Raw genomic sequence first — 57,671 nt, 5'->3', positions numbered from 1 at the left:
ACTAAGCCCAAAACTCACGACATTCTGCCCGACTTGCTTTTCACAAAAAGGCTCTATCATCGCTTGTGTAAGGCTCATTTCTTTGATCCAAATATCTGATTTTAATCCCATCGATGCCGTTCCTATCCTCTTTTGAATTAAACTTATGCTATTATAGCAAAGACAAAAGCTAATCTCATTTTAGTTGAGAATTTTAAAATCTTTTCGTATAAAGGACAACGCCATTATGAACCTTGCAGAAATAAAAAAACTCATCGAAATCTTCAATCACTCAGAAATAACACGCCTGAGTCTCAAACAAAACGATTTTGAACTCAAGCTTGACAAACAAACTGCTTGTAACCCAATGCCTCTAGCCCAGCCAATAACCCCTATCGCACAACCAACTATCCAAAATGCGCCTCAAAGCACATCGCACACACCAGCTCCCACCCAGACGCATTCTGAAAGCGGGGATTTTATCACATCGCCGATGGTAGGGACTTTTTATCGATGCCCATCCCCAGATGCTGCTCCCTATGTAAATGTCGGGGATACAATCAAAAAAGGGCAGACGATAGGGATTATCGAAGCGATGAAGATTATGAATGAAATCGAAGCAGAATATGATTGCAAGATCCTTGCCCTAGAGGTCAATGACGCCCAGCCCGTCGAATACGGCACAAAACTCATCAAAGTAGAGAAAATATAACACTATGAAACAAGTAGAAAAAAAAACGCTTCGTAGAATCCTCATTGCCAATCGAGGCGAAATCGCCCAAAGAGCCATCCGAACCATTCAAGAAATGGGCAAAGAAACCATTGCCATCTACTCAACTGCTGATAAAGATGTGCATTATCTCGATATTTCTGATGCAAAAGTCTGTATCGGAGGACCCAAATCATCAGAAAGCTACCTCAATGTCCCTGCGATTATGAGCGCTGCTGAGCTCTTTGATGCTGATGCGATATTTCCGGGTTATGGTTTTTTGAGCGAAAATCAAAACTTTGTTGAAATATGTTCGCACCACGGGATAGAATTTATCGGTCCAAGTGCCGATGTGATGGTGATGATGAGTGATAAATCCAAAGCAAAAGATGTGATGAAAGAAGCGGGTGTTCCTGTCATTCTCGGAAGCGATGGGGCGCTCAAAAGCTATCAGGAAGCCCAAGAAGTAGCAGAAAAAATCGGCTACCCTGTTATCATCAAAGCAGCCGCTGGTGGGGGCGGTAGAGGTATGCGTGTGGTCGAAGATCCCAAGCTTTTGAAAAATCTCTATTTGGCGGCTGAAAGCGAGGCATTGAGTGCATTTGGAGATGGGACAATCTATATGGAAAAATTCATCCGCAACCCCAAACATATCGAAGTCCAGATCCTAGCTGACAAATATGGCAATGTGATCCATATCGGGGAGCGGGATTGCTCTGCTCAACGCAGGCAACAAAAGCTTATTGAAGAAACCCCTGCAATAGTCCTCACCCCTGAAGTGAGAAAATCCCTCCTAGACACCGCCGTCAAAGCGGCTAAGCATATCGGTTATGTGGGTGCAGGAACGTTTGAATTTCTTTTGGATGCTAACAATAAAGATTTTTATTTTATGGAGATGAATACGAGGCTACAAGTCGAACACACCATCAGCGAAATGGTAAGCGGGCTGGATTTGGTGGAGTGGATGATAAAGATTGCAGAAGGCGAGGAACTCCCCAAGCAAGAAACCATCGCATTTAAGGGGCATTCTATAGAGTGCCGTATCACTGCTGAAGACCCTGAAAAATTCTATCCCTGCCCGGGTAAAATCACCAAATGGATTGCCCCGGGTGGTGCGAATGTGAGGCTAGATACCCACGCTTATGCAGGCTATAGCGTGCCGATGTTTTATGACTCGATGATTGGCAAGCTCATCGTTTGGGGCGAAGACAGAAATAAAGCCATCGCCAAGATGAAACGATCGCTTAGGGAGTTTTGTATTGAAGGCATCAAAACAACCATCCCATTTCATCTCAAAATGATGGATAATGCTGATTTCAAACTTTCTAAAATCCATACAAAATATCTCGAACAAAATATGGAATAACAAATGCTTATCTTCATTAAAATAAGCCAAAGGAATGGATTATGAAGATCACACCTCGCAACGCTTCTGTCGTGAGCGACACGCTCGCTTCAAAAAAACCTCTCCACATTGTGCCTGAAAAAAAATCCGATACAATCAAACATTCTGAAGACGCCGTCAAAATCACCCAAAACGAACTATCGCAATCTACCAAAGAAACCAACAATGCCATCGGGGCATTGCAGACAGCTATGAAAGGCATTGATACAATGACTAAAGAGGGCAAAGCCCTTGTTGGCATTTTGAAAAATCAAGAAAATGCCCCTGAAGCTCATAATTTAAAACAACAACTTATAAAGACCTTTGATAGCACCACATTCAATGGCGAAAATGTTTTTGCCAAAAACTATACCCGCCTTGACCCCCATATCAAATTTGATGCCAATGCCATCAAACCCTCTAATATCAACACCGAGAATCCACAAGCTCCTGAGGATTTTCTCAAAAATCTCGGTATCCAAAAAAAATACGCCAAAGAAGCGATCCATATCCTCAATCAAAACCTCCAAAACAATCTTGAAAATCTCAAAAAAACCGATGCTACCTACGACGCCCTTGATAAAACAGCCCTCAATGAAAAACAATTCAAAGAAGCCCACAAAACTGAGGGGCTAACCCTAGAGCGCTTAGCAAAACTCTTAGGCTGATGAATCCCTATAGCACCCAATTCATCGAGGAAGATGACCGCAACGCCGTTATAAAAGCCTTGCAAAGTCCAAACCTCACGCAAGGCAAACTCACACAAGATTTTGAAGAGCGTCTCTGTGAGATCATCGGTGTCAAGCACGCTCTTGTCTTCAACGCCGCAACATCTGCCCTTTATGCCGCTTATCAGGCTATTGGCTTGGGAGAAAAGGACCGCGCCATCACTTCGCCCATCACGTTTGTAGCTACAACAAATATGATGCTTGAATGCAACGCATTGCCGATATTTTGCGATGTCAAAAGAGATGGCAACATCAATGAAAAGCTCATCACCCCCCTTATCACACCCCAAACCAAAGCGATCGTGAGTGTTGATTATGCAGGAAACAGCGTGGAAGCCAAAAGTATCCGTGAAATTTGCGATAAAAATCGCCTCGCTTTTATCTCTGATAGCTCCCATTCCATCGGGGCAAAATACTACGACAAAAATATCGGCACACTCGCTGATATCACGATTTTTAGCTTCCACGCCATCAAGCCCATCACGACTGCTGAAGGCGGGGCGCTCCTCACTAACAACACCGATTTTTATGAACAAGCCAAGCTTATCCGCTCACACGGCGTGATAAAAAAAGAGCTTTGGAATACCGATGTCGTGCGGGGTGGGTTTAATTTCAGGATGACAGAGATTCAAGCAGCACTAGGGATCTCCCAGCTCAAAAAACTCCAAAGATTTCTCCATATTCGCGAAGAAATCGCCCAATTTTATGACAAAATCTTTGCAGGAAATCCCTATTTTTTCACCCTGCACCAAGATATGCGCCATACCACGACCAACCATCTATACCCTATCATTCTCGCTCCAGAATTTTGGTGTGCCAAAGAAGAGATCTTCAAAGCCCTGCTTGCAAGCTCTCTGGGCGTGCAGGTTCATTACAAACCCATTTATGAATTTAGCCTGTATAAAAATCTTTTGGGCGACCTAGAACTCCCTAATGCGAGGGATTTTTACCGCGCTGAAATCTCAATCCCTTGCCATCAAAAAATGGATCTAACCACAGCCAAAGAAACGGCGGAAAAAATCTTAAAGGTTTTTGAAAACTTCAAAACCTGTTTGCGTTGATTTTGGACCATTTTTTGCTAGAGATTCCAAAAAACTTTGGAGACTCTCGTGGAAATCAACTCGCAATTACCCAAAACCTCTCTTTACAACCTCCTAGGTAGCCAACAAGGAAAAAATGAAAATACCCCCATCCAAACCCAGCCCGCTCAAAAACCACAAAAATTGGCTGAAATACCCAAAAATAAGGAGACTCAAGCCGACACTCAAGGTATTTCTGAAAAACGAGAAACCTATGGTCTTTTGGTTTTGGAACTGATGAATGATAATGAATATGAAGCGTTTCAAAGAGCCACAGCGGGGATGAACGAGGGTGAAAAAATGCTCGCAGCCCAGTCGCTTTATAGCCTCACAAGCTTCTATAATGGCAAACGCTCCCCTGAAATGCAAGATGAACCCGATTTTTACACAAAAAATGCACAAAAAGCTTTTGGTATCCAGCCACAAAATCTCAATAATTTTTTAGAACGATACAAAAATGCTTACAGCACGCTCCAAAACGTTGATATTGTCCTGTAATTATTGACTTTTTATGCGTTTTCGCTTATAATGACGGGCTTTTGCGTCAAGGTAGCTCAGCTGGTTTAGAGCGCTGGTCTCATAAGCCGGAGGTCGGGAGTTCAAGTCTCCCTCTTGACACCACTATTTTTCACCACTTTCCTTAAAAATCATTCTAACCAATCCCCACCAGTCCAAATTAATCAAACACCAAAACCAAACAAAATGCAAAACCCAATCAATACTAATATGCTTTTAAAGGATAACTAAGCTTTATTTTATATAATGATAATAGTTACCGAAAAAGTTATTCGCACAAAAACACGGCGAAAAATATAGTGGAACGGAACTCGCTAAAACCAATCTCACACAAGCCCCCACTTGGGTGTGAAATGGGGATTTACTCCCTGCGTAGCGGTCTTCAGATTCAGTTTTAAACTGAATTGAGTAAAAAAATAATAAACGGGTCTTTAGGTTCGCTTGTGAATCGCTTAGATAGCAATGTTTTTCCATAGCTGTATCGCTAGTGATTGTTTCTTATGCTAGCTAGAAAGGGGTCAGGCTGACCCACCCACCCATAAAAGCTTAGAATTGCGAAGACCGGTCTTAATGGGTGGGTGGGCGAAAACCCCCGTCACGCCCCCAATGCAATGCAGGATTAAAAAGCGTAGCTGGCTTGGGTTTGCTAACGGATAGGATTAAAAACCTTAGAAAATGGGTTGATGACGAAGTGAAACGCTCCCATAACTCGGGTGGGCGGGTCAAAATACTTTAGGAACAGGAGAGGCGTAAAAGTAAAGCCAACTGCTTGGCTTTACTAGCCTCGCACGGCGATTGCGATGTGCGACTATAAGGAGCACAGCAATATGCCCAAACCTTAATTCACTGCCCGAAGTGGTCTTCAGGTTTGAGTGAAGCTCAAACCAACACCTTTAAAACCTATCTCAAATACACAAAGCAACGCTTTGGGTATGAGAGGAGAAGTGTAAAAAAAGATAACTGCTTATCTTTTTTAGCTTCGCACGGCGATGCGTTTATGCTCCGATAGAAGCATAGCAGACGCCCATACTTTAGGAACGCAGGGCAGTTAAACTGCCCGAAGTGGTCTTCAGGTTTGTTTTAATTTTGTAAAACAAACCGAGTAAAACATAATAAAAGGCATATTGATGATTCTAAGACTTTATTTATGTATTGGTTTGGCATATCTCTTGAGTATCCCGCTCGCACTTAGCGTTGGTAGCGTGGGGCTTGATTGGGGCAATCTTGATGACATCTCAAAAACCATTCTTTTAGACATCCGCGCCCCACGAATCGTGATGGCGATTTTGATCGGGGCGTTGCTATCGAGTTCAGGGCTTGTTGTCCAGAGCGTTTTTGTCAATCCTATCGCCGATCCTTATATCATCGGTATCGCTTCAAGTGCGACTTTTGGGGCGGTGCTGGCGTATTTGCTCAAAATGCCTGATATCTATTATGGCGTTTTTGGTTTTGTTTGTTGCGTGGGTTTTTCTTTGCTTATCTTTTCTATATCAAAAAAACAGAGTATCACGACACTACTCATCATCGGAATCGCTGCTTCATCTTTTTTGGGAGCTTTCACGACCTTTGGTATCTACCTCATCGGTGAAGATTCTTTCAAGATTGTCGCTTGGCTGATGGGATATTTGGGCGGGGCTTCTTGGCAACAAGTCTTGATTCTGCTTGTCCCCTTGATAATCTCTCTTTTGTATTTTTATCGCAAGCGATTTGAGCTAAACATCCTATTGAGCGGGGATGATGAAGCCAAAAGTCTGGGCGTAAATGTCGCTAAATGCAAAAAAAATCTCTTGATAATGACCTCATTTGCAGTGGCTTTTTGCGTGGCATTTAGCGGTCTGATCGGATTTGTAGGCTTGATTATCCCCCATACGTTGCGTATCCTTTTAAAAACAAGCAATCACGCTGTTTTGCTCCCGCTTTCTTGTCTGATGGGTGGGGCATTTTTGCTGGTATGTGATACCTTTGGCAGGACAATCCTCGCCCCCATAGAAATCCCTATCGGCGTCATCACGGCGTTTTTTGGAGCACCATTTTTCTTGTATTTGGCTTTTTATGCGAGGACGAAACAATGGTAGATGCCATCTGTATAGAAAATCTATCTTTTAGCTACGGCAAATCAAATGTATTAAAAAATATCAATTTATGTGTAAAAAAAGGGGAATTTATCGGCATACTTGGACCTAATGGCTGTGGCAAAAGCACACTTATCAAACAAATATTAGGCATTCTCTCACCCTCGTTTGGGAGCGTGAAAATCTTTGAAAAAAATGTATCCGATTATAGCGATAAAGAACTCGCAGGCATTCTTGGTTTTTTGCCACAAAAATCAGCACTGAGTATGCCTCTATCCGTCGAAGATGTGCTGTATATGGGGAGATATTCCTATCTTCAAAATGCCATCAGAGGCTATGATGATACCGATAAGGGTGCGATCGAAGAAATAGCCACAATGCTTGGTATCAGCCATCTCAAACATCGAATCGCGCTCACACTAAGTGGGGGCGAGTTTCAGAGGGTTCTTTTGGGCAGGGCGCTGGTCTCAAACCCCAAAATCCTCTTGCTAGATGAGCCGACGAGTGCGCTTGATCTCAATTATGCTATTGAGATGATGAAGATTTGCGAGGAGCTTTGCCTTAGCAAGGGCATTACCATCATATCTGTCCTGCACGACCTCCATCTTGCAGGGTTATTTTGCACCAAGCTGCATTTACTCAAAAATGGCGAAATCCTTTATGATGGGATGCCAAAAGATTTATTTAAACCTGAAATCCTCAAAGAAGTTTATGGATTTTCCTGTGATGTCATCACGCATCTGGGGCGTCCATTTGTCATACCAAAAAAGGAGAAAAAATGAAAAAAATACTACTTACATTGTGCCTTGTGCTAAGTTTTGGCATTGCCAAAGAAAGCCTCGTGGTCTTAGACCCTGCAAGCATTGAAATCATCTATATGCTCGGCGGGGAAAAACAAATCCTCGCCATTGCAAAAATGCAAAATTCTACGATTTATCCCGAAGAAAAAACATCGCAATTAAAAAGCGTAGGGACATTTTCCAACCCATCATTAGAGCAAATCATCGCACTCAAACCCACCGCGGTGATTTTGAGCTCTTATAGTTTAGGACTCAAAGAGAACTTGGAACGATTTGGTATCAAAACCCTTTACCTCAAAGCAGATAGTCTCGACCAAATCGCCCAAAACATCAAAACACTAGGTGAGATCGTAGGCAAAGAAGCCAATGCTAAAACCCTCATCGCCGACTATGAAGCAAGAATCAAGCATTTACAAGAGCACCCTTTGGATAAACGAGGTGTTTTTATCTATTCGGCTGCACCCTTGATGGTATTCCCCCCAGACACGCTACCCGGAGATGTTTTCAAAACCATTGGTATCGAAAATATCGCCAAAGACACAGCGGGAAAAAGACCGATTTTATCTCAAGAATATATCTTGCAATCTAATCCCGAAGTGATTTTATATGGCTTGAGAATCCACGATGAAAGCGAACTCCTCAAAGCCAATCCATTGCTAAGCAAAACAAAAGCTGCAAAAGAAAAGAAAATGTATTATCTTGATATCCATTCGTTATTGCGAGGCACGCCTAGGATTATCGAGCAGATCGAAGCAATCTATAAGCAAATATCGGATTGAATGGGCGAATGGTCTTTTAGACTAGCACGGCTAATCAAGCAAAATACCCCCGAAACTGGGTTGATGACCCTGCATTAGCTAGTCATCACTCGGGCGGGCAGGCAAGAATGCTTTAGGAACGAAAACGGGCTTTGCCCGTTGGAGTGGTCTTCAGATTTGTTTTTAAACAAACCGAGTAAAAAGAATATTTTTAGGTTTTTTTATTATGCAGGGGGCGGGTTCTACTTAGCAAGCTGCCCGCCCCCTTGCAACCCCCACCCCACGCCCCCTTAGTGGGTAAGATGACAGAGCGTAGCGGGCTGGGTTTGTAGGTGGATAAGATTTCCAAACCTTAGAAATTTTACCCACCCGCCCCAAGTTGATATTCCTGCGTTAGCAGGATATAACCCTGTCCTTTAGGAGCGAAACTGACCCGCCCACCCATAGGCTTAGCTCCCGTGAGTGGTCTTCAGGCTTGAGTGAAGCCCAAACCAACACCTTTAAAACCTATCTTGAACGCACAAGCTCCGCTTGGCTGACGAGATGGTTACTTTAGGAGCGAAGCAAGATTTTATATCTTGCGAAGTGGTCTTCAGGTTTGTTTTTAAACAAACCGAGTGGAAAATAAAAAATTATCCAATAATTTTTTTCGCCATTGCGATTTTATTACCATTCATAAAATGGATTTTAGGGTGGAGGTTTTTGAGGTTTTCAAACAAGGTTTTGCTAAGCTCAAAGCCTACTTTTTCTTCCTCTATTTCGCTGATTTTATGCGCATTTTCGAGTTTTTCAAGCCAGATTTCAGGGACAAATACACCCGGGAGCTTGGCATACAAAAATTGTGCGGTTTTGTATCGGACAATCGGAAAATACCCAAAAACTACTTGAGCTTTTTTGCCTAATTCTGCATTGATTTCCTCACACCATTCCAAAAGGAGCTTGGCGATTTCTATATCATAGACGGGTTGGGTAAAAAGTGCGAGGACGCCTGATTTTATTTTGCGCCTCATTTTGTTTTTGAGGCTCAAAAGATTGTTCGCATAGGCATTCAACACCCCAAAGGGGTAGATGGTCTTGAGCGTCCCTTTGATGGGATTTCCTGCAAGGTCTTTTTGTTGGTTGAAATTCTCTATCAACTCCACCAAAAGACTGCTATTGCCCTCAAAAACGCCCTTAGCATTGGGCTGATCGCCAAGCTTGATCGGATCGCCTGTGAGCGTCAAAAACATCCGAATATCTAACGCATTTGCCCCAAGAATATCCCCTTGCAAAGCGATGGTATTCCTATCACGCATATTGAGCGTGCAAATCACAGGCTTTTTGAGGGCGTTTTGGAGCTTGAGGCTTGCGAGAATGGGGGATTGCCTGCATTTTGCCAATGGAGAATCCGTGCAAACAAGTGCATCAAATCCTCCCCACTCATCAAGCTCCTCAAGCAATGTTTCGCCGATATGCGGGCTTTTTGGCGGGGAGATTTCATAGCTGAGGAATCTAGCATTCAAAATCTTTTGGACACACGCTTCAATCATTTAAATTTCCTCGCATTTAAATTTCTCACATTTTAATTTTTGGTTTGCTTTTACCGCCCCAAGGCCTCTTCTCGGATTTCTTTGACCGCTACGACAAGATTTTTGAGGCTGGGTTTGACCTCCTCCCATTTTCTAGTTTTTAGCCCGCAATCAGGATTGATCCAGAGCTGTTCTTTGGGGAGAACTTCTAGCAATAGTTTGATTTGCTGTTTTATCTCTTCTTTGCTAGGGATTCGGGGGCTGTGGATATCATACACGCCCGGTCCGACTTCATTGGCATAGCCCACAGCAGCAAAGACTTTGAGGAGTTCATTGCCACTTCTAGCCGTTTCGATACTGATGACATCGGCATCGAGGGCTTCAATGGTCTTGATAATGTCGTTAAACTCGCTATAACACATATGCGTGTGGATTTGCGTGGCTGGCAGGGCAAGGCTTGTGGAGGCTTTGAAGCATTCAAGCGCCCATTTTTCATAAACAGGGATATTTTCTTTGCGCAAGGGATAGCCTTCTTTGAATGCGGCTTCATCGACTTGGATGATGGCAATCCCAGCATTTTGCAAATCATTGATTTCATCAGCGATGCCTAAGGCGATTTGCTTACAAACCGCACTCCTATCGATGTCATCACGCACAAAGGACCAATTCAAGATAGTTACAGGACCTGTTAGCATCCCTTTGAGGGGCTTTGCAGTAAGGCTTTGGGCGTAGGTGATCCATTGCAATGTCATCGGCTTGGGTCGGCTCACATCGCCAAAAATAATCGGGGGCTTCACACAGCGACTCCCATAGCTTTGCACCCATCCATTTTGGCTGAAGACAAAGCCTTGGAGTTGCTCGCCAAAATATTCGACCATATCGTTTCTCTCAGGCTCGCCGTGCACAAGGACATCAAGCCCAATCTCTTCTTGGAAAGCCACGCAATCTTTGATGTATTCTTGGATACCTTGATGGTAGGCTTCTTCTTTGATTTCACCTTTTTTGAAACGCAACCTAAGGGCGCGAAGCTCTGGGGTTTGGGGAAAAGACCCGATGGTAGTCGTAGGCAAAATAGGGTATTTTAGGTTTTGGTGTTGGAGTTTGATCCTATCTTTAAAGGCAGGTTCTCTTTGGGTTTTGATGGGTGCTTTCGCACGCTCTTGAACCGATTTGTCATTGATTTTTGTTGAAACTTTTCTATTGGCATTGATGGTGATATTTTCTTGCCATTTTTGTTTCTCACTAGCGTTGAGAGAGCCTTTAAAAGCAGTTTCTAACAACTCAAGCTCTTGGATTTTTTCTTTTGCAAAGCTTAGCCACGAGAGGATTTCTTTGTCCATTTTGACTTCAGAATCCTTGCTAAATGGCACGTGCAATAGCGAACAACTCGTGCTTAAAACAATATTTTCTTTGGGGATTTCTTGAGCAATTTTTTCCAAAAAATCAAGCTTTTGAGCCAAATCGGCTACCCAAATATTGCGCCCATCGATGATACCTGCATAAAGGGTCTTGCCACTTTTTGCGATTGCCTTGAGCGAGGAGAGGTTTTTTTCTCCATACAAGAAATCCAGCCCAATACCATCAATACGGCTTTTACATAGGATTTCTGTGGCTTCATTGCTGTGTTCAAAATACGTGGTAACGATGATTTTACCCAGCTTTTTAGCAACGATTTCATCATAAACAGCTTGGATTTTCCCATAAAATCTCTCGTCTTTGCCTTTGGAAAATATGGGTTCATCAAACTGGATCACCAAATCTGAATCGAGCGCTTTGAGCGAATCTAGTAGCCTAAAATACGCATTTTTTACTTTCTCAAACACATTTTCAAAACTCGAATCTTGCGTAATTTTTCCCAACCCCATAAACGTAAAAAGCCCGATTAGGTTGATTTTGGGGCGATAGCCCAAGGATTTAGCTTCGGCATATTCTGATACGATCTTGCTTGGATTGATAGTATAATCGCAGTTTTGGCTCAATTCTGGGACGACATAGTGGTAATTGGTATTAAACCATTTTGTCATCTCGCAAGCCACGCTGTTTTCAAGACCTCTAGCCATTCCAAAATACAGCTCCAAACCGCTAGCTTGCTTGAATCTCTCTGGGATTGCCCCTAGTGCGTAGGTGAGGTCCAAAACATTGTCATAGAGGCTAAAATCATTCACGCTCACATACGCAAGATTTTTTTGATACGCCCAATGCTTCGCGCGCAGTTCTTTAGCGACAGCTTCGAGTTCTTCTTGTGTCAATTTGCCTGCCCAAAAGCTCTCTAGTGCCTTTTTGAGTTCTCTATTTTCCCCAATTCTTGGGAATCCGATGATAATGCTCATTGTTTTTCCTTTGTGTATATGAAATTATTTGGGAATAATATCATATACATATTGTGTTTTAATAAATTTATGGAATTTTTCTATCAAATCGAACGTGATTTTTCAAAATAAAATAGTTTTTTATCAAACAAACTTCGTTTGACAAGACTTTTGGGGGTTATGATACAAAATGTAACCTATTATTTTCAATTTGATTTAGGTTGAATTATCTTGACTACTTTGTAGAGAATAAATATATCAGGTTGTCTGATTCTAAGCTGATGAGGAGGGATGTAAAAACAAGCTTTATGTTTTTAATAGGACAGGTGGTTAAATCCCCATCACACCGCCCTAGCGGGCAAGATGAAAAAACATAGCGAACTGGGTTTGAAAGGGCATTTCCAAAACAAAAACCTATGAAAACGGGTTGATGACCCTGTGTTAGCTACTCATCACTCGGGCGGGCAGGTCAAAACGCTTTAGAAATGAGGTAAGTTATCTATTTCTTAGGCTAACAAATATTTGAACTGCAATTGTTGCAAATATAATTGCCAAAAATCCCAAAATTTCCAAACTCGAAACATTTGTCTTTTCCATTAAAGACTGCATACTTAGGTAAAAAAATAAACTTATTACTTCTAAATTTAAAATTCTCATAAAAGTAGCTACAATATTATATTGTTTTTCTCTATTTAAATCAGTTATAGGAATTAAATAATTAAATTTATTTGGATAATTACTTATTAATTTTATTGCCATATATGCTACGACTAAAAGTCCCAATAAGATAAATATAGCATTTTTAGACCCATATGCATTGGCTTTGCCATCAAACCCATAATGAACTGGTATCCTATCGGGCGCATTCATCCATAAAAAAATAATTGTAATAATAGATACAATAATATAAATAAACGTTAAAATATCTAAAATATTATTTATTTTTTTAAACTTATATTTTGCTTGCCATTTAACCATTGCCACCCCCTATATTTTTTACTCATTTATGTTTACTCGATTCAGTTTATTAAAAACTGAATCTGAAGATCACTCACGAGAGCTTAGCCCCCGTTCGCTCCTAAAGTAACCATCTCGTCAGCCAAGCCTTTGGCTTGTGCGTTCGAGATAGGTTTCTAAGGTTTTCATTATTTTTTTACTTGATTCACTACGTGAATTCTCTTGACCGCGCAGTATATCAAGCAAAAAATAATCTCCCAACATCTTCACGTAGTTTGATGAGTTCTTCTGATCCATTGCCAAGCGCTTTGAGACACAGCCCACCGCCATAAATCTCGCTAACCCCGCCATTGAGGTCATAGGCACTGATGAGCTCACGGAGGGTTTCTATGGGAATATCTGGATACATAACGAGCAGATTGAGATAATGCGTATAAATAGCGAACATACACATATTGCTAAGGTCAAGGCTTTGGGGGTCTAAAATCGTATTGTCAAAAAATGCCAGCTTATTTTCACGATAAATCTTAAGCGTGGTGGCGAAATTTTTGAATTTGAAAATCTCATCCCTGCTCACCCTGCCCGCAGCGATGATTTCACTATAAAGCAAGCCGGCATTTTCTGCTAGATGGATCGTTGTCATCCCCCGAAAATCCGAATTGCCAAAGGGAATAATAGGCAAGGGAGAAAAATCAAACAGCGCATTTTCGCCCACAGCTATTTTTGTATCTCTGCGGGCAAATCCCTCTTGGGTGTTGTGGATTTTTTCAAAGCTCTGGGAGGTGAGTTTGATTTTGCAGTCCTTGCCGATAGCAAAATCCATCTCTTGATAATCACCCGCCATCATTCCCGCACTCACCGATATTAGCATAATATTGGCGATATTTTCTTCTTCATAAAAAGGCGACATCAGTTTGAGAGGTGGTGTGAAAAAAACATCTTCAATGATGGATTTTCCATTTTGCCCGACTTTGGTTTTTAAATAGAGCTTCGTATCTTGGGCGTAAGGATTCATTGCAAATCTTCCAGCAGCGCGTTTTTCTTTATCCAAGCAATCACATCGTCCAAACCTTCTTTTGCTCGGATATTGGTAAAAATAAAAGGCTTTTCCCCACGCATTTTTTTGCTATCGCGCTCCATCACGCCCAAATCAGCCCCAACATAAGGGGCAAGATCGATTTTATTGATGATAAGCAAGTCCGATCGGGTGATTCCTGGCCCGCCTTTGCGAGGGATTTTGTCTCCCTCAGCCACATCGATGACAAATATCGTAAAATCAGCCAGCTCCGGGCTAAAAGTCGCCGAAAGATTGTCCCCGCCACTTTCGATAAGCAATATCTCAATATCGGGGAATCTTGTCTGCATTGCCTCCACCGCCTCCAGATTCATCGAGGCATCTTCACGGATCGCCGTATGGGGGCAACCGCCAGTTTCCACACCAATTATCCTCTCACGAGGCAGGATGGAATTTTTACTCATAAACTCCGCATCTTCTTTGGTATAGATGTCATTAGTGATCACGCCCATACTATAGTCTTTTGCCATCAATCGTGTTAAAGCTTCGATCAAGGCAGTTTTGCCACTCCCGACAGGACCGCATACACCGATTTTTACCATTTTTTATCCTTTTTTTGAGATTTAAGACATATAAAGTCGAGAATACAGCACCTCGTGTTGCATTGCTTTGATGTCATTATGGATACTAGAAACGCATAGATGGGCTAAATCAAGCGTGTCAAGTTTTTTCTTGATTGCCTCAAATGTGGCGTGGAGTGCCAAAAGTATTTTTTGCCCATCATTTTGAGAAAGCGGGATGGTTTTGACGCAATTCGTTACCATATTGGAACTTTGTGCGTAGAGATAGTGCGAGATGGCAGGGCTTAGCTCCAATCCCACGCAAGCACAAAACACCCCATAAGCACTCGAATGAGTAGGGAAAACGCTCGCCTTTAGGTAGCTTTGAAACAAATCATTGGTAGGCAAGGAGAGGGTATTGATGGTTTTTAAAAATCGATTCCCCAGCTTTTGATTAGCCAAGCGCAATTCCATCGGGGAGGTCGAAACACAGACCAATTCTTCGATCTCAAAAATAGCGTTTAAATCATTTTGTTTCGCATAGGAATACGCAAGCTTGAGGCTTAAAAGTTCGGTGGTGAGAAATGGGCTATAAAGATTGGCTTCCAGGTAGCTAAGCGCACTTGAAGCGTCTTTGACCTCTTGGGCTTGGATGAAAGATTCTAGCCCAAAAGAATGCGTATAGCTCCCGATAGGAAACAACGCGTCATTGATTTGTAAAAGCAAAAAGTCTTTATTGATTGTCAATTTTTTCTCCCAAAAGTTTGATTGTGAAATCCGGGCTTGCTTTGATCGTAAAATTGGGTTCGGCGTGTGCCATACTCACTGAAATACGCTTGGCAGAATCGAGCTTTGAACTTAAAATGGTATTTTTAATACCGAGTTTATCCAGCAATACTTGGATAGGTTTTTCAAATGGCGTTTTAAATTCAAATTCATTTTGCCCAAAAAATAATGCCGTATGGCGGTTGCCGATTTCATAGCAAATCTTTGCCACTTCTGCAGGCGTATGCGCATAGATACAAAGCACCTCCGTTGGCAAGATATTCACAGCAATGATGTTTTTGCCCTCCTCAAAGAGAATATCCCCATCGCATAACCCCATTTTGGGTGCGTCTGCGAGCTTGATGGCGATTTCTTGCTTATTTTGGGTCTGCCATCTTGCGATTTTTTTTCTTGTATCATACCACTCCAGATCGACATAATCGATCTGAAATCCTGATATGTCTTTATCGTAGAGATTTCCTTTGAGGTGGGTGATAAGCATTGGAATAATCCTCTTAGAGCCAATGCCCTGTGATGATAAGCCAAGCAGGAATCCAAGCCGTAAAGATACCTTCAAAAATCGCAAGATAAGGCACAAAAGGCAATTCTTTTTTCAAAACGGTTTCAATCCAGCCAGTAAGCCACAAAATACCCCATAGCGCCCAGATCACAGCAAACCAAAACCCTTCATCCGTGCCACTTGCATAGCTAAGATAGGCAGCTGGGATGGCATTGATAGCTACAAATAAGCTATACCAACCATAAGGTCGCCAATCAAGATTCCAGATATTATTCACAGCCACAAAGAGGTAGGTAAAACCAAAGAGCAATCCTGTCGCAGCAGCGTATAAATCGGTGATGTTATTTTCAAAATCCCCGTGAATAATGATGATAACATTAGCAATTACAGAAAGCAAGCCTGCAAATACGTTCATTACGGCGGTGCTTTTGCCATCGGCTTTCATCAAACGACAAAAACCATTATTCATCAGCACAATCGCAACATACATCAATACAAGTCCTAACATATTTATCCTTTTTAATTAAATTGATTTTCTCCGCCCCTGCCAAGAAAGGCAAAGAGGGGAGAATCCAAAACAGACACAACTAGAACAAATTATAAAGCTGGGCAAGACTGAGTTTGTCTGCTGGTTTGGAAGTTACCTTTTTGCCCTCGACTTTGACTTCATAGGTTTCAGGATTGACTTCAATATGGGCGGTAACATCGTTGTTTTTCATATCTTTTTTGGTGATATTACGGCAGTTTTTCACAGGGAGAACCACCCTATCAAGCCCTAATTTTTCCTTGATACCCTCTTCGTAAGCAGCTTTGGAAACAAAAGTAATGCTAGTATCAAATTTGGCTTTGCCGTGATGTCCAAACATTTCACGATAAATCACAGGTTCAGGCGTAGGGATAGACGCATTCGCATCCCCCATCCTCGCCCCAGCAATCATCCCACATTTGATGATCATATCAGGCTTGATACCAAAAAATGCGGGGTGCCACATCACAAGGTCAGCGTATTTACCCACGCTAACAGAACCCACATACTCAGATATGCCGTGCGCGATAGCAGGATTGATGGTGTATTTGGCGATGTAGCGCTTGATTCGGAAATTATCATTATCACCGCATTCTTCTTTTAGCCTGCCAAATTCTTTTTTGTTTTTATCAGCTGTTTGCCAGGTGCGTGTGATGACCTCACCCACACGTCCCATTGCTTGAGAATCTGAACTCGTGATCGAAAAGATTCCCATATCGTGGAGCGCATCTTCTGCTGCGATGGTTTCAGGGCGGATACGAGAATCAGCAAACGCCACATCTTCTTTGATTTTTTTATCCAAATGGTGGCAAACCATCAACATATCCATATGCTCATCGGCGGTATTTTTGGTAAATGGAATCGTAGGATTTGTCGAAGCCGGCAAGATATTAGGCTCTCCAGCGATTTTGATGATATCAGGTGCGTGCCCACCGCCAGCGCCTTCAGTGTGGAAAGTATGGATAGTTCGCCCACCAATTGCTTTGATGGTATCTTCGACACAACCGGCCTCATTGAGCGTATCGGTATGGATAGCCACTTGCACATCGTAGGCTTCAGCCACATTCAAGGCGTGATTGATGACAGAAGGAGTCGCGCCCCAATCTTCGTGGATTTTTAATCCCAAAGCCCCGCCTTTGATTTGTTCAGCAAGCGCATTTTCATTGGAGCTATTGCCTTTGCCAAAAAATCCCAGATTCATTGTGTATTCTTCAGCAGCACGGATCATTTCTTTGAGATTCCATTTGCCCGGGGTGCAAGTGGTAGCATTAGTCCCATCAGCTGGCCCTGTTCCCCCGCCAATCATCGTGGTGATACCGCTGTATAGGGCTGTAGGGATTTGTTGGGGAGAAATAAAGTGGATATGCGTGTCAATCCCCCCAGCGGTGATGATCATCCCCTCAGCTGCGAGTGCTTCTGTAGCTGCACCCACGGTCATATTCCCACAAACGCCATCTTGCATATCCCTGTTGCCTGCTTTGCCGATACCAGCGATTTTTCCATCTTTGATACCGATGTCGGCTTTGTAAATGCCGTTATAATCAATAATCATCGCATTGGTGATGACCAAATCAAGCTCGCTAGAATCTGAACTAACGCTTTGAGCCATCCCATCACGCAGGGTTTTGCCACCGCCAAATTTGAGTTCTTCGCCATAGGTTGTATAGTCTTTTTCGATCTCAGCAAATAATTCTGTATCTGCCAATCGCACCTTATCGCCCACGGTGGGACCGAACATTGAGGCATATTGTTTTCTTGATATTTTTGTCATAATCGCTCCTTATTTAGCAAAGCCCTTGGCTTTTGCATTTTGCATTGCTATGTGTTTGTTATCTGCATTGACTTGTGCGTCGGCGAGATTGTTGAAACCAAATGTTCTTTGATTGCCACCTATTTCAATCAAAGCGATGGTTTTACTCTCGCCAGGTTCAAATCGCACCGATGTCCCTGAAGGGATGTCAAGTCTTTTGCCATAGGCTTTTTCTCGGTCAAATTCCAAAAGCTTGTTGGTCTCAAAGAAATGGAAGTGTGAGCCAACCTGAATCGCGCGGTCGCCTTTGTTGGTAACTTTGATTTCAATAGCACTCTTGCCTTCATTGATGGTGATGTCGCCATCTTTGAGGATAAATTCACCCGGCGTGAGCTTGCCATTGTCTTCGATAGGGGTGTGAATGGTTACAAGCTTCGTTCCATCGGGGAAGCCCGCTTCAATCCCTACTTCGTGAATCATACTGGCGACACCATCCATGACATCTTCAGCTTTGAGGATTTTTTTGCCCTCACTCATCAGCTCAGCAACACTCTTTTTGCCCTCACGTGCGAGTTCCATAATCTCACTACTGATCAAAGCGACCGCTTCGACATAATTGAGTTTGATGCCTTTTGCCTTACGTTTTTTGGCTAATTCTCCAGCATAGTGGAGCATTAGCTTGTCTAACTCTTTTGGATTGAGTTTCATCGTTTCTCCTTGTGAAATTTTCTGAAGTAGCTTTCTCGCTAGATCGAGTCACAATTCTAAGACTAATTTGTTAATACTTGTCAAAAAATTGACAAAAAATTCATATATTTTTTTGGGCTTGAAAATACGTAGAATACGGGCGTATGATTATTATCTATCTAAGATTTATAATATTTTTTGTAATTTATTAGTGTTGTGCTACTAATGAAAGTTTATATAATAACACTAAATAATATTTATATTAATAAAGTAAGAGTTTTTTAAATTTATCATTTGTATGGTATAATTGCCAAATATTCAAAAACATTCATTTGAGGAGTTACCGATGAGTAAAAAACATACCTTTCAGACCGAAATCAACCAATTATTGGATTTGATGATCCATTCGCTGTATTCGCATAAAGAAATATTTTTGCGTGAGTTGATTTCAAATGCCTCCGACGCACTCGACAAACTCAACTATCTCACACTTACCGATCCAACGCTCAAGGATTTGGCATTCACGCCCAAAATCGAATTAAGCTTTGATGAAAAGAAAAAAACCCTCACGATAGAAGATAACGGCATTGGGATGAATGAAGAAGAACTCATCGCCAATCTCGGCACGATTGCTAAATCAGGAACAAAGAATTTTCTGGCTTCACTTAGCGGGGATAAGAAAAAAGATTCTGCACTTATTGGGCAATTTGGCGTTGGGTTTTATTCGGCGTTTATGGTTGCTGATAAGGTCATAGTCCAGAGCAAAAAAGCTGGTGAAGACAAGGCTTATACGTGGATAAGTGATGGGAAAGGCGAATATGAAATCTCACCTTGCAAAAAGGATTCTCAAGGCACACAAATCACGCTTTATCTCAAGGATGAAGACGCAAATTTTGCAAGTCGCTGGGAGATAGAAAATATCGTCAAAAAATACTCCGAGCATATCCCATTCCCGATTTATCTCAGCTATACGGAGACAAAATTTGAAGGGGAAGGCGAGGATAAAAAAGAAATCCAAGAAGACAAAAAATCCCAAATCAACACCGCCAAGGCGATCTGGAAAATAAGCAAAAACGATCTCAAAGATGAAGATTACAAAGAATTTTACAAAAGCTTCGCCCACGATAATACCGAACCGATGGCTTGGGTTCATAGCAAAGTCGAGGGGACGCTCGAGTATGCGACATTATTTTTTATCCCTAGCGTTGCGCCATTTGACCTTTACCGCGTTGATTACAAATCGGGTGTGAAACTTTATGTCAAACGGGTGTTTATCACTGATGATGACAAGGAGCTTTTGCCCCAATATCTGCGTTTTGTGCGAGGTGTGATTGATAGTGAGGATTTGCCCTTAAATGTCAGCAGGGAAATTTTGCAACAAAACAAAATCCTTGCGAATATCCGTTCAGCCTCTGTCAAAAAGATACTAGGCGAGATTGAAAATATCGCCAAAGATGAAGCAAAATATGAAAAATTTTATACCCAATTTGGCAGGGTGCTCAAAGAGGGGCTTTATAGCGATTATGAAAATAAAGAAAAGATTTTAAATCTTTTGCGATTTGCTTCCTCCAAAAATGATGGCAATGTTTCGCTGAAAACCTACAAAGAGAGAATGCTAGAGGGTCAAAAGAGTATCTATTATATTATTGGGGAAAATCTTGAGCTTCTCAAAGCCTCCCCGATACTTGAAAAATACGCCCAAAAAGGCTATGAAGTCTTGTTGATGAGCGATGAGGTCGATAGCTTTGTGATACCGGGTGTGGGTGAATATGATGGCGTGCCACTCAAAGATGCAAGCGCATCTGAAACGCTCAAAGAACTCGGTATTGATGAGCTCAGCGAAGATGTGAAAAAGTCATTTGAAAAGCTTATCGCCACTTTCAAAGAGGCATTGGGCGAGTCCATCAAAGATGTGAGCCTCTCTACCTCGCTAACTTCTCCAGCTGCACTCGTAGGCGAGGAACAAAATGCGATGATGGCAAATCTAATGCGACAAATGGGGCAAGAGCCACCCATTCAGAAAAAAACACTCGAAATCAATGCCAATCACCCAATTTTGCAAAAACTCAAAGACAAAGATGATAAAGAATTGCTATCAGATGTCGCCCATCTGTTGTTTGCTGCAGCAAAACTTTTGGAATCAGGCTCGCTAGATAATGCAAAGGATTTTTCAGACAGACTCAACAATACGATTCTAAAAACGCTTTAATATTTTTGCTTGGTTTGTTTTGCAAACCTGAAGACCGCTACATTATTTTTGCTCGATTCACGTTGTGAATCTGAAGATCGCTACGCAAGGCGAAGCCTCGCTTCGCTCCTAAAGTATGGGCATATGCTATGCTCCTATCGGAGCATAAACGCATCGCCGTGCGGAGCTAGTTAAGCCAAGCAGTTGGCTTTGGCTTAACGCTCCTCCTGTTCCTAAAGGATTGGGTTATGGTCAAGCTAACGCTTGCCTCATCAACTTGGGGCGGGTGGGTAAAATTTCTAAGGTTTGGAAATCTTATCCACCAACAAACCCAGCCAACTACGCTCTGTCATCTGACCCATGACCCACTAAGGGGGCGTGCAGTGGGTTTCTGACCCACCCACCCGATGGTTGCAAGGTGGCGGGCAGCTTGCTAAAAAGACAGGAGACCAAAAAACATTATATTTTACTCGGTTTGTTTGACAACAAACCTGAAGATCGCTCACAGGTAGTCGTTCATCAATTCTTTTTTGGAAAATCCCAAAAACTAATTGCCTTTTTTGAGATCAAAGCTAAAACGCCCACTACCCAAAAAGAAAATCGCCAACGCCCCAAATAAATAAAGCCCTTGGAGTTCAATGACCCAACCACCGGTTTGATTGATAGCAAAAATATTTCCAGAAGTTACCGCAAAAATCGCCATCAACATCGTTAAAATCACCAATATGGAAGCGAGCTTGACACGAAATCCCAAAATCAGCATTATCGGGGCTAGAATCTCGCCCAAATAAACCCCATAGGCCACAAAAGCGGGCATTCCCATCCCTGTAATCATCGCTTCAACACCGCCGATGCCATTGACTGCTTTAGTAATCCCGTGAAAAAGCATCAAAATCCCGACATTTAGCCTCAAAACCAATTTTCCAATATCTTCAAACATCAATGATTCCTTTTGTATTTTTATGATAACTTAACGCATTAAGTTGGCGATATTATATTACAAAAAGCTTTTGATAAGTGCAAAAATATAGCGTAATTATTTTACTTTTATTTAAAAAAGTGAGGGCAAGCCTCGCATACAAGCGAGGTTTATTTATCTTTTGCGGTATTGCACGCTCATCACGCTGTTATTCACCCCGCTATAGGTTACATCAAAATATTCCGGCAAGGCTTTAAAAACATCGCCCCAGCCGTCTCTCCCATATGAAGAAGCGGACTTGAAATAATTATTTTTTATCCATAGCCCCACCCGTGAAACGAGCGATTTGCCATCATCGCTTGAGGTGGATTCCACAGCTTCTTTGAGGAGCTTGATAAGCATTCTGTCTTTTGAGAGCTGGGGGTCCATTGGCAAGGCGATACCAAGTTCTTCAAAACTTGTGAATGCCTTGCGAAAATCCTCTCGAGCCTTTTTTTCTCCAAAGCCAATCGCAGGGATTCCTTTGGTCCTGATTTCTTGAGCCAATGGCGCAAAATCGCTATCGCTAGTGGCTAAGGCAATACATTCCATCACCCCTGAATGGAGCGTATTGATGACATCGATGGTGATTTTAATATCGGAAGAATTTTTCCCAGATTTCCCGCCATCGCCGTTGCGATTGCCCGTGATGATATGGATAGGTTCGATGGAATATTTGATGAGCGCTTCTTCCCAGCTTTTTATCCCCGAACTCCGCCAATCCCCATAAGCCTTTTTGACACAAACCTCTCCAACCTCTGCGAGCCGCTCCATAATATCATCAATGAGCTTGTAACTCACATTTTCACAATCAATAAATAAAGCTACTTTTTTTCTTTCTTTTTCTCTAATACCCATTTTTTCTCCGTTTTTTAATGCTTGAGATTCGACAAAATGCTTATATAAAGCTGATTTTGCAACCTAAAAATATCATCTGTCATCATACTAAATTTTTCTTCCATCCCCAAAAATCTACCATCTTTTTCTTCTTTGAAATAAAACGGCAACCCATCCATCAGCTTCAAAAGCATTTCGTATCGGGTCGCAAGCAATTTGATGTCATTTTCAAAGATTTCTTTATCGTCTTCACGCTCATTTTTAGGCAAGTTTAACAGATAATCATAAAGCTTGTGCGTATTTTGGTTGAGGAGATCAATGAATTTCAGGGTTTTGAAAGCATTCGCAATGTCTTCATTTGAATCCAAATTTTCTTTTTTTGCCTCGTGGATACAGCCACTCAAAAGGCTATATTGATTGAAAAATTCACTTTGGAGGGTTAAAAATTCCCTGCTTTTTATCGCATTATTTTCTAGGCTTTGCAAAACCATATGCGTGAGCTTATCGAGCAGGGAAATGCTATTTTTGATGAGGGGTAGCATATCATCCCGGCTGTATTTTGGCCACAAAAACCAAAATGCTACAAACACCACCGCAAAACCAATCAAAATATCTAAAAATCTATCAAAAATCAGTCCAAGAAAATCCTCTCGCAACATCGCAAACAACATCACAAATGCGACCATCATTACCGCAGACCATAGCGAATATGGATAGACTTTCAGATAAATAAACAAAAATAACACCACCAAAAATAGTGGGTAAAACACAAGCGTTTGCTCAAATAAAATCACCAACAAAATTCCCACAAGAAGCCCTGCAAACGTGCCTAAAAAATATTCTTTGCCAATATCTTTGATACTCCCGAGATTGGGTCTGATGATCGCAATCGCCCCGAGGGCAATCCATATGCCGTGATCGATTTTTAGAAGCCTGGCAATAAAAATGCTCGCCCCAAGCACAAGGGCGTATTTGAGCGAATAGCGAAAAATCGGGTTGGCATAGTGCATTGCCTTGCGTATATCTGCAAAGGTTTTTTTCGGCACAAAGCCTGCCAAATAAGCCTCCTCTTCCCCGCCCCTGCGAAAAGATTCCATTTTGTTATAAATGATCCTTGCTGCATTCACAAAAACTTTGTTGGCGTCTGTGCTAAGCACTTCTTCCAAAGCTTTTTTGGCGAGCTTGGGGCGATGCCCCTCAAACATTTTGGCAAGTTCGCCAAGATTATAGATGATTTCTTGTTGGACCGAATAAAACGAGCCTCTAGCTTTCTTGGAACTCAAATCATCGTGAATCGAATTGATAGAATGATAAATATCTTCGATACGATAGAGATAAAACAGCGTTCTTTTGGTGTTTTTGATGATATGAGGGTCTTTGATTTTCCCAGCTTGGGAGTTTAGGATATATTTGATCGCATTGATTTGGGCGAGTGTTTGATTCCTGATTTTGATGTAATCGCTCGGGCGGGCGATGTTTTGAATCATCAATTTTAAATTAAACAACAAAGAGGGAAAATTCTTTTTGGTGAATTTCCCATATTTGCCAAATGAGGCAAAAAATAGCATAAAAATGCCACTCATCCCGCCCAAAAAAATAGTCAAAACTTCATCTTTGAGACTGATAGAAACGCCAGAATTTACATAAATGCACGCAACCAGAGCATTGATTAAGACCATATTGAGTGTTTTTTGCAAATCTGGGCTATAAGCCCCTGAAATCCCTACGATAAAGGTAAAAATCATCACGGGCAAAAACAGCCACACTCCAAAATGCGCTACCAGACTAAAAACCAAAACAGCCAAACAACTCAGCAAAACAAACACTACCAAGTAGGTTATTTTGGTTTCTTTATCCCCCATCAAGATATTGAGAAAATAAATATATATCGGCAACAAACCCGCCCACACGATGATAGTAGGACCAAAAAGCCAGACATTAATAATAATGCTTAAAAAAACAGCGATGAGGGTTTTGATAGCATAGATGAGGCTGAAATAACCCGGATCATAAAGATGGATATACCGCAAAATATGGTTTTTAAAAAATGTTTTTACCCAAAGCTGTCCCAAACCCCTCTCCTCTCACATATTACAAACGATTATATCTGTGCAGAAGGGGATTGGTTTTGCAAAAATGATGTCTTATAAAACGGCGGCGCTTTATAGCCACACCCAGCAAACACCAACAACAAATATGCTAAAATCACTATATGAAAAGCTCTCAAGATATCATCTCCATTATCAGAAATAAACCCCATTTTAAAAAACTCCAAGCACGCAATGAGCTCGAAAAACTCAAGCTTTTTTTGCCACTAAAAATGCGGGAGGCACTCTTGTATATCACGCACAAAAACAATAAATTACTTTTTGCTTTTAATCATCCCAGTTATGCGCTTGAGTTTAACCATTATAATTGCAAGGATATAAGAGAGAGTTTAAAAACCTATGCCGATAGGTTTCCAAATTTTTCACCTGATGTATATATTCAAGCCTTTGTGCCCAAAAATATACTCAATTTTTACACCCAGCCTGTCATCATCCCCAAAATCGTTTGCTACAAAGAGCACGCAAAAGGTGATTTTGAAAACAAAGCACGTGATGAGACACTCAAAAAAACATTTGAATCCATCAGAAAAATCATCTTAGAAAATCAAGAACAAGACTAATGCCAACACCATTAAGCCAAATCCCCCCAGGCAATAATCCCCTCGCCGATTTGCCTATTGATTTGCCCGCTGATTCGCCTATTGATTCCCTCGCCCAAAGGATTGCCAATCTCCCTACAAGCAGTGGCGTGTATCAATATTTTGATCACAAAAACCGCTTGCTTTATATCGGCAAAGCCAAAAACCTCAAAAATCGTATCAAAAGCTATTTCAAACTATCCCCCACAGAGGTTGCACCCAACCCAAAAACAAGCCCTCGTATCCAAATGATGGTTTCTCAAATCGCGTTTATCCAGACGATTTTGGTTCAAAACGAACAAGACGCCCTCATCCTTGAAAACTCGCTCATCAAGCAACTCAAGCCAAAATACAACATCCTCTTGCGTGATGATAAAACCTACCCTTATATCTACATCGATATGTCCGAAGATTTTCCCACACCAGCGATCACAAGAAAAATCATCAAGAAAAAGGCGATCAAATATTTTGGTCCCTATACAACAGGGGCAAAAGAGATACTTGAGAGCCTTTATGAGCTTTTGCCTTTGGTGCAAAAAAAAAGCTGTGCGGGTGGCAAAAAAGCCTGCTTGTTTTATCAAATCAAGCGTTGCCCAGCCCCCTGTGAGGGCAAAATCACCCCGCAGGCTTACCACGCCACCATCAATGAAACCATCGCACTTATCCAAAACAAAAATAAGCTCATCGCATTGTTGGAAGCAAAAATGCTCTCACTCTCTGAAATGATGCGGTTTGAAGAAGCCACCATCTACAGAGATAGGATAAAAAAGCTTGGTGGGATTGAGAGTTTTTCACAAATCGATCTCAAAAAGCTTTATGATCTTGATGTTTTTGCTCTGGTTTCAGAGGGTAAAAATGCGATTTTAATCAAGCTTTTTATGCGAGAAGGCAAAATCGTGTCTTCAAATTTTGAACACCTCAAATCCGAGTGCGGTTTTGATGAAAATTCCATCTATAAGCAAGCCATCATCAATCACTACCAAGAAGAAGTCCCGCTCCCGCCGAGCCAAATCCTATTGCCCCATATCGGGGTGCCAGAAGATATGGTAGAACTCCAAGATTTTCTCCTCCAAAAAACCGGCAAAAAAATTCCCATCCTCTCCCCGCAAAAAGGCGAGAAAAAAGACCTCATTTCTTTGGCTTTCAAAAACGCCAAAGAAATCCTGCGATTACAGAGTAATCGGAGTTATGCCGAAGATATGTTGCTTAGCGATCTCAAAGATTTGCTTGAATTAGCCTCTGTGCCTTATCGGTTCGAGGTATTTGACACCAGCCACCACGCAGGGACAAACCCAGTGGGCGCAATGGTGGTGTATGAAAATATGGACTTTATCAAGGACGCTTATAGGCGCTACAATCTCAGCACGCAAGATGAATATTCTCAAATGCGTGAAATGCTCTTGCGACGTGTGGGTGATTTTGCTAACAATCCCCCGCCCCATCTGTGGGTCATCGATGGGGGCAAAGCCCAGATCAATCTAGCCAAAGAAATCCTTGAAAGCAGTGCTAGCAATGTCGAAGTCATCGGCATTGCCAAAGAAAAAATCGATACAAAAGCTCACCGAGCCAAAGGGAGCGCCAAAGACACGTTATACACACTCAATACCTCTTTTTCTCTCAAACCTAGCGACAAAAGATTGCAATTTCTCCAAAAACTCCGTGATGAAGCCCACCGCTATGCCATCACCTACCATAGGCAAAAAAAGCAAAAAGATATGCAAAAAGTTTCTATTTTGGAGCAAAAAGGCATTGGAAAAGCGAGTGTAAAAAAATTGCTTGACTTTTTTGGGAGTTTTGAAGCGATAGATAATGCCAGCCCTGAAGAACTCGAGCAGGTTTTGGGCAAAAGGGTGGGCTTGTGTGATTAGATTTGGTTTGAGATAGGTTATTTCTGGTTTCCTATCCTAACGAAAAATCCAGATTTTAAACAATAAAATAAAAAAGTAATCTAGCCATCCTGATACAAGCATAGCAGGCAATTTTAGGATTTGACAAGCCAAATCCTAATGAAAATAAAATAAGTAATCTTGAGATTTAATCTTTCAAGCCAAACCAATAATAGAAACAAAACGAATAAAAACTATCAAGACAATTTGTTTTTTCTATTTTTCTCTTTGGCAGCACATTCCGGGCATATGCCGATAAAAACTGCGGATGTGTCATATAGGGCATAGCCACTTATCTTGGCACATTCATCTGAAATCGCTGAAATATCCACACGAATATCTTCCAACTTCCCGCATTTACCGCAAGCGACGTGGATATGATGATCATAGCTCAATTCATAGCGTTGCTTTTGTGCGGGGGCTTTGACTTCACGCAAGATATTGACCTCATACAAAGCCGCAATGTTCTTATAAACCGTTGCTAGCGAGATTGATGGGTAGTCCTTTTTGATATTTTCATAAACATCATCAACACTAATATGCCCATTTTTTTCAATCTCCTTTAAAATAGCTATTCTCTGAGGGGTAACTTTAAGATTCTTCTCTTTCAAACTAGCTTCAAAATTCATCATTTCTATCCTCTTTGATATAAATAAATTAAGTAATTCAAATGTTTTATGTATTCATAAAGATTATAACCAAAAACTTTTAATAGAGTTTTCAGCCCAACCAAAGCTGATTTCAAGTTGGTTTCAAGTTGATTTTTTGTAAAATGTTAGGATTTTAATCCCACAATTCACAACTTAAGGAGTTTGAAATTGTTTGACACACTTAGTGAATCATTCAAAACTGCCCTGAATAAAATCCGTTTCAATGATGATGAAAAATCGCTCACAAAAGCCCTTGATGAGCTCAAAAAATCGCTGTTGCGAAACGATGTCCATCACAAAGTTACCAAGGAATTGCTAAAAAATATTGAGGCACAAACCAAACAAGCTGGCATTGGCAAACAAAATTTTTTAAACGCTCTGCAAAACAGCTTGCAAGAGATTTTAAATACCAATGGCAATTATGGCTTCACCTATGCGAGCAAACCCCCGACAATTATCGTGATGAGCGGGCTTCAAGGGAGTGGCAAGACCACAACATCTGCTAAACTTGCCAACTATCTCAAAACAAAAAACAAGAAAGTCTTGCTGGTCGCTTGTGATCTCGCGCGTTTGGCAGCTGTGGAGCAGCTCACCCAGCTAGCTAACCAGATCGAAGTCGATATTTTCAAACCCGAAAACACAACTGCAAGCACTCCTGCCAATCCTACGCCCTTAGAGATCGCCAAAGCTGCCAAAGAAAAAGCCATCAGCTCCCAATACGATGTGATGATTGTCGATACTGCGGGGAGATTAGCCATCGATACAGCCTTGATGGAAGAACTCAAAGCGATCAAAAACGCCCTATCGCCACACGAGATATTTTATGTCGCCGATTCTCTAAGCGGTCAAGATGGTGTCAAAAGTGCGGATACTTTCAACCAAGAAATCGGTATCACGGGGGTCATCTTGAGTAAATTTGATAGCGATGCTAAGGGGGGTATTGCCCTTTCTATCGCCTACCAGCTAGGTATCCCGTTGCGTTTCATCGGGAGTGGGGAGAAGATTCCTGATTTGGATATTTTCATCCCTGAGAGGATTATCTCTAGGCTAATGGGTGCAGGCGATATCGCCTCGCTCGCAGAAAAAACAGCGAGTATTTTGGATGAACAAGAAGCCAAAACTATCAGCAAAAAACTCAAAAAAGGGCAATTTACTTTTACTGATTTTATCAACCAGATCGAAAATATCAAAAAACTCGGCTCGATGAGTTCGATTGTCTCGATGATTCCGGGTCTTGGGAATATGGCAGGGGCGCTGAAAAATGTCGATTTAGATACATCGAGTGAGGTGAAAAAAATCAAAGCGATGGTCCATTCAATGACACAAAAAGAGCGAGATGACCCTGATATTCTCAATGGGAGTCGTCGCAAAAGAATCGCCCTAGGAAGCGGGCTTGAAGTCAGCGACATCAACCGAATCGTGAAACAATTTGATAATGCTTCTAAGATGGCAAAACGCCTCAGCTCCAAAGGTGGTATGCAAGAATTAATGCAAATGATGGGGCAGATGAAAGGAAAAACAAACAATTATTGATTTTAATTCAAAAACGAGATGTTTTTGTGTATAATTTAGGCTTTTTAACGCTTGGGATAACTGGGGCTATATTAATGACAATTGCATAGCGCTTGGGGATTCTCAATCATCGCAATATAAATTTTTAAGTATTTCAAAAGGAGCAAAACATATGGCAACAGTGATTAGATTAACCCGAATGGGAAGAAAGAAAAAACCTTTTTATCGTGTCGTAGTAACCGATTCAAGAAAAAGAAGAGATGGTGGATGGATCGAATCTATCGGTTATTACAACCCACTTAGTGAGCCCGCAGCTGTCCGAATCAATACTGAAAGACTCAACTACTGGAAAAGCGTAGGGGCAAAAATGAGCGAAAGAGTTGCCAAATTATCTTCAAGCAAATAACCTTATGGTCGATCAATTTTTAGCAGATTATGTCAAAAAGATTGTCCAGCGCCCCGATGATGTGCGCATTTCTCTGAATGTGAGCGAAGATGGGTGCAAGGATATTGTCATCCATACTTCTATCATTGATATCGGCAGGGTCATCGGCAAAGATGGCAAGATGATTGGGGCTATCAAGACGTTTATTTCAGGGGCAAAAGCAAAAGACGGCTTTACCTATCGTGTTGTTGTTCAGGCAAATGAAAACACCCAGTGATCCCGCTCCCTCTACCGCCCCAGCTCCTGTTGTGGAGACTCTCATTGAAGTCGGGAAGATTGGCAAAACTATCGGTTTGAATGGTGGTTTGAAGTTCCATCTAACAAGTGATTTTCCCCAAAGCATCCAAGAAAATCTCCAACTCACACTCAAATCACCCTCAAAATACGCTGTCGCTTCACAAATCTCACGTATTTATACGATTAAAAGTTTCAACCCACAAAATTCGGTGATTTTCTTCAAAGAGATACACGATATTAATGCAGCCAAAATGCTTTGCCATTGCATCGCTTATGCGAGCCTAGAGGACACAAAGAAGCATTGCCATTTAGGGACAGATGAATATTTTTGGTTTGATGTGATCGGTTGTGAGGTGCTAGAAGATGATGAGAATCTTGGTGAGGTCCGTGCGATTGAGCGCATTGGGCAAATCGACTATCTATTGGTAACAACTTCTGAAAAACTCCGCTCTCAAGGGCTTGGCAAGACATTTATGATACCCTATATCAAGCAGTTTATCCTCACAACCTCTCTGGAGCAAAAGATCATCCTTACCAAAGGGGCAAAAGCCATTTTAGAGGCAAGTTGATGCGTTTTAGCTTCTTGAGTTTGTTTCCTAGCCTCATCACTTCCTATTTTGAGGACTCTATCCTTAAAAATGCTATCGAAAAAAATCTGATCCAAATCCACACTATCAATTTTAGGGATTATGCAAATGATCGATTCCAAAAAGCCGATTATCCCCAAATTGGCGGCGGGGCGGGGCAGGTTTTGCGACCTGATTTGATTGATTGTGCCATCAGTGAAATTGCCAATCCCAAGCACGTCATCTTCCTAACACCAGCGGGGAAGCCTTTTTGCCAAGCTGATGCGATCCGATTGGCTAAAAAAGAGCATATTGTCTTTGTTTGCGGGCGTTATGAGGGGTTTGATGAGCGCTCCATTGAAATGTGTGCAGATGAGGTATTTTGTATCGGGGATTTTGTTTTGACAGGCGGGGAATTGCCCGCATTGTGCCTGTGTGATAGCATTTCCAGACAGATCGCAGGGGTTTTGGGAAACCCGCAATCTTTAATCGGAGAAAGTTTTGAATCCCATCTATTAGAAGCGCCAAATTTTTCACGAGCAATGGATTTGGAAAAAAAATTCCAAAATTTTCTCCCGCCTTCAGAGTATTCAAAGGGAAATCATAGTAAAATTGCCGACTTAAAAAATAATCTGGCAACTTTGAAGACAAAATATTTCAGACCAGATTTGTATCAAAAATGGAAAGCAATAAAAAGGGTGCATAATGAAAAATAGATATATCGAGAATTTTGAAAAATCCCAAATTGGCGATAAAAAAGTCCCCGTATTTAAAGCCGGCGATACCATCAAACTAGGGATAAAAATCCAAGAAGGCGAAAAAAGCCGTATCCAGTATTTTGAAGGTATCTGCATTTCTATTCGTGGCAATGGCGTAGATAGAACCTTTACCATCAGAAAAATGGGTGCAAACAATATCGGTGTAGAAAAAACTTTCCCGATTTATAGCGAAAGCCTAGAAAGCATTGATGTGCTAAGGATCGGTAGGGTCAGGCGAGCGAAGTTGTATTATTTGCGAGATCGAAAAGGTAAATCTGCAAGGATCAAAGAGCTTAGAAAATAATAAAGCTTTACTTGCGCCCAAAATGCCAGCTTCAGCCAGGTTGCATATCTTTGTAGTTTATCAAAAATCATATCGCGATTGATGGCTCAAAATCTTTGCTGTGGCTTAAATCCGATGTTAAATCACCTCTGCCTATCCCAACTAAAAAATCTTAAAAAATAGCCCTCAAATCCTATATTCTGCAAAATCCACTCTGCTATTATTTTTTAAAATACTATTCTAAGATACCTTGACTATTTCGCCAAATACCCAAACAAAAAACCTTAGAGCCTTGATCTAAAACGAAAAGCTCCCGCCGATTTTGAGGTTTAAATATCTTGGAACTTTATAGCCTTTTGCCTCGCCGATTTTTGTCCCACTCTGCAAGGCAATATCAAACAATCCGAGTATATTAACGCCGCCTGTGAGTATCAAGCCATCTTTTTGGCGGATATCAACCATCGCCCCGGCACGCAAATCAAGGTATTTCAAATCAAATTTTGCCCCACCGCCAATCATCTGGCTTTGTTGTTTTTCATAATTAAAATTCAGCAGTTCATTAGGCAAAATATCCGCATCAAAAGCGAGGGTAAAAAACCGCTCATTATACGCCACACCGACACGATATTGGGGCTTGATGACGATATTCCCCGAGCTGTATTTGAATGTCGGGGAGTTGATATTTTTTGCCACCACGCCAAATGTGAGGTAACGAAACTTCGGGAAATCAATCTCATACATCATCCCCAAATCCACGCCAAACGTATTAGCCAGCTCATAATTCCCACCGCCACTGAGTTTTTTGAGTTCTTTGGGCAAATCGAGATGATTGCTTAGATAAATATCTTGCCTCGCATTGATACCGCTCATATATTTTGCTGCGATACCAAGATTGAGATTAGAATTTTTGAAATAAAAAGTTTTGGCATAACCCAGCGGGATTTCAGAGAGGATAAACGAAGAAGTTACGATTTTATGGGCATCGCCTTGTTGCAGTGCATAGACAATGGAATGCTGTTTATAGTCATCTTCTGTTGTCTCTCCACCCAAACCATTAGGTCCAACCTTGTAATACTTCCCGCCATTTTCAACAATCAAAGCCATACGATTGGGATCAGCATTCAAAGAAACGCCTGCATACAAAGACCCAAAAATCCCCACCGCAAGCGACCCAAACTCCTCACGCACCACCGCAGAAGAGAGCTGGAAAACAATGCCATTTTGGCTGGTGATACTGAGATGATTATCTTTGAGGACATCTTGGAGCGTTTGCATATCTTTCGGGGAAGTAGCGATGTTTGCAAGATCGAGATTAGCAAGTTTATCGATGTTTTTTTGACGATATTGCACGCCAATGCTATAGCCAAATTTCGTTTTATTGTCCGCACTCAAAAGCGCTGGGTTATAATAAAGCCCATAGGGAGAAGCCTTGAGCGCTACACCTGCCCCGCCCATCCCAGCTGAAACATTCCCCATACCTCCAAACTCCAAAGCGTCCAGATTGAGGGCAAAGACAACGCCGGCAAAGAAAAAAATCTTTTTCATTTCGTGTCTCCTTGAATGCGACTCAAAGAAAATATGCCGACTATTTCGCCACCAAAACAGGGATGGGAGAAGAATTGATAAAGCTATTTTGATGGGAATTGAAAATCCGATGCAACAACGAAGATTCGCTTGCCCCAATCACCAACAAATCATATTGATCAGCAATCTCTAAAACAACATCAATCGGATTGCCTGTTTTGAGGATTTTTTGGCAAGCGATACCATCTTTTTGGAATGTCTTTTCAAATTCATCCAAGATTTCATTAGATCTTTCTTTCTCGATGTTTTCGATCGTCCCATAATCAACAATCCCGCTTTCAGCATACACCAACACCTCAGGGGTAACGTGCAAAAGTGTGAGTTCAATCTCGCCTCGATTTGCAAATAAATGAATAATGGTTTTGATCGCCCGCCTACACTCCTCAGTATCGCTCACGCCAAATAATAATTTTGTCATCTTTACATCCTTTCATTCATTGATAAAGTGATTCATTGTATCAGAAAATTCCATAACATAAGGTAAGACCTTGATATCCCCGTGTGCGTGGCTCACTCCCTCGCCCATCAAAGCCACCGCATTACTCCAGCGAATCGCCTCAATCATTCCAGAGCCATATTTCCCGCCATTATAGGGGCAAAACTCCCCATCTTTGTAACTACCCAAAACCATATTGACCCGCCCGCTTTTGAGCTTCAAAGATTCTTTAAGATGGGTGCAAATAGCTTTGGGATAATACGCATTAGCCTTTCTTAGGCGCTCCAAAGCAGGAATAACCATCACGTTTAAAACCAACAAACCACTAAGCGGGTTTCCCGGAAGCCCAAACACAATAGTTTTTCCCAATTTCGCTACCATCAAGGGATGTCCGGGTTTGATATTGATACGATGATAGATGATATTTCCCCCCTGCTCGCACAAGGATTTTTCAAGAAAGTCTGCCTCCCCAGCACTCGCCCCACCGCTCGTAATCACCACATCAAAATCCCCAAAACCAGCCATCGCGCTCGCATATGCCTCCAAAGAATCTTTCAAAACGCCTAAATACACCACCTCGTGCCCATAAGAGCGCAACAACGACACAATGCCCGCCGAATTAGCATTATAAATTTGATGTTCGCCCGCCGTTTCACCCGGCTCGATAATCTCATCACCGGTAGCATAGACCCCGATTTTGAGTTTTTCATAAACACCGATATTCAAAATCCCTTGAGAAGCTATCAAAGCGACCAGCCCGTAAGTGAGTTTTTCTCCTTTTTTGGCAATCAAACTCCCCAAAGATTTTTCCTCACCCTGCAAGCGGATATTTGCCCCTGCCTTAAAGCAATCAGGCAACAAGACAAACTCCCCATCTACTTGTGTGGCATTTTCAAAAGGCACGACGACATCCACGCCTTTTGGGATCATCGCCCCTGTCATTATTTTCACGCAAGTCCCTGGGCTAACCTCGAGATTTGAGACATCCTCTCCTGCTAAAATCTTGCCTACAACCCGAATGTGTTTTCCCAAATCCGAGCTTTTGATGGCATACCCATCCATCGCAGAATTATCAAACGCTGGCAAGGGCTTGCTACAAATAATATCTGTTGCTAAAATCTCCCCGCAAGCCTCATAAATACTCTTTTGGATAATCTCTAATTCCGGGATTGGTAAATCATAATTGAATTTTTGTGCTTCTTGAAATGAAATCTTCCCCATTTTTTTCCTTTAAAACAATCGATTCAGCGCCAAAAAAGCCGCATTTAATTCATTTTTGAAACGCAACATTATCGCTGGGATAACCAAAACAATCACCACCAATGCAATGCCAATCTTGACAGGAAACCCAATCGCCAAGAGATTGAACTGCGGGTGGGTTTTCATAATCATACCAAAAATAATATCGCTCAAAAGTATCAACCCCAACACCGGGAATGCCATCGCAAAACCAATGAGAAACATATTCCCAAATGCCTTGATGAGATAAAGAATCATATCTTGACTCAGCACAAATTCCCCTAAAGGGACACTTGAAAGCGTATGGGCGATAAACAAAAACACAAAATGATGGAAATTCACCGCCAAAGCCAAAACAATCGCAAGCAAGGCAATCACTTGCCCCACGATGGATTTTTGCGCACCTGAAATCGGATCGTAAGCACTTGCCATCGTCAAACCCATCGAAAAACTAATGCTATCAGTTGCCAAAGCGATGGCATTAAAAACAATCTGCAAGACCAGCGAAGCCACAAATCCCAACATCAACTCCATCGCCCCAGCCAAAAGAAAGGTCTCTAATGTGAATGCAAACGGGGTATGCGGGACTATAGGGAAAAACAACAACGCCATAAAAAAACTCAACGCCCCACGCACAGCCACAGGCACAAGCTGATTATCAAAAAATGGAAAAAATGCAAAAATACCCGAAAACCGCAACAACAAAAGCAAAAAAACACCAACATTCCCATCAGTAAGGCTTGCTAAGAGTTCCATCAGACAAAATCCCTAAAAATCGCACCCAAATCTATGCCGTTAATCACGCTTTTGTGGCATTTTTTAAAGATCTCATCTGCACCATTGACAAGTTCAGCACTAGAAATGCCGTGGGCGATAGAAATCCGTGCTTCCAAAAACGCACTCAAATTATCACAAATCTTCAAAAACTCCCCATATACGGGATTGAAACCATCGCTATTGTAGTTTTCCATCAGCTCTACCCCACTATTTGCGACCCGTGTAAAACACTCGACTTTATAGCGATTACTAAATTCATTTTGGGTGAAATAAACAATATCTTCGGCGATATTAGGCGGGACGATCGAAAGGATTTTGGTGCGCACCGCCTGTTCTTCGATCTTTTTGATATGCTCATCAAGCCCGATAACACTGCGTTTGATCGGCGAAATAATATCACGGGTAAGTATCTCTGGGAGATCGTGAAAAAGCCCGCACAAAAAGTGATTGATACGCATTTGCTTGCAAGCCCCCATATCCAAGCTCAAAAGATACGCACTGATAGCCACGCACAGCGTATGCCCCAAAACACTTGTAGCAGGCACTCTTGGGGTCTGACTCCAGCGTTTTTGAAAACGCAATTGCCCAAACATCGTAACAAGTTCAGAGACTTTTTGAAACATCACGATTTTTTGAATCCCGCAGAGATGATAATGCTCCTCGACCTCATCATCAATGATTTTTTTGATATTTTTGACATCATACATATGGGGGTTGAAATGGTAGATAATATCAAATTCCCATTTGGAAGCATAATAATGTGCCGCACGCAAAATCTGGGTTTCAATAGGCGTTTGAGAGGTGCGGAGATAATCTCGCATTGTTTCAAAAAATTCAAATGCACCTAATTCATCTTTGAGGGCGTCCATCACATAAATGGCTAATTCGGTTTGGTGGTGTTTTTGGAGTTCGTGGAAAACGGGCGGTTTGATGTCTGTCAAAACCACACGGGCAAAAAATTCAAAACAAAAATATAAAATCAATTTTTCCCAATCGATCGCAATGCCCCGCTCTTGCTCTTCATAGCGAGCCAATAAATACGCAATAACCATCTTGTGCGCTTGTTTATCGAGCTCAACAAACTCCACCGGGCAGGCTTGATCATTCCACCTGCGTATCGACGCTGCGATAAACAAACGCCGTAAAAGCGAGGATTTTAGTCTTGGTTTTACAAGCTTTGGTTTTGTGTCCTCCATTGGTATGCCCCTATTTTTATGTTTCGTTTTTTTGTTTTATCTTTTGGAAGTTTGCTGGGATTTTACCATAGATTCCCAACCCCAAAAGAAGCATTGGGATTAAGAATAATGTTTTGGGAAAGATTTAGAAATTATAACTCACATACACACTCACCGATCTGCCCGGTGCGGGCTGTCTGCCTACGGGGCTTGTGCCAATACCCCGAAAATAATATTTCATATTAAATATATTATTCATCGCTAAGCTCCCGCTGATACTCTGGCGACCACTTTTCCAAAGTGTGCGACTGACTTGGGCATTCCATACCCAATACCAGGGTAATTTGCCCACACTTTCGGTGCTATTTTCCGCTTTGGTATTGGCAATATCACTATAAGCGGGACTATAATAATAACTTGAAATCCCAAAGCTTGTCTTCCCAAGCGTATAAAGGGCGTCAAATACAAACTGATGGGGTGATACGTAGGGGAGCATTTTTCCTTTTTCTACTTCCTTGTTGTTTGCATCTTTTTTTGTCTTTGCGACCCTAGCATCGGTAAAAGTATAGGCTGCGTGCAACGTCAGATTTTCTATCGGGGAATAATAAAGCTCGAGTTCGACCCCTTGAGAAAGTGCTGAAATAGGATCTTTGATATATTTTGCCTGCCTGTAATTATCTGCAAAAATCGCAAAATAATTCGCATTGAAACTCAAGCTATCATTCAAAAAGTAGCGACCCCCCCCCTCGAGCGTTTGGAAGTTTTGATTATAGTTGGTGCTTGTCCCATTGATATCGCCGGTTTGGGGTGGGATAAAGCTCCGTTGGTAGTTCGCATATACGAGCAAATTTTTGATGGGTTTATAGCCGATATTAATAGCCGGGTTGAATTGGTTATCCAGCCGATGTGCGGTCGTGTCTTCTTTGTTTTGGGCTTTGTTTTGATTGGTCTTTGTATAATTCAAAAGCTCATAGCGAAGCCCCGGAGTGATGGTAAAAAGTCCATCAAGGAAGTTTAGCTCATCGCTGAGATAAAAAGCGGTGTAATTATTATGCAAAACATAAGGTTTTGGATCTGTAACACCCTCTGTTTTAAAATCCGTTTTGTAGCCGTGCCCATAAATATCTTCAGTCAAAAATCTCGCCCCCAAGATAATATGTTGCTTCATCGCCCCGCCAATCATTAGATTGAGCTTAGGTTCGATACCATTAACCACAAACCGACGGACATTATCAGTTACATAAGCTGGAAAAGCACCATAACCTGCAGCGATAGAGTTGTATTTATCACTAATCGTAAAATTTCTCGTCATATCGTGGGTGAAATAGGTTAGCGTGAAATTCCCCCCGATTTTATCCACATCGCCAAAATCGTTATGGTAGCTCACGCCAAATCGCTTCGCCACCCCATCATCGCTGTTATACGGGCGTTTGTTTTGGAATCTATCGGCTTTATAGTCCTCCGTGCTAAGTGAGCCAGGATCTTTGGCAAAATAGCTGTAATATTGATAATACATTTTGATATTGTTGTCAGCATTGATTTTATAGATCGCATCAAGCATATAGTTTTGCACGCTCGTGCCACTATTTTCACGGAAACTCTGCCCGCCGACATAGTTGGCTTGGGCTTGGATACCAAAATGTTCGTTAATCATCCCGCCGGTTTTGAGATAGGTATCAAAGAGCATATTATTAGCAACCGGCTCGCCATTTTTGCGGAAAAAACTCCCGGTATCCTTGCCCCAAAACGTTACCCGCTCCGCAACCTGATTTTCCCACTGCTCGGGGATTTCTTTGGTGATGATATTGATAACACCCCCAAAGGTATTGGGACCATACTGCACGCTAGAACCACCTTTGATGACATCAATGCGATCGACTGCCTGAAAGGTTACGGGGAAAATGGCTAGCTCGAGGTTAGAATAAGGACCGCCATAAATCGGGATACCATCTAGCAAGATAAGTCCGGTATTGCTATGACCATTCCCACCCCCGCCAAAGCCTCTGAAACTAATCTTTGGCAAGATACCCGTCCCACTATAATCACGCACCTGCACGCCCGTAACATTCTGCAGGGCTTCATCAATGCTCTGGTTAGCTGTTTCTTTGAGTTGTTTATTCGAAATCACCGTTCTTGAACCGGTAAAATCCTTAACATCTTCAGAACGCCAGTTTTCTGATGGCACTTTCTCGGCAGAAGCTTCGATTTTTTGTAGTGTAAAATCCTTTATATCTTCAGCTTGTAATAAAAAAGCCAAACTACAAATAATGGCGATTGGTTTTAGTTTCATCGTATTTTTTTCCTTTATATTTTAAATTTAATATTTATAATTCTATAGCATTAGTTTTAATAATGATTCTAGTTTTGATAAAAATCAAAAATCCAGATTCAAGCTAACCCAAAATCGCCTGCCCTCTTGGCTCACGTTATAACGATTCACGATGACATCGTGTTTTTTCTCATCTTTGCCATCCTCTTTGACAAATGTATAATCTTGGAAGTTTTTATCCAATAGATTGTAGATACCCAAGCTCCCCCGAAGATTTTTGCTGATTTGATAGCTTGCCACGAGATCAAAGACCGCATAGGGGTTATAATGCCCGATTGTTTTTTTGATTTCACTCCCTTTCGCCCCGTTGATAACCGCACTGGTAGGCAAAATCGCTCGAGATGATTTGTAATTCCCCATCAGATAAATATCAAAATTTTTATACCCATAATCAAGCTTGGCATAAACTTGGTGTTTGGGCGTATCGACTAAGGGCGAGTTTTTGAATTCCCCTTTGGTGTAGCGACTATCCAAAAATGTATAAGAAGCCTGCAGGGAAAATCCATAAAACTTATGCGTATTCACATAAAGTTCCACGCCTTGCACATAGGCAGCGTCTTGATTGGATTGCATATTGCAGTATTGATAGTTTGAATCGCTACTAAAAGGCACACAAGCGGGATTCTCACTAGGATGGACGACCACTTTGGCAATCTTGTCTTTAAAGTTGTTAAAAAAATATGTCACGCTCGCCTCCCCAAATCTCTCCCAGTCAAACACCGCTGAAAGCTCGTAGTTGATACTATGTTCGGGCTTGAGATGGGGATTGCCGATATAGGGGAATTTTCCTTGTGCGCCATAGCCATTGACACCATTGACAAGGTCATTGATATAAGGGGCTTTGTAGCCTGTAGATATCCCGCCTTTGAGCGTGAGAAACTCAATGGGGGGGGGGGTATAAGCAACATACGCACGAGGAGAGAGATTTGATCCATAGGTTTGGTTGTAATCATATCGCGCCCCAAGTGTTACAGAGAGCGAATTGAGCGGGTCCCATTCATCTTCAACAAACAAAGCGCCGGTATTTTGAGCAAATTCGCTTGGATTCACCAACAAATCGCGCATCCATTGAAACCAATAACGCCCTCCAACACTTAAATTATTGCTATACCAATCATCGCCCAAAGGGGAAACTAGCTTGGTGTCGATGATAACATCACGCCCTTCAAGCTTGCGGTTATCGTAATTTTTTGTAGCTCCGGTATTCCCGATAACACGCCCCTTATTTGCCGTGTCATTGTATTGGATAGAACTTTCCCACTGCCCAAAATCATATTTGCCTTGATGATCTAAGATAATATTTGCCCGTGTGTTGATATAGTCTTTGCGTGCGCTAAGCTCCCCGCCAAGCTGGCCTTTGTCGTTGTTATAATCATCATAAAAATATTGCGCATCAACATAGGTGTAATTTTTGTCATCTATCTGCCAAGCTAATCGCCCGCCAATATCATAGATATTTGCTTTTGTTGGCAAGCCCACATAAACAGGCGTAGCAGGCGTGCGGATCAATGTCTTGCCATTTTTTTGATAAGACACAGAGGTATCCCAAGGCGTGCGGAAATATTCTCGTGTGCGGAGTGAAAAAGCAAGCTTATTTTCCACAATAGGCGCACTCAAATACATATCTTGAGAATATTGCGCCCCAAATTTTTCCATATGCTGGTTTTGCACGCTAGAGATTTGGGCAGCCCCTTCAAAACGCTTCATATTGGGTTTTTTGAGAATGATATTGACAATACCGCCAATCGCATCACTCCCATAAAGCGTGCTCATCGGCCCACGAATAACCTCGATTCTATCAATGGCAGTAGTAGGCGGGATAAAGCTTGAGAAAGCCTGCGACCAGCCGACATTATCTGTGGCGATATTCCCGCCCGCATCTTGCCTATGCCCATCCATCATTATCAATGTATAGTTTGCTGGCATCCCGCGAATGCTGATATTAAGCCCGCCCGTTTTGCCCATCTCTGTGCCAATATCCACACCTGGAACGCCATTGACAGCCCCGGCAATATCAAAAAACTGCTTGTGTAAAAGCGAACTTCCTGTAACAACAGATATGCTCGCAGGTGCATCCCGTAAATCTTGCTCAAATCCGCTCGCTGATACCACCGACTTATCCAAAATATAGGTCTTGGGTTCGTCCTGCTGGGCACTTAGAAAGATTGGCAATGATAACCATAACGTTTTATATAATAAATTTTTCATTGGGTTCTCCTAGAATAAAAACCCAATGTTATGGTAACAATTCTTACAACTAGGTTAAATTATGAAGAAAGTAAGGAGAAATTATAAATAAATTCCGAACACACCGAATAGGTGCGTAGGGAATCTATTTTTTTATGATGTAGGGCACACCATTCACGCCCGCTTGGGCAAGCTCTTTGCCAATGCTAGTGATAGCAGATATATCGACATTCTGGTTGGGTTGGTAAGATTTTTCAAATACGGCTTTGAGGAGGGCAATTTTGTCTTTTTGAGATTTTTTGTTTTTGATATCTTCATAAAAACTTGCGGCTTTCTTGATAGAATCCATCCCCAGCGCACCAACAACGAGCATTTCTACATTTGAATTTTGCAATGTCTCATCAAGTTTTTGGATTTCTTGATAGCAATACGGGCAATTGGGATCGACAACCATATACGTGGTCTTGGATTTATTTTTGCCATCAAGCTTGAGGACATAGTTTTTTTGATATTTTTGAAATAGTTTCAAAACCTGATTGTCCGTGATGGTTTTATTGTGTTTGGTAGCGTCTTGATAAGCCGTTTTGAGGGCATTTTTGAATGCTTCATCACTGGATATGAGGAGTTCTGAAATCCCGATAATGGTTTTGCCATCATCACTTGCTAGCACCGGTATTCGCAAACCATTGGGTTGCTCTAAAGAAACGATTTGAATGCTTTTGATATTGGTAGGTTTGGAATCAACGACTTTGACATCAAGCCCTTCATTATCTTTTATCATCTTTTCTAACTGGGCATTGCTACCCAACAGTATGGAAACACCGAAAAAAAGCGTGCCTAAAAGTAAAACAAAATTCTTCATTATTATCCTTTATTGATTTGATAGGTTTTGGCTAGAACGCCTGAGATAACTCCGCAATCAGTCGAAAATATTCGATTGAGAGATGATTTGAAGCTTAGCTGAACCTATGTTTGTATGATATTGTATTTTGGTAATTATTGGGCTGGCTTTTTTTGGGCTATTTTTTGGCATTTTTTGCAGTTTTTGCCCGAAGATAGCCCTGATCTTTGAGGAGTTCAACAATTTCTTTAAAAATCGGCGCAGCCGTCTGGCTACCATAATAATCCTCGCTCCCGTGCGAGCCAAAAGCCACCACGCCAATGGTATAAACATTTTGATCATCTTTGGCAAAACCAAAAAACGACCCATTATACAGGCTATCATATTTCCCCTCTTTGGCAATCCTTGCCGTGCCCGTTTTCCCGCCTACAATCACGCCGGCAACCTTAGCAGCTTTCCCTGTGCCTGATGTAACGACTTTGATAAGCGTATCTTGCATTTTTTGAGAAGTCAGCGGGGCAATGACACGCTTTTTTGGCGGGAGTTTGGGGATATAAATATCCCCATTGGGGGCGGTGAGATTTTGGGTGAGATGGGGCGTTACCAAATAACCCCCATTAGAAAAAACACTATAAGCGCGCAAAAGCTGGATAAAGGTCGTGCGCAGCCCATACCCATAAGACGCACTGGCTTTATAGATTTCCCCGCTCAAAAGCTTCACGCTAGGGAGCAAGCCATTTTTTTCATAAGGCAAATCAATGCCTGTAAGTTCTGAAAGCCCAAATTGTTTCAAGCCATCATAAAACTCTTTGCCACTGAGGTGCTGGGAGAGCTTGATCATCCCGACATTGCTCGAACGGATGATGACATCTTCGATGATGGGATTTTTTGCCGGGATGGAATCGTCCCTGATGATGTATTTTCCAAGCTTGTAATAACCATTATTGAGGTCAATGCTTTGGAGCGGGTTGATGAGTTTTTTATCCAACAATATCGAATACACAATCGGCTTAATCGTGCTACCGGGTTCAAATGAAACCTCAATGGCATCGACATTTAAATGCGAGTAATCTGTTTTTTTGATATTTTTGGGATCAAAGCGATTGGTTGTCGCCAAAGATAAGATTTCTCCGGTTTTGGGATTGATGATACCCACGACAATTTCATCAGATTTGTATTTGTTTTTGGCTGTATCTAAGATTTCTTCGATTTTTTTTTGCAATTTCAGCGGGATACTCAACGCCACATCAAAGCCATCTTGTCTGGATTTGGACGTGAAACTCTTATTTTCAATCACATTAAAGCCAATATCACGCTTGCCCTCAATCTTGCCATCTTGTTTGGGCGAAAGGATACCATCACGATATTTTTCTACCCCTTTGACACCTTGCGTGATGGTAATCCTGCCTGTCTCGACCTTTTTGGTATAGCCAATCACAGGCTCTAAAATGCTCCCATACGCATAAATCCTACTGATACCACTCACCTCAATGCCAAGCCCCATTTTTTGCACAATGCGCCCGCTTTTGTCCTCATATTCCCTAAAAACATCATAGCTTAAAAGCTTGCTATTGAGTTGCCTAAGATTTGCAGCTGTATTAGGGCTAATCGTATAAGAAATCACGATATAGCCCTTTTGAGAGATTTTTTCACGGATGGTTTGTTTGGGGATATTGCTATAGATAGAAAATAGATTTACAAAAAGTTGTTTTTTGTCCGGGTCGATAGATTCGGTATTGACACTGACTTTATAGAGCTTTTTGCTAGCAGCGAGATTGAAACCATCTTGGCTATATATCGAACCCCTCACAGCGACATCGGTTTTGGAAACCACGAGAGTAGGTATCTTTCTTGGGATGATGATCTTGGTATAAACGATGGAAAAAAAGATAAGAAAACACAAAATCAAGATAATGAATATAACAAGTATTTTTTCTGTTTTCTTCGGGGTTTCTTCCATTTAAAAATTGTTTCGCATTTAAAAGTTTTTTTGCATTTAAAATTATCTTACATTTACGTCTGATTTTATATCTAAAATTTCTCGCATTTAGATGTTAGATTTGGGTTCTCAAAATCTCTTTATATGCGCTGATGGCTTTGTTGCGAACCTCAAGCATTAGTTTCATACTGGTTTCAGCTTTGCCAATAGCAATAGCAGCTTGATGGAGATCTTTTACTTGCCCGCTAGCCATATCTGCTAGGGCTTTATCAGAGCTTTCTTGGGCGAGATTGAGCTCATCAATGGATTTCTTAAGGATTTCAGAAAATGCACCCTTTTCGCCCTGCTCCCCTTTTATCTTGGCATTTGAGACTGAAGCGTTGCCTGAAAGGGGCTTGGTAAGACCGATATCGTTTTTGATATTTTCCATATTTGATTCCTTATTTACCTATCAGATTTCTCAAGCTTGCAACATCACGATGGCATTATTTGCCATATTCTTTGCACTCTGGAAAGCTGCGACATTTGCCTGATACGCCCGTGTTGCCTCGATCAAATCCGCCATCTCCACGACAGGATTGACATTGGGATAAGCGACATAACCCTCAGCATTCGCATCAGGATGGCTCGGATCGTATTTCATCAAAGGCTCTCGGTCGTCCCTGACGATTTTATCGACATACACACTCATTATAGCAGGTTTTGGCAACTTCCCAAAATCGCCTTCATCAAGCGGGTCTTCATACTCGGCGAGATAATTATCTTTGGCAAGCTTTTCATTCAATGTTTTGTTAAAATCAAATGCCTTAAATACCACTTCTTGCCTGCGATAAGGTCCGCCCTCATCGGTTCGGGTGGTGTTGGCATTGGCAATATTTGAAGAAATCACATTCACACGAAATCGTTGCGCAGAAAGCCCATAACCGCTAATATCAAAACTAGATAAAAACATCAAATCCTCCTAAAGCCTTTATAAATTCTTGCCTGAATCAATCGCATACGCAAAGATTCCCTTATGTTTCTTCAATGCCGTCGTGAGTGCTTGATACATCACGCTGTTTTTTCCCATCTCGCTGGTCTCAACATCAAGATCAACGCTGTTGCCATCATTTCTTGCCAAATGCCCATCACGAAAAAACATCGCCGGCTGGTTTTCTTCAAAACTTCTGCCTTTGAGATGTTTGGGCGAAGTCCGTGCGACTTTTAGCTCCAAATCAGGGAGATGATCAAATGCTTTGGCTTCTTCTTTAGCCAAATACGTTTCAAAATCGACATCTTTGGGGCGATAAAACGGCGTATCCACATTGGCGATATTGCTCGCAATCATATCTTGGCGGATAGAGCGGTAATCAAGGGCTTGATAAACGAGAGGGTATGCCTTGGAAGATTCAAAATATGCCAAACTCATCGGTAAAACTCCAAAAATTCATCTCAAATTATTTGAGACTTATTGGCATAAAACAAGCAATTTTTATTCCAATACTAAGCCAATCTCTAGCAAAAAACAGCGAGAAGTTAGGGAGTTTTTAGCAAAAATATAGCATAATCGTGCAACGATACTCAAAAGATTCGAGGTTCAATGGCTGATACACGATTATTCCTATATACCGCCGTTCTCATCACGATAGGCGTGCTGATGAGCTATTCGCTCTCTGCTTACACCATCATCATCTACCATTACAGCGAATTTCACTTCTTTGCCCGCCAGCTTTTTTCGGCTATCATCGGTATTTTATTGATGTGGATACTTTCTCAAGTTGATCCTGACAAGGGATTTAAAAAAATCGGCTTCACGCTTTTTCTCTTGGGATTAGGTCTGATGGTGGTAATGCCATTTTTGCCCGAAAGTATCGCTAGCAGTGCCGGCGGGGCAAAAAGATGGATTAGACTTCCCGGATTATCGCTCGCCCCATCAGAATTTTTCAAACTCGGATTTGTATTTTTCCTTGCGTGGAGTTTTTCAAGAAAATTTGCATTTGAAAATAAACGCACCATCAAAGAGGAATTTTTGCTTGTTTTGCCTTATTTGGCGGTATTTGTGGTCGTGGTGTTTTTGATAGCCGTAATGCAAAATGACTTAGGCCAAGTCGTGCTTTTGGCTATCACGCTGGGGTTGATGTTGATTTTTGCCGGCGGGAGTTTGCAGCTTTTTGGAATTCTTTTCTTTGGTGTCATCGGGCTTGGGACACTTACCATCATCACGAGCGCGCATAGGATATTGCGTGTGAAGCTTTGGTGGGCAAATGCCCAAGATTCTATCCTTGCCCTGCTCCCCCAAAACATCGCTGATTATATCCGTGTGGAAAATCTCCCTGAACCCTATCAGATCCACCACGCCACCAATGCCATCTATAATGGCGGATTTTTTGGTCAAGGGCTAGGTGAGGGGCTGATCAAACTAGGCTTTTTGAGTGAGGTGCATACCGATATGGTGCTAGCAGGTATCACAGAAGAACTCGGGCTTATCGGGTTATTTGTGTGTATTTGGCTGTTTTGTGTGGTGATTTATCGGATATTTAGAATCGCTAATCGCCTAAAAAACCAGTCCTACTCGTTGTTTTGTATTGGCGTGGCACTTTTGATTGGTTTTTCTTTTATTATCAATTCATTTGGCGTCAGCGGTATCACCCCTATCAAAGGGATTGCGGTGCCGTTTTTGACCTATGGGGGCAGCTCGCTGATTGCTAACTGCCTAGCCATCGGTCTTGTGCTAAGCCTCTCACGGCAAGCAAAAATCTAGCCAAAAAACCTTTGTAGTGTTTTGTTTGGATTATTTTATCGCTTGAATCGGTGCTTCATAATCAGGTTCATTCGTGATTTCTGCACAGATTTCTTTATAGACTATTTTGCCATCTGGATCGATGACAAACACCGCACGCGATAGCAACCCCTCAAGCGGGCCATCTGCTAACAAAACCCCATAGTTTTGCCCGAAGTCTTTGTTTCTAAAATCACTCCATACGCTAAGATTTTCTATCCCCTCCGTAGCACAAAACCTACCCTGTGCAAATGGGAGGTCCATTGAGACAACATAAACTTGTGCGTTTGAAAGCGAGGCAGCTTTTTGGTTGAATTTCCTTGTCTGCGTCGCGCATACACCTGTATCGAGGCTTGGCACAACGTTGATGATTTGATAAACCCCTTTAGCGCCCCCGATCTTAGAGACACTCAAATCTTTTCCTACAAGGGCAACTTCTGGGGCAAAATCGCCGATATTAAGTTCTTTCCCGCTGATTTTTACTGGATTGTTTTTAAATGTTACTGGCATTGGTTTTCCTTTAATATGTTAATTTTTGAGGCTTCATTTTAACCAAAATTCAATAAATCCATCACGCAAATTATGCGGGTTTTGATTTGGAAGTTTTTAAAAAATCTTGCTAAAATCCAAACAAATTCCCACCTAAAGGCAATTGATGACAAAAAAATCTTATCTGCTTGATACCTCGATTATCCTTGATGATATTCAAAACATTCCCCATCTCTATCAAAACGCCCAAAATCGCCTGTTTATTAGCGATGTCGTGATTGAAGAACTCGATAAAAAAAAGGATTTGCAAAACGAAACGGGCTATTTTGCCCGTGAATTTTTTCGCTGTATCAATAGCGATAAGCCTGTAAAACCTCACCACAAAATCCGCAAAATCGAAGGGGATTTTTTCAAAGATGTGATTTTTTCTAAAACCCCTTATGAAATCCCCATCACGCTTATTTATCGCCAAAAATACAAGACTGCCGATCTCACTCACGGGCAAAATGACGCCAAGATAGCTGAAATCGCCAATGATTATGGCTTTATCCTTTTGAGTAATGATATTTCTTTGAAAATCCGCTCACTCGCTAAAGGAATCGCAGCACAATCTCTCTATCGCGATCGGGTTGAAAATCCTAGCGACATTGATTTTTGGCATTGTTTTAACTTGCATAAAGACAAGGATTTTGCCTCGCTAGAAACACACAATGATTTTCTCAAGCTCAAAGATTGGAGTTTGATCGAGATAAATGAGCAAGACAACACCGAAAGTTCGCTGTATTACACGGGCAAAAAGCATTTTGGTATCAAGCTAGATAATAGATTTGAAGAATTTAAACTCGATGAGATTATCAAAGATGCCGACCCCTACATCAAGCCTATCAACTTAGAGCAAAAAATGCTTTTTGCAATGCTGATCCACCCCAAAAATCGTGTGAGTATCGCTACGGGTTCAACGGGGAGTGGCAAAACGCTCATTGCCTTGCAAGCTGGCATTTATCTGGTCAAAAAAGGTATCGTTGATGGTATCATCTATATGCGCAACACCATCACAGCCAACGACAAAGAGTCCGAACTGGGCTTTCGCAAGGGCGATGAAAGCCAAAAGCTTAGTTATTTTATGTATCCGCTCTATAGCGCTATCAACTTCACCATTGACAGGCTTCAAGAACAATCTTTGGCAAAACAGATCGAATATCGGGGCGATGTCAATACCATCGAAAAAAAAGACGCCACCGAATATTTTTTGCAAAAACACCATATCGAAGTTGTCGATATTGCCCACGCTAGAGGGATTACGATTGGAAAAAAATTTGTTATTTTTGATGAAGTCCAAAATGCTTCCAACGCCACGGTAAAGCTCATCGGCACACGTATTGGCGAGGAAAGTCGGGTGCTGTTTTTGGGCGATTGGGCACAGATTGATCACCCCTATTTGACAAAATTTCGCAATGGGGCGGTGAGCCTCTTGCAAAAAGCCCTCCAAGACAATATTATCTCTGGCATACAGCTACGCCAAACTATCCGTAGCGACATCGCTGCTTATTTTGGAGAAAAATTTTAAAAAATATTCATTATGTTTATGCGGTTTAGTTTTTGCAAAAACTAAACCTGAAGACCACTCCAACGGGCAAAGCCCGTTTTCGTTCCTAAAGCACAGGGTTATTCCCTGCTTCGCACGTCATCAACCCGTTTTCTAAGGTTTGCATTATGCTTACTCGGTTTGTTTGGAAGCAAACCTGAAGACCACTCCAACGGGCAAAGCCCGTTTTCGTTCCTAAAGCACAGGGTTATTCCCTGCTTCGCACGTCATCAACCCGTTTTCTAAGGTTTGCATTATGCTTACTCGGTTTGTTTGGAAGCAAACCTGAAGACCACTCCAACGGGCAAAGCCCGTTTTCGTTCCTAAAGCACAGGGTTATTCCCTGCTTCGCACGTCATCAACCCGTTTTCTAAGGATTCTAATTCTAAAACTGCTTTCTTCATCGCGCTTGTGTGCTGTGAAAAATCGGAAAATTTTGACCCGCCCACCCAAATCGTTGAAGCAAGTGCGACCGCCGATTTTGTTTTATTATTTGAATTCGATTCGCTTAGCGAATCTGAAGACCACTTCGGGCGAGTGAATTTTTGTTTCTAAAATTACCATCATTCTCAAACAAGGCTTTGTAAATAAAATACGTTTAAGGGTTTTGATTTGTAGCACTAGATGTTTTTTAAAAATAAAAAAAGGAGAGGATTGCACCAATTTAAAAGCCAATCACCCAATGATTGAAAATATTTGGGATTTCGAGCAAACAAATAGCTTGAAGTTGTCAAAATATCTTTGCCAACCTCTTATAAACGCTTAATAAATAATCATCTTTGATATAAAATCTGGCAGAAAAATAATTGAATGAATTGGTAGTTTTTAGAGAAGCTACCTTGATGACCCGCACTCAAGAAGCACGAGGCATACAAGGCATTAAAAGCAATAGAAAAAGTCAAATTTTGAAAGGATTTTCAACCACTTTTTTTCTATCGACAATATAAGGAATCAATGCCATTTGTCTGGCTCTCTTGATGGCTACCTCAACGCGTTCTTGCCATTTTTTTGTATTGCCTGTGAGGCGTCTTGGCATAATTTTGTATCGTTCAGATAAAGAATGTTTGAGCATTTCAATATCTTTGTAATCGATAAAATCAATCTTTGCCTCTGTGTATTTGCAGTATCTTTTTGAATATTTTTTGCGTTCCATTTTTATCTCCTAAAAGGGTATTTCATCTTCATCAATATTGATTTCAGGAATATTTTGCTCATATTTTTGAGCATTCATTCCACCTTGCGCACTGCCTTGTGAATAATTCTGATTGGGTGCAGAAGCCGTATTTTGTGTATAAGCAGGCTGCTCATAGGGTGAATAAGCATCATCTTGAGAACCTGAGGGTTTGCCATCAAGCATTTGCATTGACTCAGCTGTGATGGTATGTTTGCTTTTTTTAGCCCCGCTTTGATCTACCCAGCTCTCCAGTGTCAATCTCCCCTCAATCAAGACCTTTGAGCCTTTTCTTAGATACTGATTAGCGACCTCTGCTGCTCTGCCAAAGAGTTTCACATCAACAAAACAAACCTCATCCCCTTGCGTGCCATCTTGCTTTTTGTATCTACGATTGCTCGCAAGTCCCAATGTCGCCAATGCCGACCCGCTTGGCAAATACCGAAGCTCCACATCACGTGTGAGATTCCCTACCATAATTACCTTGTTATACATTATGATTCCTTTGGCTTACTCCGCCTCGCTAGGTGCTTGTGAGACATCAGCTTGTTCGGGCTTGGTGTCTTCAGTAGGAGCTTTTTGCTCCACAGATTTTGATTCAGGCTTTTTGTTTGCCTTATCTACAAGCGTTTGCCACGCTTTTTGTTCTTTTTTGCTTTCATATTTGATGACAATAAAGCGCAAAATATCCTCATTAATCCGATAAAGCCTCTCAAGCTCGAGAATAAAACTTGGTTCTGCCTTGAAATAAATAACAAAATAATATCCCCGATGGTGTTTTTTGACTTCATAGGCAAGATTTCTCATTCCCATATCGAGGCAAGTTTCGATTACACCGCCATTTTTGGTGATCGCCTCTTTATAAAAGTCAATCTTGGATTTGATTTCTTCCTCAACCAATGTTGGCTTGAGGACAAACATCGTTTCATAATGCTTCATAGATTCTCCTTGTGGTTTGTGCCCGTTTTGTATCTTCAAAAAGAGCAAGGTTTTTCTTTTTTTAAGCAAAAAGAGAGTCGATTTTATCGAATATATGCTTGCAATTTCATTAAAAAATGCAAACTTGTGTTTTTTTCACCCCGCATACTCGCATTACGCCATTTGGCAAATAGCTCAAAAATCCCTCGGTAGCCCTCCTCTTTGATACGGATAGATCGAGAAGCAAGTTTTTCGACAATAGCTTGCGGGGGGGCAAAGCCCAGAATATCCTTGGCATTGGGCGAGCCATACGTTTTGATATAGGCAAAAAACAAAAATAATTGATAAAAATACCGCTCCAACTCACGCAAAATATCAAGCTCAGCCAACCCATCTTCTAGCATTTTTTCACAGATTTCAAATATGTCTTTTTTATCAAAAATCGCCCCATAAAGCTCATCAATCCCCACGCTCCCAAGCCCATAAGACAGCCTTTGAATATCTTCAAGCCTAATAGGCGCATCCAAAATACAAAATTTTTCCAATTCATTATACGCAATGCCTAAATGATTGTTTTGCATAGTCAAAATCACGCCCAATAAACGTTCTTCGATGGCTAGATTCAAGGCTTTTGCACGCTCTTTTAATAAACTGATCGATTCATAAAAATTTGGTGCAAAAAACCGCACCTCAATCGCTGCATTCCCCAAGCAAGAATGTTTAAAATTCGCCCCGAACTCCCTAAAATCTTTGGCGTATTCAGCATTTGATTTGGTTTCAGAACGATAAAATTCAATAATGAGTGCATTTTGTTGGTTTGTCTGCAAGGCTTTTAACATCGCTTCGATTTCTTTTTTGGGTAGTTTTTTATCCAGCTTCAACACCACCAAAGCAACGTCCCCAAACAAAGAGCTTTGCCCCAAAATATCCATCACTGCCCCAAAATCATAATCGCTATAATAAAATGTCGTTTTATTCGCCATTTCGGTGGTTTTGCGTGCGATTTTTTCCGAATAATATTGGATCAAAAATTCCGATTCCCCATACAGCAAGCTCGCCCTCGGGCAAGATTTTTCTAAGGTGGTATCCAAATCCTTTTTATACATCAAATCCCCTTAAATACGCAATTTACCAGATATTTTGCCAAATTTTCCATCGCACACGTTACCAAATATTTTCCCACTTGCCACATCCGCATCAATAATCTCCACACCCAACATATCTAGCCTACCCACATCATCTTTGCACCCCTGCACAAAAATCCTCGCCCCCACAATCCCCCCAGCAACACATATCACAGAAGCATTATCATCGCTCATCACCCCTTGGATACAAACACCGATATTCTCCAGCGCCCAGCGTGCGTATTTGCGATCTTTAAAATCCATCTCAATCTTGGCACTTTGCCTTTCTTGATCATTGAGGAGCGCACAAGCCGTTTGCACGCCACTAAGCATATAAGCGAGCTTTTTTTTGGATTTGGCAGTATCGGTGATGATGAGCTTGAGTAGGCGATGGAGTATCAAATCACTATAGCGGCGTATCGGGGAGGTAAAATGGCTATACGCTTCAAATCCCAAGCCAAAATGCCCGATATTCTGCGAGGAATAGAGGGCTTGAGACTGCGATCTGATAATCATCTTATCGATTTGTTTTTGCATATCTTTTTTCTTTGCCTGCTTTTGGATGGCAACAATTCGCTCGTGCAAATCCTTGCTACTAGGGATACAAAAACCTAAAGATTTTAGATCAAAAAAAAGCTTGCCAATCCTCTCATCTGAGGGGCTATCGTGAATGCGATAAATCCCTCTTGCGTGGAGGTGAGTATGAAGATAATCCCGCTTGAAATCATTATTTTGGGTAGTGGTTTGGAGCAACTTAGCAGCTTGTTTGTTTGCCAAAAGCATCGCTTCTTCTACGATGGTATGCGATGGCCCCGGATAAAGCACCCGCACATCGCACAAAAGCCCCTTTGTATCCAGACGCAATTGCAATTCATCATTGAAAAATTCATAACCCTTTTTGAGACGTTTGGAGCGGATTTTTTGTGCAACAGGCAAAAAATCCAAAATACTTTTTTTCACTCCCTTTGGGATAGACAGATTTTCTCCAGCAATCAGTCTATCGACATTGGTATAGCTGATATTTTTGTGATTACGGATCAATGCGGTAAATAAATTTGCCTCCAGCACCTCAAAGCTTCGCCTATGCAAGCGCAAACGCCACACAAATGCCAAACGGATTTGATTTTCTTTGAGCGAACAGATATTTTCACTCAAGTTTGGCGGTAACATCGGGTAGCAAATATGAGGAAAATACACGCTAAAACCCCGCTCCTTTGCCTCTAAATCGAGCAAAGAATCCTTGCTGACATATTCGCTCACATCCGCGATTGCCACATAGAGGCAAGAGGTTTGGCTATCAAAATAAATCGCATCATCGTGATCTTTGGCATCATCAGGGTCAATCGTGCAAAAGGGCAAATCGCTCAAATCTATGCGGTCAGGATACATCTTTGGATCGACTTCTGCCCCAAAACTTTCTGCCATCATTACTGCCTCTGGGGAAAATGCCATCTTGCGATCAAATAACGCTAAAGAAATCTTTTCATCAATCAATGGCTCGTGCAATGTCCCGAGAACTCCCGTGATTTCTTTTGATGGCAAGGCGATATTGACCACACAAGATTTTGGCAAAGCGCGCAAGGATTTTTGTGAGACCCCAAGTGCTATCCCGCCAGCTTGGGGGGCTTTGAGCGGGATGGCAAGGATATTGCCTTTGACTTGCTTGAGATAGCACAAAACCTGATTTTTTTGTGCATAAAGGCAAGTGATGATTTTGATGGCTAGCCTGCCCTTGATACGGGTAAGCCGTGCTAATACAATGTCATTTTGGGCGATACCTCGGGGCAATTTTTTGATCACCCAATCTTTTGGGTTTTTGTTTTCAAAAGGGCAAAAAAATGCCCGCCCGCCCGCTGAAATATCTATCTTTCCAATCAAACTCCCCTCTGTGAAACGATAATGCCCGTCTTTTTTGCAAACAAATCCTTTTTTTTGCAAATCCGCAACATATTGTTGGTGATTTTTGGGGATTTCTTTAATGCCATTATTTAGCTGGAGAAGGAGTTCTTTCATCTATAAAATTGATTTCATTTTTTTGGCAATCGCTATAGGGTCAATCCTCTCACCACAAAATAACGCAAAAGCCAAAGCTGCCTGATAAATCAACATATCCTTGCCATCTTGAGCGGGGATACCCAGCTCCTTAGCAAGCTTCAAAAATGGCGTAGTGATCCCATAAATCAAATCATAAGCCATCTTAGAATGCTCAAAAATTTTTACCAGCAAATCTTTTGGCATTGGCAAGGAATCATCTGTTAGCCCGGCTGGCGTGGCATTGATAATCAAATCAAAGCCTTTTTGAAGACCTTTTGAAGAGAATGCCTCATAGCTATAGCATTCAAAACCCGCCTGGATAAAAGACTCCAAACGCTCTTTGGTGCGATTGATGAGACTGGTGTTGATGCCTTGATTTTTTAGGATATAAGCCAATGCTTTCGCACTCCCACCCGCTCCAATGATAAGCGCATTGCTAAATCCGTGTGAAGCGATGGTTTGATAAAACCCCTCTGCGTCGGTGTTATAGCCTACCAAGTGGCTACCTTCTAACACAAGGGTATTGACTGAACCAATGGCTTTGGCAATGCCCCGGACTTCATCGCTTTGCAAGTAAGCGTCTTCTTTGAATGGCACGGTTACATTCGCCCCCGATAAGCCCAAATCAAAAAAACTCTGGCGCAATGCCTTGCCATCTTGTAATAAAACCCTGCCATAAAAGCCAAAAAAATCCATTTCAGAAGCGAGCGAATGGAAAGCGAAATTGTGTATCAGAGGGGATTTAGAATGCCCGATGGGATTCCCAAAAACGCAAAACTGCCTGCAAGATTGCTTCAATACGTATCCTGTTTTTTGAGCCAATTTAAAAGCACCCAACCATTCTTTACTTTTGCCCAATCGCCTTGGATGGATTCCACCTTGATGGCTTCGCCCCCTATGAGCTTGCCTACGATTTTTGAGGAGACATCAGGTTCAGAGCGGATATTCAAGCTTTTTGGTATAACGACATAAATATTTCCATCAGAATTTTTTTCAGAGCCATTTGCCTCATCTTCTGGTTTTAGTAGCTTTACAAGCACCCAGCCGTCTTTGATTTTTGCCCAGCCTTCGGTTACAAACTCAACCGCAACTTTTTGATTGTAAGAGAGCTTGCCTACGATGTTCGATATTGTATTGGGCGCTTGGCGGATATTGATAGTTTTGGGCAAAACGACATAAATTTGGGTAGCCACGCTTGAAGTGTTGTTTGAGGTATCAGAGGTATCATTTGGCATATCATTAGCAACATTCCCATTATTTTCATTCGTAGCCGTATCAGGTTCTGGCAATCCCTGCAGGTCTTTATCTATGGGATTTTGAGTAGCTTCTTCATCTGTTTTGCCAGATGACATAAAAGCTTGCAGATGGGGGCTTTCTGCTTTATCGTTTTGGACAATCGCCCCATTTGTTCCCTCTAAAATACTAAAACTATCCCCATCATTTGCCCCCACAAAGATAATATAATACAAGCCAAATCCAACCAATAAAGCCAAGATCGGCAATGTATATAGTTTAAAAAAAGATTTGATATTCATTATCCCTGACTCATTTTTGTTATGTTAATTTTACCCCGCTCCCGCTATGAACAACTTCACCGATCGCATACCCATCGGTATGCTCAAAAATATAATGCAAATGCTGCTTGGGAACAACAGCTATCATCCCAACCCCCATATTAAAAACCCGATAAGCTTCTTTTTCCTCAAGATTTGCTTTTAGTATATCAAAAATTGGCAAAGTTTTAATAAAAGCTTTACTAATTTCTGCACCCAAGCCCTGTGGCAAGACTCGAGGCAGATTTTCTACAATCCCCCCACCAGTGATATGGGCTAGAGCGTGGATTTTGTGTTTTATCTTGGCATAAATACCCGTATAAATCCGTGTAGGTTCTAAAAGCGTCTCAATCAAAGGTTTGCCACAAAATTCATCCTGAAAGTTCATTTTGAGGTCTTCAAACAAAATCTTTCTAACGAGCGAATACCCATTGCTATGGATACCACTACTAGGAAAAGCGACCAAAATATCACCCGCTTGAATCTCTTGACTTTTTTGCAAATCTGATTTTTCTGCAATACCCACAGCAAAACCCGCCAAATCAAAATCTCTCCCCCCATACATCCCCGGCATTTCGGCAGTCTCCCCGCCAATAAGCGCACAATCAGCTATCTGGCAACCCTTTGCAATCCCGCTAACAACTTTGACAGCACGCTCTTTATCAAGCTTTGCGCTCGCATAATAATCCAAAAAAAACATCGGCGAAGCAAAATTGCAAATCAAATCATTCACGCACATCGCCACCAGATCAATCCCCACGCTGCCGAGCCTATCGGAATCAATAGCAAGCCGAAGCTTTGTACCCACACCATCTGTGGCTGCCAAAATAACAGGCTCCCTAAAGCCTGCAGGCAAGGCATAAGCCCCTGCAAAAGAGCCAATCCCCCCGATTACATTTTGATTAAGCGTCGCTTTTACATAAGGCTTGATTGCCTCCACAAAAGCATTGCCCGCATCAATATCAACGCCGGAATCTTTATAGGTTGTGCTCATTTTACGCCTCGTAATGTTTTTGATTTTTTATTATACCTTTAGTGAATGCAAAACCAGCTTAGTCTTATTGTGATGTTTTACTCGGTTTGGATTTTAAAATCCGAATCTGAAGACCACTCACGGGAGCTAAGCTCCCGTTCGCTCCTAAAGTAAGGGCGTCTGCTATGCTCCTATCGGAGCATACCATACGCCCAAACCTTAAAAAAGCCAACCGCTTGGCTCTGGTAGCCTCGCACGACAATGCGTATATGCTCCGATAGGAGCATAGCAGATGGCTAGCCCCCCTGACCCCTTTCTAGCTAGTATGAGAAACAATCACTGGTCGCACAGCTATGGAAAAGAATCATTACTTTTTACTCGATTCACGTTGTGAATCTGAAGAGCACTTCGCAGGGTAAAACCCTGCTACATTCCTAAAGTTATGGGGTTATAACGGCGTGCGTTGCACTTCGTTATCAACCCAGTTTTATAGGTTTTTACTCGATTCACGTTGTGAATCTGAAGACCATTTCGCAGGGTAAAACCCTGCTACATTCCTAAAGTTATGGGGTTATAACGGCGTGCGTTGCACTTCGTTATCAACCCAGTTTTATAGGTTTTACTCGGTTTGTTTTGCAAACAAACCTGAAGACCACTTCGCAAGATGTGAAATCTTGCTTCGTTCCTAAAGTTACCATTTCACGCCCAAGCAGTGCTTGTGCGTTGGAAATAAGTTTCTAAGGTTTTTAAATCTTATCCACCTACAAACCAAAGCCCTCTACGCTCCACCATCTTATCCACTAAGGGGGCGTGCAGGGAGAGCAGGGGTTTAAAGGGGTGAGCGGGGGGCGCTTCGCAAGTCAGCCCCCCAGCACCCCTTTCTAGCTAGTATAAGAAAAAATAACTAGTCGCACGGCTATGGAAAAGAATC

At 41.7% G+C, this 57,671-nt stretch carries 54 protein-coding genes, 1 tRNA gene and 1 pseudogene (1 of these 56 running past the window's edge); 20 read left to right on the top strand and 36 right to left on the bottom strand.

Features of this window, described 5'->3' with window-relative positions:
- Nucleotides 1–111, bottom strand: the beginning of a protein-coding gene (gene dcd / locus BJI48_RS05470; RefSeq protein WP_095332750.1) for a dCTP deaminase. The gene continues 459 nt to the left of window position 1, outside the view; only the first 111 of its 570 coding nucleotides appear in the window; it begins with the start codon at nucleotides 109–111; its stop codon lies beyond the left edge, outside the window.
- A gap of 115 nt (nucleotides 112–226) precedes the next feature.
- Here dcd and accB point away from each other — a divergent pair, with 115 nt between their 5' ends.
- From accB to BJI48_RS05425, 9 genes are all read left to right on the top strand, one after another.
- The gene (gene accB / locus BJI48_RS05465; RefSeq protein ID WP_095332748.1) at nucleotides 227–691 is read left to right on the top strand and encodes an acetyl-CoA carboxylase biotin carboxyl carrier protein; all 465 of its coding nucleotides are present in this window, start codon (nucleotides 227–229) and stop codon (nucleotides 689–691) included.
- A 4-nt stretch (nucleotides 692–695) separates the two neighbouring features.
- A complete protein-coding gene (locus BJI48_RS05460) occupies nucleotides 696–2,054 on the top strand; it encodes an acetyl-CoA carboxylase biotin carboxylase subunit (protein WP_095332746.1) in 1,359 nt (452 codons plus the stop codon).
- Between the two features lie 41 nt (nucleotides 2,055–2,095).
- Nucleotides 2,096–2,740, top strand: a complete 645-nt coding sequence (locus BJI48_RS05455; protein ID WP_095332744.1) for a hypothetical protein — start codon at nucleotides 2,096–2,098, stop codon at nucleotides 2,738–2,740.
- Complete coding sequence (gene pseC / locus BJI48_RS05450) at nucleotides 2,740–3,861, top strand: UDP-4-amino-4,6-dideoxy-N-acetyl-beta-L-altrosamine transaminase (protein WP_095332742.1); 1,122 nt, start codon at nucleotides 2,740–2,742, stop codon at nucleotides 3,859–3,861. The genes BJI48_RS05455 and pseC overlap by 1 nt, the downstream gene beginning before the upstream one ends.
- A gap of 48 nt (nucleotides 3,862–3,909) precedes the next feature.
- A complete protein-coding gene (locus BJI48_RS05445; RefSeq protein WP_095332740.1) occupies nucleotides 3,910–4,377 on the top strand; it encodes a hypothetical protein in 468 nt (155 codons plus the stop codon).
- A 45-nt stretch (nucleotides 4,378–4,422) separates the two neighbouring features.
- Nucleotides 4,423–4,500: transfer RNA gene (locus tag BJI48_RS05440), tRNA-Met, on the top strand.
- Nucleotides 4,501–5,522: 1,022 nt separating this feature from the next.
- Entirely contained in the window at nucleotides 5,523–6,470 is a 948-nt protein-coding gene (locus BJI48_RS05435) for an iron ABC transporter permease (RefSeq protein ID WP_095332738.1), read from the top strand.
- A complete protein-coding gene (locus BJI48_RS05430; RefSeq protein WP_095332736.1) occupies nucleotides 6,464–7,249 on the top strand; it encodes an ABC transporter ATP-binding protein in 786 nt (261 codons plus the stop codon). The genes BJI48_RS05435 and BJI48_RS05430 overlap by 7 nt, the downstream gene beginning before the upstream one ends.
- Nucleotides 7,246–8,046: an ABC transporter substrate-binding protein gene (locus BJI48_RS05425; protein WP_095332734.1), complete on the top strand. Its 801-nt coding sequence runs from the start codon at nucleotides 7,246–7,248 to the stop codon at nucleotides 8,044–8,046. The genes BJI48_RS05430 and BJI48_RS05425 overlap by 4 nt, the downstream gene beginning before the upstream one ends.
- Nucleotides 8,047–8,657: 611 nt before the next feature.
- On the opposite strand, the gene BJI48_RS05420 is transcribed toward BJI48_RS05425, so the two are convergent.
- From BJI48_RS05420 to ureA, 10 genes and pseudogenes are all read right to left on the bottom strand, one after another.
- Nucleotides 8,658–9,554 (bottom strand): methylenetetrahydrofolate reductase, encoded by an 897-nt coding sequence (locus tag BJI48_RS05420; RefSeq protein ID WP_095332732.1) that lies wholly within the window; start codon nucleotides 9,552–9,554, stop codon nucleotides 8,658–8,660.
- A 50-nt stretch (nucleotides 9,555–9,604) separates the two neighbouring features.
- Nucleotides 9,605–11,863 (bottom strand): 5-methyltetrahydropteroyltriglutamate--homocysteine S-methyltransferase, encoded by a 2,259-nt coding sequence (gene metE, locus BJI48_RS05415; RefSeq protein WP_095332730.1) that lies wholly within the window; start codon nucleotides 11,861–11,863, stop codon nucleotides 9,605–9,607.
- 474 nt (nucleotides 11,864–12,337) lie between these two features.
- Complete coding sequence (locus tag BJI48_RS05410; protein ID WP_095332728.1) at nucleotides 12,338–12,820, bottom strand: DUF1648 domain-containing protein; 483 nt, start codon at nucleotides 12,818–12,820, stop codon at nucleotides 12,338–12,340.
- A 217-nt stretch (nucleotides 12,821–13,037) separates the two neighbouring features.
- Nucleotides 13,038–13,814 (bottom strand): urease accessory protein UreD, encoded by a 777-nt coding sequence (locus BJI48_RS05405; protein WP_095332726.1) that lies wholly within the window; start codon nucleotides 13,812–13,814, stop codon nucleotides 13,038–13,040.
- Complete coding sequence (ureG, locus tag BJI48_RS05400; protein ID WP_095332724.1) at nucleotides 13,811–14,416, bottom strand: urease accessory protein UreG; 606 nt, start codon at nucleotides 14,414–14,416, stop codon at nucleotides 13,811–13,813. The genes BJI48_RS05405 and ureG overlap by 4 nt, the downstream gene beginning before the upstream one ends.
- Before the next feature lie 21 nt (nucleotides 14,417–14,437).
- Nucleotides 14,438–15,115 (bottom strand): urease accessory protein UreF, encoded by a 678-nt coding sequence (locus tag BJI48_RS05395; protein WP_095332896.1) that lies wholly within the window; start codon nucleotides 15,113–15,115, stop codon nucleotides 14,438–14,440.
- Nucleotides 15,108–15,641, bottom strand: a complete 534-nt coding sequence (gene ureE / locus BJI48_RS05390; RefSeq protein WP_095332722.1) for an urease accessory protein UreE — start codon at nucleotides 15,639–15,641, stop codon at nucleotides 15,108–15,110. Before ureE ends, BJI48_RS05395 begins: the two co-directional genes overlap by 8 nt.
- Before the next feature lie 13 nt (nucleotides 15,642–15,654).
- The gene (locus tag BJI48_RS05385; RefSeq protein ID WP_095332720.1) at nucleotides 15,655–16,167 is read right to left on the bottom strand and encodes an AmiS/UreI family transporter; all 513 of its coding nucleotides are present in this window, start codon (nucleotides 16,165–16,167) and stop codon (nucleotides 15,655–15,657) included.
- Between the two features lie 79 nt (nucleotides 16,168–16,246).
- A complete protein-coding gene (ureB, locus tag BJI48_RS05380; RefSeq protein ID WP_095332718.1) occupies nucleotides 16,247–17,956 on the bottom strand; it encodes an urease subunit beta in 1,710 nt (569 codons plus the stop codon).
- Nucleotides 17,898–18,643: pseudogene (gene ureA, locus BJI48_RS05375) on the bottom strand (urease subunit alpha). Before ureA ends, ureB begins: the two are co-directional and overlap by 59 nt.
- A gap of 325 nt (nucleotides 18,644–18,968) precedes the next feature.
- Here ureA and htpG point away from each other — a divergent pair.
- Nucleotides 18,969–20,831 carry a molecular chaperone HtpG gene (gene htpG / locus BJI48_RS05370; RefSeq protein ID WP_095332714.1) on the top strand — a complete coding sequence of 621 codons (1,863 nt, stop codon included), beginning with the start codon at nucleotides 18,969–18,971 and terminating at the stop codon, nucleotides 20,829–20,831.
- A 526-nt stretch (nucleotides 20,832–21,357) separates the two neighbouring features.
- Here the strand turns inward: htpG and BJI48_RS05365 are convergent.
- The 3 genes from BJI48_RS05365 to BJI48_RS05355 all read right to left on the bottom strand — a co-directional run bounded on the left by BJI48_RS05365 (nucleotide 21,358) and on the right by BJI48_RS05355 (nucleotide 24,677).
- Nucleotides 21,358–21,750, bottom strand: a complete 393-nt coding sequence (locus BJI48_RS05365; RefSeq protein ID WP_095332712.1) for a DoxX family protein — start codon at nucleotides 21,748–21,750, stop codon at nucleotides 21,358–21,360.
- A gap of 153 nt (nucleotides 21,751–21,903) precedes the next feature.
- Complete coding sequence (locus BJI48_RS05360; protein WP_095332710.1) at nucleotides 21,904–22,626, bottom strand: NYN domain-containing protein; 723 nt, start codon at nucleotides 22,624–22,626, stop codon at nucleotides 21,904–21,906.
- A 14-nt stretch (nucleotides 22,627–22,640) separates the two neighbouring features.
- Nucleotides 22,641–24,677: an FUSC family protein gene (locus BJI48_RS05355; protein ID WP_095332708.1), complete on the bottom strand. Its 2,037-nt coding sequence runs from the start codon at nucleotides 24,675–24,677 to the stop codon at nucleotides 22,641–22,643.
- 140 nt (nucleotides 24,678–24,817) lie between these two features.
- Here BJI48_RS05355 and BJI48_RS05350 point away from each other — a divergent pair, with 140 nt between their 5' ends.
- Nucleotides 24,818–25,273, top strand: a complete 456-nt coding sequence (locus BJI48_RS05350) for a hypothetical protein (RefSeq protein WP_095332706.1) — start codon at nucleotides 24,818–24,820, stop codon at nucleotides 25,271–25,273.
- Nucleotides 25,273–27,159: an excinuclease ABC subunit UvrC gene (gene uvrC, locus BJI48_RS05345; protein WP_095332704.1), complete on the top strand. Its 1,887-nt coding sequence runs from the start codon at nucleotides 25,273–25,275 to the stop codon at nucleotides 27,157–27,159. Before BJI48_RS05350 ends, uvrC begins: the two co-directional genes overlap by 1 nt.
- Before the next feature lie 215 nt (nucleotides 27,160–27,374).
- Here the strand turns inward: uvrC and BJI48_RS05340 are convergent, their stop codons facing one another.
- On the bottom strand, nucleotides 27,375–27,809 hold the full coding sequence (locus tag BJI48_RS05340; protein WP_095332702.1) for a Fur family transcriptional regulator: 435 nt from the start codon (nucleotides 27,807–27,809) through the stop codon (nucleotides 27,375–27,377).
- 186 nt (nucleotides 27,810–27,995) lie between these two features.
- Between BJI48_RS05340 and ffh the strand changes: the two genes are divergently transcribed.
- The 6 genes from ffh (at nucleotide 27,996) to rplS (ending at nucleotide 31,649) form a co-directional block, all read left to right on the top strand.
- Nucleotides 27,996–29,360, top strand: a complete 1,365-nt coding sequence (gene ffh / locus BJI48_RS05335) for a signal recognition particle protein (RefSeq protein WP_095332700.1) — start codon at nucleotides 27,996–27,998, stop codon at nucleotides 29,358–29,360.
- A 151-nt stretch (nucleotides 29,361–29,511) separates the two neighbouring features.
- On the top strand, nucleotides 29,512–29,745 hold the full coding sequence (gene rpsP / locus BJI48_RS05330; protein ID WP_095332698.1) for a 30S ribosomal protein S16: 234 nt from the start codon (nucleotides 29,512–29,514) through the stop codon (nucleotides 29,743–29,745).
- 4 nt (nucleotides 29,746–29,749) lie between these two features.
- Nucleotides 29,750–30,001 (top strand): KH domain-containing protein, encoded by a 252-nt coding sequence (locus BJI48_RS05325; protein ID WP_095332894.1) that lies wholly within the window; start codon nucleotides 29,750–29,752, stop codon nucleotides 29,999–30,001.
- The gene (gene rimM / locus BJI48_RS05320) at nucleotides 29,985–30,590 is read left to right on the top strand and encodes a ribosome maturation factor RimM (RefSeq protein ID WP_095332696.1); all 606 of its coding nucleotides are present in this window, start codon (nucleotides 29,985–29,987) and stop codon (nucleotides 30,588–30,590) included. The genes BJI48_RS05325 and rimM overlap by 17 nt, the downstream gene beginning before the upstream one ends.
- Nucleotides 30,590–31,303, top strand: a complete 714-nt coding sequence (gene trmD, locus BJI48_RS05315; protein ID WP_095332694.1) for a tRNA (guanosine(37)-N1)-methyltransferase TrmD — start codon at nucleotides 30,590–30,592, stop codon at nucleotides 31,301–31,303. The genes rimM and trmD overlap by 1 nt, the downstream gene beginning before the upstream one ends.
- Nucleotides 31,293–31,649 carry a 50S ribosomal protein L19 gene (gene rplS, locus BJI48_RS05310; RefSeq protein WP_095332692.1) on the top strand — a complete coding sequence of 119 codons (357 nt, stop codon included), beginning with the start codon at nucleotides 31,293–31,295 and terminating at the stop codon, nucleotides 31,647–31,649. Before trmD ends, rplS begins: the two co-directional genes overlap by 11 nt.
- A 276-nt stretch (nucleotides 31,650–31,925) precedes the next feature.
- Here the strand turns inward: rplS and traF are convergent, their stop codons facing one another.
- The 12 genes from traF to flgB form a co-directional block, all read right to left on the bottom strand.
- On the bottom strand, nucleotides 31,926–33,173 hold the full coding sequence (traF, locus tag BJI48_RS05305) for a conjugal transfer protein TraF (RefSeq protein WP_095332690.1): 1,248 nt from the start codon (nucleotides 33,171–33,173) through the stop codon (nucleotides 31,926–31,928).
- Between the two features lie 40 nt (nucleotides 33,174–33,213).
- Nucleotides 33,214–33,630: a universal stress protein gene (locus tag BJI48_RS05300; RefSeq protein ID WP_095332688.1), complete on the bottom strand. Its 417-nt coding sequence runs from the start codon at nucleotides 33,628–33,630 to the stop codon at nucleotides 33,214–33,216.
- A 12-nt stretch (nucleotides 33,631–33,642) separates the two neighbouring features.
- Complete coding sequence (locus tag BJI48_RS05295) at nucleotides 33,643–34,869, bottom strand: molybdopterin molybdotransferase MoeA (RefSeq protein ID WP_095332686.1); 1,227 nt, start codon at nucleotides 34,867–34,869, stop codon at nucleotides 33,643–33,645.
- A 9-nt stretch (nucleotides 34,870–34,878) separates the two neighbouring features.
- Nucleotides 34,879–35,643, bottom strand: a complete 765-nt coding sequence (fliR, locus tag BJI48_RS05290) for a flagellar biosynthetic protein FliR (RefSeq protein WP_095332684.1) — start codon at nucleotides 35,641–35,643, stop codon at nucleotides 34,879–34,881.
- Nucleotides 35,643–36,860, bottom strand: a complete 1,218-nt coding sequence (locus tag BJI48_RS05285; protein WP_095332682.1) for an HD domain-containing protein — start codon at nucleotides 36,858–36,860, stop codon at nucleotides 35,643–35,645. Before BJI48_RS05285 ends, fliR begins: the two co-directional genes overlap by 1 nt.
- Before the next feature lie 124 nt (nucleotides 36,861–36,984).
- Nucleotides 36,985–39,129: a TonB-dependent receptor gene (locus BJI48_RS05280; protein ID WP_095332680.1), complete on the bottom strand. Its 2,145-nt coding sequence runs from the start codon at nucleotides 39,127–39,129 to the stop codon at nucleotides 36,985–36,987.
- A gap of 84 nt (nucleotides 39,130–39,213) precedes the next feature.
- Nucleotides 39,214–41,376, bottom strand: coding sequence for a TonB-dependent receptor (locus BJI48_RS05275; RefSeq protein WP_095332678.1), 2,163 nt, complete (start codon nucleotides 41,374–41,376; stop codon nucleotides 39,214–39,216).
- A gap of 124 nt (nucleotides 41,377–41,500) precedes the next feature.
- Complete coding sequence (locus BJI48_RS05270; protein ID WP_095332676.1) at nucleotides 41,501–42,217, bottom strand: hypothetical protein; 717 nt, start codon at nucleotides 42,215–42,217, stop codon at nucleotides 41,501–41,503.
- A gap of 157 nt (nucleotides 42,218–42,374) precedes the next feature.
- The gene (locus BJI48_RS05265) at nucleotides 42,375–44,156 is read right to left on the bottom strand and encodes a penicillin-binding protein 2 (protein ID WP_095332674.1); all 1,782 of its coding nucleotides are present in this window, start codon (nucleotides 44,154–44,156) and stop codon (nucleotides 42,375–42,377) included.
- A gap of 94 nt (nucleotides 44,157–44,250) precedes the next feature.
- A complete protein-coding gene (fliE, locus tag BJI48_RS05260) occupies nucleotides 44,251–44,565 on the bottom strand; it encodes a flagellar hook-basal body complex protein FliE (protein WP_095332672.1) in 315 nt (104 codons plus the stop codon).
- A 30-nt stretch (nucleotides 44,566–44,595) separates the two neighbouring features.
- Complete coding sequence (gene flgC, locus BJI48_RS05255) at nucleotides 44,596–45,087, bottom strand: flagellar basal body rod protein FlgC (protein WP_095332670.1); 492 nt, start codon at nucleotides 45,085–45,087, stop codon at nucleotides 44,596–44,598.
- A gap of 18 nt (nucleotides 45,088–45,105) precedes the next feature.
- Nucleotides 45,106–45,543, bottom strand: a complete 438-nt coding sequence (gene flgB, locus BJI48_RS05250; protein ID WP_095332668.1) for a flagellar basal body rod protein FlgB — start codon at nucleotides 45,541–45,543, stop codon at nucleotides 45,106–45,108.
- A gap of 171 nt (nucleotides 45,544–45,714) precedes the next feature.
- Here flgB and BJI48_RS05245 point away from each other — a divergent pair, with 171 nt between their 5' ends.
- Entirely contained in the window at nucleotides 45,715–46,875 is a 1,161-nt protein-coding gene (locus BJI48_RS05245) for a putative peptidoglycan glycosyltransferase FtsW (RefSeq protein WP_095332666.1), read from the top strand.
- Nucleotides 46,876–46,905: 30 nt separating this feature from the next.
- Here the strand turns inward: BJI48_RS05245 and tpx are convergent, their stop codons facing one another.
- Complete coding sequence (gene tpx / locus BJI48_RS05240; protein WP_095332664.1) at nucleotides 46,906–47,403, bottom strand: thiol peroxidase; 498 nt, start codon at nucleotides 47,401–47,403, stop codon at nucleotides 46,906–46,908.
- Between the two features lie 145 nt (nucleotides 47,404–47,548).
- Between tpx and BJI48_RS05235 the strand changes: the two genes are divergently transcribed.
- Nucleotides 47,549–48,949 carry a PhoH family protein gene (locus BJI48_RS05235; protein ID WP_095332662.1) on the top strand — a complete coding sequence of 467 codons (1,401 nt, stop codon included), beginning with the start codon at nucleotides 47,549–47,551 and terminating at the stop codon, nucleotides 48,947–48,949.
- A 916-nt stretch (nucleotides 48,950–49,865) separates the two neighbouring features.
- Here the strand turns inward: BJI48_RS05235 and rpsR are convergent.
- From rpsR to purM, 8 genes are all read right to left on the bottom strand, one after another.
- On the bottom strand, nucleotides 49,866–50,120 hold the full coding sequence (gene rpsR / locus BJI48_RS05230; protein WP_095332660.1) for a 30S ribosomal protein S18: 255 nt from the start codon (nucleotides 50,118–50,120) through the stop codon (nucleotides 49,866–49,868).
- A gap of 9 nt (nucleotides 50,121–50,129) precedes the next feature.
- Nucleotides 50,130–50,633, bottom strand: coding sequence for a single-stranded DNA-binding protein (locus BJI48_RS05225; RefSeq protein ID WP_095332658.1), 504 nt, complete (start codon nucleotides 50,631–50,633; stop codon nucleotides 50,130–50,132).
- Nucleotides 50,634–50,648: 15 nt separating this feature from the next.
- Nucleotides 50,649–51,077, bottom strand: a complete 429-nt coding sequence (rpsF, locus tag BJI48_RS05220; RefSeq protein WP_095332656.1) for a 30S ribosomal protein S6 — start codon at nucleotides 51,075–51,077, stop codon at nucleotides 50,649–50,651.
- Between the two features lie 83 nt (nucleotides 51,078–51,160).
- The gene (holA, locus tag BJI48_RS05215; RefSeq protein WP_095332654.1) at nucleotides 51,161–52,162 is read right to left on the bottom strand and encodes a DNA polymerase III subunit delta; all 1,002 of its coding nucleotides are present in this window, start codon (nucleotides 52,160–52,162) and stop codon (nucleotides 51,161–51,163) included.
- Nucleotides 52,163–52,171: 9 nt separating this feature from the next.
- Nucleotides 52,172–54,193 (bottom strand): ribonuclease R family protein, encoded by a 2,022-nt coding sequence (locus tag BJI48_RS05210; RefSeq protein WP_095332652.1) that lies wholly within the window; start codon nucleotides 54,191–54,193, stop codon nucleotides 52,172–52,174.
- Complete coding sequence (locus BJI48_RS05205) at nucleotides 54,194–55,012, bottom strand: shikimate dehydrogenase (RefSeq protein ID WP_095332650.1); 819 nt, start codon at nucleotides 55,010–55,012, stop codon at nucleotides 54,194–54,196.
- A complete protein-coding gene (locus BJI48_RS05200) occupies nucleotides 55,009–55,749 on the bottom strand; it encodes an SH3 domain-containing protein (RefSeq protein WP_095332648.1) in 741 nt (246 codons plus the stop codon). Before BJI48_RS05200 ends, BJI48_RS05205 begins: the two co-directional genes overlap by 4 nt.
- Nucleotides 55,750–55,768: 19 nt before the next feature.
- A complete protein-coding gene (purM, locus tag BJI48_RS05195) occupies nucleotides 55,769–56,761 on the bottom strand; it encodes a phosphoribosylformylglycinamidine cyclo-ligase (RefSeq protein WP_095332646.1) in 993 nt (330 codons plus the stop codon).
- Nucleotides 56,762–57,671 lie beyond the last annotated feature (910 nt).

The organism is Helicobacter sp. 11S02596-1 (assembly GCF_002272825.1).
In the GTDB taxonomy this organism is placed as follows: Bacteria; Campylobacterota; Campylobacteria; order Campylobacterales; family Helicobacteraceae; genus Helicobacter_J.
Note: the sequence above shows the minus strand (reverse complement) of the source record. Positions and strands in the feature narration are given on the sequence as shown.

Coding starts and splice junctions, on each gene's coding strand:
- BJI48_RS05265 (WP_095332674.1), bottom strand. CDS start 44,156: ATGGAAGAAACCCCGAAGAAAACAGAAAAAATACTTGTTATATTCATT.
- BJI48_RS05365 (WP_095332712.1), bottom strand. CDS start 21,750: ATGTTTGAAGATATTGGAAAATTGGTTTTGAGGCTAAATGTCGGGATT.
- rpsR (WP_095332660.1), bottom strand. CDS start 50,120: ATGGAACGCAAAAAATATTCAAAAAGATACTGCAAATACACAGAGGCA.
- accB (WP_095332748.1), top strand. CDS start 227: ATGAACCTTGCAGAAATAAAAAAACTCATCGAAATCTTCAATCACTCA.
- BJI48_RS05340 (WP_095332702.1), bottom strand. CDS start 27,809: ATGATGAATTTTGAAGCTAGTTTGAAAGAGAAGAATCTTAAAGTTACC.
- BJI48_RS05200 (WP_095332648.1), bottom strand. CDS start 55,749: ATGAATATCAAATCTTTTTTTAAACTATATACATTGCCGATCTTGGCT.
- BJI48_RS05455 (WP_095332744.1), top strand. CDS start 2,096: ATGAAGATCACACCTCGCAACGCTTCTGTCGTGAGCGACACGCTCGCT.
- holA (WP_095332654.1), bottom strand. CDS start 52,162: ATGTATAAAAAGGATTTGGATACCACCTTAGAAAAATCTTGCCCGAGG.
- metE (WP_095332730.1), bottom strand. CDS start 11,863: ATGAGCATTATCATCGGATTCCCAAGAATTGGGGAAAATAGAGAACTC.
- BJI48_RS05430 (WP_095332736.1), top strand. CDS start 6,464: ATGGTAGATGCCATCTGTATAGAAAATCTATCTTTTAGCTACGGCAAA.
- uvrC (WP_095332704.1), top strand. CDS start 25,273: ATGCCAACACCATTAAGCCAAATCCCCCCAGGCAATAATCCCCTCGCC.
- rpsP (WP_095332698.1), top strand. CDS start 29,512: ATGGCAACAGTGATTAGATTAACCCGAATGGGAAGAAAGAAAAAACCT.
- BJI48_RS05435 (WP_095332738.1), top strand. CDS start 5,523: ATGATTCTAAGACTTTATTTATGTATTGGTTTGGCATATCTCTTGAGT.
- BJI48_RS05280 (WP_095332680.1), bottom strand. CDS start 39,129: ATGAAACTAAAACCAATCGCCATTATTTGTAGTTTGGCTTTTTTATTA.
- ureB (WP_095332718.1), bottom strand. CDS start 17,956: ATGACAAAAATATCAAGAAAACAATATGCCTCAATGTTCGGTCCCACC.
- BJI48_RS05210 (WP_095332652.1), bottom strand. CDS start 54,193: ATGAAAGAACTCCTTCTCCAGCTAAATAATGGCATTAAAGAAATCCCC.
- BJI48_RS05300 (WP_095332688.1), bottom strand. CDS start 33,630: ATGACAAAATTATTATTTGGCGTGAGCGATACTGAGGAGTGTAGGCGG.
- BJI48_RS05275 (WP_095332678.1), bottom strand. CDS start 41,376: ATGAAAAATTTATTATATAAAACGTTATGGTTATCATTGCCAATCTTT.
- rplS (WP_095332692.1), top strand. CDS start 31,293: ATGAAAAATAGATATATCGAGAATTTTGAAAAATCCCAAATTGGCGAT.
- BJI48_RS05235 (WP_095332662.1), top strand. CDS start 47,549: ATGACAAAAAAATCTTATCTGCTTGATACCTCGATTATCCTTGATGAT.
- BJI48_RS05295 (WP_095332686.1), bottom strand. CDS start 34,869: ATGGGGAAGATTTCATTTCAAGAAGCACAAAAATTCAATTATGATTTA.
- BJI48_RS05425 (WP_095332734.1), top strand. CDS start 7,246: ATGAAAAAAATACTACTTACATTGTGCCTTGTGCTAAGTTTTGGCATT.
- ureE (WP_095332722.1), bottom strand. CDS start 15,641: ATGCTTATCACCCACCTCAAAGGAAATCTCTACGATAAAGACATATCA.
- flgC (WP_095332670.1), bottom strand. CDS start 45,087: ATGTTTTTATCTAGTTTTGATATTAGCGGTTATGGGCTTTCTGCGCAA.
- BJI48_RS05410 (WP_095332728.1), bottom strand. CDS start 12,820: ATGGTTAAATGGCAAGCAAAATATAAGTTTAAAAAAATAAATAATATT.
- BJI48_RS05245 (WP_095332666.1), top strand. CDS start 45,715: ATGGCTGATACACGATTATTCCTATATACCGCCGTTCTCATCACGATA.
- rpsF (WP_095332656.1), bottom strand. CDS start 51,077: ATGAAGCATTATGAAACGATGTTTGTCCTCAAGCCAACATTGGTTGAG.
- rimM (WP_095332696.1), top strand. CDS start 29,985: ATGAAAACACCCAGTGATCCCGCTCCCTCTACCGCCCCAGCTCCTGTT.
- BJI48_RS05460 (WP_095332746.1), top strand. CDS start 696: ATGAAACAAGTAGAAAAAAAAACGCTTCGTAGAATCCTCATTGCCAAT.
- BJI48_RS05325 (WP_095332894.1), top strand. CDS start 29,750: ATGGTCGATCAATTTTTAGCAGATTATGTCAAAAAGATTGTCCAGCGC.
- ureG (WP_095332724.1), bottom strand. CDS start 14,416: ATGGTAAAAATCGGTGTATGCGGTCCTGTCGGGAGTGGCAAAACTGCC.
- BJI48_RS05385 (WP_095332720.1), bottom strand. CDS start 16,167: ATGTTAGGACTTGTATTGATGTATGTTGCGATTGTGCTGATGAATAAT.
- fliE (WP_095332672.1), bottom strand. CDS start 44,565: ATGGAAAATATCAAAAACGATATCGGTCTTACCAAGCCCCTTTCAGGC.
- BJI48_RS05270 (WP_095332676.1), bottom strand. CDS start 42,217: ATGAAGAATTTTGTTTTACTTTTAGGCACGCTTTTTTTCGGTGTTTCC.
- pseC (WP_095332742.1), top strand. CDS start 2,740: ATGAATCCCTATAGCACCCAATTCATCGAGGAAGATGACCGCAACGCC.
- fliR (WP_095332684.1), bottom strand. CDS start 35,643: ATGGAACTCTTAGCAAGCCTTACTGATGGGAATGTTGGTGTTTTTTTG.
- htpG (WP_095332714.1), top strand. CDS start 18,969: ATGAGTAAAAAACATACCTTTCAGACCGAAATCAACCAATTATTGGAT.
- trmD (WP_095332694.1), top strand. CDS start 30,590: ATGCGTTTTAGCTTCTTGAGTTTGTTTCCTAGCCTCATCACTTCCTAT.
- traF (WP_095332690.1), bottom strand. CDS start 33,173: ATGAAAAAGATTTTTTTCTTTGCCGGCGTTGTCTTTGCCCTCAATCTG.
- BJI48_RS05350 (WP_095332706.1), top strand. CDS start 24,818: ATGAAAAGCTCTCAAGATATCATCTCCATTATCAGAAATAAACCCCAT.
- BJI48_RS05420 (WP_095332732.1), bottom strand. CDS start 9,554: ATGATTGAAGCGTGTGTCCAAAAGATTTTGAATGCTAGATTCCTCAGC.
- BJI48_RS05360 (WP_095332710.1), bottom strand. CDS start 22,626: ATGGGTATTAGAGAAAAAGAAAGAAAAAAAGTAGCTTTATTTATTGAT.
- BJI48_RS05285 (WP_095332682.1), bottom strand. CDS start 36,860: ATGGAGGACACAAAACCAAAGCTTGTAAAACCAAGACTAAAATCCTCG.
- purM (WP_095332646.1), bottom strand. CDS start 56,761: ATGAGCACAACCTATAAAGATTCCGGCGTTGATATTGATGCGGGCAAT.
- tpx (WP_095332664.1), bottom strand. CDS start 47,403: ATGCCAGTAACATTTAAAAACAATCCAGTAAAAATCAGCGGGAAAGAA.
- flgB (WP_095332668.1), bottom strand. CDS start 45,543: ATGAGTTTGGCATATTTTGAATCTTCCAAGGCATACCCTCTCGTTTAT.
- BJI48_RS05405 (WP_095332726.1), bottom strand. CDS start 13,814: ATGAATCCTTACGCCCAAGATACGAAGCTCTATTTAAAAACCAAAGTC.
- BJI48_RS05225 (WP_095332658.1), bottom strand. CDS start 50,633: ATGTATAACAAGGTAATTATGGTAGGGAATCTCACACGTGATGTGGAG.